The sequence below is a fragment of the Paracoccus versutus genome, assembly GCF_000763885.1.
Taxonomy (GTDB): Bacteria; Pseudomonadota; Alphaproteobacteria; order Rhodobacterales; family Rhodobacteraceae; genus Paracoccus; species Paracoccus versutus.
The window spans coordinates 1-45,428 of record NZ_JRKO01000046.1 but is presented as its reverse complement, the minus strand read 5'-3'; the positions used below and the strand labels follow the sequence as shown (position 1 = coordinate 45,428).

General features: G+C 67.6%; 49 protein-coding genes and 1 riboswitch. Of the genes, 18 read left to right on the top strand and 31 right to left on the bottom strand.

Annotation, left to right across the window (positions count from 1 at the left end; genetic code table 11):
- The 8 genes from IT40_RS19255 to IT40_RS19220 all read right to left on the bottom strand — a co-directional run.
- A partial coding sequence (locus tag IT40_RS19255) for a Mu transposase C-terminal domain-containing protein (protein WP_036758531.1) occupies positions 1–1,998 on the bottom strand: 1,998 nt, incomplete at its 3' end.
- Positions 1,998–2,708 carry a hypothetical protein gene (locus IT40_RS19250; RefSeq protein ID WP_052096150.1) on the bottom strand — a complete coding sequence of 237 codons (711 nt, stop codon included), beginning with the start codon at positions 2,706–2,708 and terminating at the stop codon, positions 1,998–2,000. The genes IT40_RS19250 and IT40_RS19255, both read right to left, overlap by 1 nt.
- A gap of 1,428 nt (positions 2,709–4,136) precedes the next feature.
- The gene (locus IT40_RS19245; RefSeq protein WP_036758529.1) at positions 4,137–4,919 is read right to left on the bottom strand and encodes a DeoR/GlpR family DNA-binding transcription regulator; all 783 of its coding nucleotides are present in this window, start codon (positions 4,917–4,919) and stop codon (positions 4,137–4,139) included.
- 118 nt (positions 4,920–5,037) lie between these two features.
- Positions 5,038–5,832, bottom strand: a complete 795-nt coding sequence (locus tag IT40_RS19240; RefSeq protein ID WP_036758527.1) for an ABC transporter permease — start codon at positions 5,830–5,832, stop codon at positions 5,038–5,040.
- A gap of 9 nt (positions 5,833–5,841) precedes the next feature.
- Positions 5,842–6,702, bottom strand: a complete 861-nt coding sequence (locus IT40_RS19235) for an ABC transporter permease (RefSeq protein WP_036758524.1) — start codon at positions 6,700–6,702, stop codon at positions 5,842–5,844.
- Positions 6,702–7,796, bottom strand: a complete 1,095-nt coding sequence (locus IT40_RS19230) for an ABC transporter ATP-binding protein (RefSeq protein WP_036758522.1) — start codon at positions 7,794–7,796, stop codon at positions 6,702–6,704. Before IT40_RS19230 ends, IT40_RS19235 begins: the two co-directional genes overlap by 1 nt.
- A 294-nt stretch (positions 7,797–8,090) precedes the next feature.
- A complete protein-coding gene (locus tag IT40_RS28810) occupies positions 8,091–8,279 on the bottom strand; it encodes a hypothetical protein (protein WP_036758520.1) in 189 nt (62 codons plus the stop codon).
- Between the two features lie 958 nt (positions 8,280–9,237).
- Complete coding sequence (locus IT40_RS19220) at positions 9,238–9,480, bottom strand: DUF2312 domain-containing protein (protein WP_083539266.1); 243 nt, start codon at positions 9,478–9,480, stop codon at positions 9,238–9,240.
- A gap of 144 nt (positions 9,481–9,624) precedes the next feature.
- Here IT40_RS19220 and IT40_RS19215 point away from each other — a divergent pair, with 144 nt between their 5' ends.
- The 5 genes from IT40_RS19215 (at position 9,625) to IT40_RS19195 (ending at position 13,813) form a co-directional block, all read left to right on the top strand.
- Entirely contained in the window at positions 9,625–9,852 is a 228-nt protein-coding gene (locus IT40_RS19215) for a hypothetical protein (protein WP_052096149.1), read from the top strand.
- 1 nt (position 9,853) lies between these two features.
- A complete protein-coding gene (gene dtd, locus IT40_RS19210; protein ID WP_036758516.1) occupies positions 9,854–10,303 on the top strand; it encodes a D-aminoacyl-tRNA deacylase in 450 nt (149 codons plus the stop codon).
- Positions 10,304–10,524: 221 nt separating this feature from the next.
- On the top strand, positions 10,525–11,928 hold the full coding sequence (locus IT40_RS19205; protein ID WP_243700257.1) for a DEAD/DEAH box helicase: 1,404 nt from the start codon (positions 10,525–10,527) through the stop codon (positions 11,926–11,928).
- Positions 11,929–12,011: 83 nt separating this feature from the next.
- Positions 12,012–12,590 (top strand): thymidine kinase, encoded by a 579-nt coding sequence (locus IT40_RS19200; RefSeq protein ID WP_036758515.1) that lies wholly within the window; start codon positions 12,012–12,014, stop codon positions 12,588–12,590.
- A complete protein-coding gene (locus IT40_RS19195; RefSeq protein WP_036758513.1) occupies positions 12,587–13,813 on the top strand; it encodes a cytochrome b/b6 domain-containing protein in 1,227 nt (408 codons plus the stop codon). Before IT40_RS19200 ends, IT40_RS19195 begins: the two co-directional genes overlap by 4 nt.
- A gap of 127 nt (positions 13,814–13,940) precedes the next feature.
- Here the strand turns inward: IT40_RS19195 and ndk are convergent, their stop codons facing one another.
- Complete coding sequence (gene ndk, locus IT40_RS19190) at positions 13,941–14,363, bottom strand: nucleoside-diphosphate kinase (RefSeq protein ID WP_011748041.1); 423 nt, start codon at positions 14,361–14,363, stop codon at positions 13,941–13,943.
- 165 nt (positions 14,364–14,528) lie between these two features.
- Here ndk and IT40_RS19185 point away from each other — a divergent pair, with 165 nt between their 5' ends.
- The 4 genes from IT40_RS19185 to IT40_RS19170 all read left to right on the top strand — a co-directional run bounded on the left by IT40_RS19185 (position 14,529) and on the right by IT40_RS19170 (position 18,180).
- Entirely contained in the window at positions 14,529–16,376 is a 1,848-nt protein-coding gene (locus tag IT40_RS19185) for an ABC-F family ATP-binding cassette domain-containing protein (RefSeq protein WP_036758546.1), read from the top strand.
- 100 nt (positions 16,377–16,476) lie between these two features.
- A complete protein-coding gene (locus IT40_RS19180) occupies positions 16,477–17,211 on the top strand; it encodes a MipA/OmpV family protein (RefSeq protein ID WP_036758511.1) in 735 nt (244 codons plus the stop codon).
- Between the two features lie 64 nt (positions 17,212–17,275).
- Positions 17,276–17,635, top strand: coding sequence for a DUF59 domain-containing protein (locus IT40_RS19175; protein ID WP_036758506.1), 360 nt, complete (start codon positions 17,276–17,278; stop codon positions 17,633–17,635).
- Entirely contained in the window at positions 17,632–18,180 is a 549-nt protein-coding gene (locus tag IT40_RS19170; protein WP_208021383.1) for a sugar O-acetyltransferase, read from the top strand. The genes IT40_RS19175 and IT40_RS19170 overlap by 4 nt, the downstream gene beginning before the upstream one ends.
- 3 nt (positions 18,181–18,183) lie before the next feature.
- Here the strand turns inward: IT40_RS19170 and IT40_RS19165 are convergent, their stop codons facing one another.
- On the bottom strand, positions 18,184–18,744 hold the full coding sequence (locus IT40_RS19165; RefSeq protein WP_243700258.1) for a histidine phosphatase family protein: 561 nt from the start codon (positions 18,742–18,744) through the stop codon (positions 18,184–18,186).
- A complete protein-coding gene (gene hemF, locus IT40_RS19160; RefSeq protein WP_036758501.1) occupies positions 18,744–19,604 on the bottom strand; it encodes an oxygen-dependent coproporphyrinogen oxidase in 861 nt (286 codons plus the stop codon). The genes IT40_RS19165 and hemF overlap by 1 nt, the downstream gene beginning before the upstream one ends.
- Positions 19,605–19,684: 80 nt before the next feature.
- On the opposite strand from hemF, the gene IT40_RS19155 reads away from it, so the two are divergent.
- On the top strand, positions 19,685–20,098 hold the full coding sequence (locus IT40_RS19155; protein WP_036758498.1) for a hypothetical protein: 414 nt from the start codon (positions 19,685–19,687) through the stop codon (positions 20,096–20,098).
- Between the two features lie 3 nt (positions 20,099–20,101).
- Here IT40_RS19155 and IT40_RS19150 read toward each other — a convergent pair whose 3' ends face one another.
- Genes IT40_RS19150 through clpS form a run of 3 tightly spaced genes read right to left on the bottom strand, consistent with a single transcriptional unit; the run spans position 20,102 to position 22,278 of the window.
- Positions 20,102–20,911, bottom strand: a complete 810-nt coding sequence (locus IT40_RS19150; protein WP_036758495.1) for an SDR family NAD(P)-dependent oxidoreductase — start codon at positions 20,909–20,911, stop codon at positions 20,102–20,104.
- Positions 20,908–21,957 (bottom strand): class I SAM-dependent methyltransferase, encoded by a 1,050-nt coding sequence (locus tag IT40_RS19145; RefSeq protein WP_052096146.1) that lies wholly within the window; start codon positions 21,955–21,957, stop codon positions 20,908–20,910. The genes IT40_RS19150 and IT40_RS19145 overlap by 4 nt, the downstream gene beginning before the upstream one ends.
- A 3-nt stretch (positions 21,958–21,960) precedes the next feature.
- Entirely contained in the window at positions 21,961–22,278 is a 318-nt protein-coding gene (gene clpS / locus IT40_RS19140; RefSeq protein ID WP_024845416.1) for an ATP-dependent Clp protease adapter ClpS, read from the bottom strand.
- 310 nt (positions 22,279–22,588) lie between these two features.
- Here clpS and IT40_RS19135 point away from each other — a divergent pair, with 310 nt between their 5' ends.
- Positions 22,589–24,193, top strand: coding sequence for a D-alanyl-D-alanine carboxypeptidase family protein (locus IT40_RS19135; RefSeq protein ID WP_036758492.1), 1,605 nt, complete (start codon positions 22,589–22,591; stop codon positions 24,191–24,193).
- Positions 24,194–24,661: 468 nt separating this feature from the next.
- Here IT40_RS19135 and IT40_RS19130 read toward each other — a convergent pair whose 3' ends face one another.
- Complete coding sequence (locus IT40_RS19130; RefSeq protein WP_036758489.1) at positions 24,662–25,120, bottom strand: Lrp/AsnC family transcriptional regulator; 459 nt, start codon at positions 25,118–25,120, stop codon at positions 24,662–24,664.
- Complete coding sequence (locus IT40_RS19125) at positions 25,117–25,572, bottom strand: Lrp/AsnC family transcriptional regulator (RefSeq protein ID WP_036758485.1); 456 nt, start codon at positions 25,570–25,572, stop codon at positions 25,117–25,119. Before IT40_RS19125 ends, IT40_RS19130 begins: the two co-directional genes overlap by 4 nt.
- A 126-nt stretch (positions 25,573–25,698) precedes the next feature.
- Between IT40_RS19125 and ilvC the strand changes: the two genes are divergently transcribed.
- Both ilvC and IT40_RS19115 read left to right on the top strand, forming a co-directional pair.
- Positions 25,699–26,721, top strand: a complete 1,023-nt coding sequence (ilvC, locus tag IT40_RS19120) for a ketol-acid reductoisomerase (protein ID WP_036758482.1) — start codon at positions 25,699–25,701, stop codon at positions 26,719–26,721.
- Positions 26,722–26,903: 182 nt separating this feature from the next.
- On the top strand, positions 26,904–27,377 hold the full coding sequence (locus tag IT40_RS19115) for an NUDIX hydrolase (RefSeq protein ID WP_036758480.1): 474 nt from the start codon (positions 26,904–26,906) through the stop codon (positions 27,375–27,377).
- A gap of 3 nt (positions 27,378–27,380) precedes the next feature.
- Here IT40_RS19115 and IT40_RS19110 read toward each other — a convergent pair whose 3' ends face one another.
- Positions 27,381–28,022 (bottom strand): TenA family protein, encoded by a 642-nt coding sequence (locus IT40_RS19110; protein ID WP_036758539.1) that lies wholly within the window; start codon positions 28,020–28,022, stop codon positions 27,381–27,383.
- A 65-nt stretch (positions 28,023–28,087) separates the two neighbouring features.
- Positions 28,088–28,218: riboswitch (TPP riboswitch) on the bottom strand.
- A 171-nt stretch (positions 28,219–28,389) separates the two neighbouring features.
- On the opposite strand from IT40_RS19110, the gene IT40_RS19105 reads away from it, so the two are divergent.
- Positions 28,390–29,580 carry an AI-2E family transporter gene (locus tag IT40_RS19105; RefSeq protein ID WP_036758477.1) on the top strand — a complete coding sequence of 397 codons (1,191 nt, stop codon included), beginning with the start codon at positions 28,390–28,392 and terminating at the stop codon, positions 29,578–29,580.
- A gap of 76 nt (positions 29,581–29,656) precedes the next feature.
- Here the strand turns inward: IT40_RS19105 and hflC are convergent, their stop codons facing one another.
- Genes hflC through rpiA form a run of 4 tightly spaced genes read right to left on the bottom strand, consistent with a single transcriptional unit; the run spans position 29,657 to position 34,173 of the window.
- Positions 29,657–30,778, bottom strand: a complete 1,122-nt coding sequence (gene hflC / locus IT40_RS19100; protein WP_036758474.1) for a protease modulator HflC — start codon at positions 30,776–30,778, stop codon at positions 29,657–29,659.
- Entirely contained in the window at positions 30,778–31,983 is a 1,206-nt protein-coding gene (gene hflK / locus IT40_RS19095; protein ID WP_036758471.1) for an FtsH protease activity modulator HflK, read from the bottom strand. The genes hflC and hflK overlap by 1 nt, the downstream gene beginning before the upstream one ends.
- Before the next feature lie 58 nt (positions 31,984–32,041).
- Positions 32,042–33,442, bottom strand: a complete 1,401-nt coding sequence (gene gorA / locus IT40_RS19090; RefSeq protein WP_036758469.1) for a glutathione-disulfide reductase — start codon at positions 33,440–33,442, stop codon at positions 32,042–32,044.
- Positions 33,439–34,173, bottom strand: coding sequence for a ribose-5-phosphate isomerase RpiA (gene rpiA, locus IT40_RS19085; RefSeq protein ID WP_370362688.1), 735 nt, complete (start codon positions 34,171–34,173; stop codon positions 33,439–33,441). The genes gorA and rpiA overlap by 4 nt, the downstream gene beginning before the upstream one ends.
- Before the next feature lie 147 nt (positions 34,174–34,320).
- Between rpiA and IT40_RS19080 the strand changes: the two genes are divergently transcribed.
- From IT40_RS19080 to IT40_RS19070, 3 genes are read left to right on the top strand one after another with little or no spacing between them, the layout of a single operon-like run.
- Positions 34,321–35,463 (top strand): bifunctional 2-C-methyl-D-erythritol 4-phosphate cytidylyltransferase/2-C-methyl-D-erythritol 2,4-cyclodiphosphate synthase, encoded by a 1,143-nt coding sequence (locus tag IT40_RS19080; protein ID WP_036758536.1) that lies wholly within the window; start codon positions 34,321–34,323, stop codon positions 35,461–35,463.
- Positions 35,464–35,465: 2 nt separating this feature from the next.
- A complete protein-coding gene (locus IT40_RS19075; protein WP_036758463.1) occupies positions 35,466–35,963 on the top strand; it encodes a phosphatidylglycerophosphatase A family protein in 498 nt (165 codons plus the stop codon).
- A complete protein-coding gene (locus tag IT40_RS19070; RefSeq protein WP_036758460.1) occupies positions 35,960–36,427 on the top strand; it encodes a CinA family protein in 468 nt (155 codons plus the stop codon). The genes IT40_RS19075 and IT40_RS19070 overlap by 4 nt, the downstream gene beginning before the upstream one ends.
- A gap of 112 nt (positions 36,428–36,539) precedes the next feature.
- On the opposite strand, the gene IT40_RS19065 is transcribed toward IT40_RS19070, so the two are convergent.
- The 10 genes from IT40_RS19065 to IT40_RS19020 form a co-directional block, all read right to left on the bottom strand.
- On the bottom strand, positions 36,540–37,583 hold the full coding sequence (locus tag IT40_RS19065) for a threonine aldolase family protein (RefSeq protein ID WP_036758457.1): 1,044 nt from the start codon (positions 37,581–37,583) through the stop codon (positions 36,540–36,542).
- Positions 37,580–38,020 carry a YcgN family cysteine cluster protein gene (locus tag IT40_RS19060; RefSeq protein WP_036758454.1) on the bottom strand — a complete coding sequence of 147 codons (441 nt, stop codon included), beginning with the start codon at positions 38,018–38,020 and terminating at the stop codon, positions 37,580–37,582. Before IT40_RS19060 ends, IT40_RS19065 begins: the two co-directional genes overlap by 4 nt.
- Entirely contained in the window at positions 38,020–38,949 is a 930-nt protein-coding gene (locus IT40_RS19055; protein ID WP_036758451.1) for a bifunctional riboflavin kinase/FAD synthetase, read from the bottom strand. The genes IT40_RS19060 and IT40_RS19055 overlap by 1 nt, the downstream gene beginning before the upstream one ends.
- Before the next feature lie 32 nt (positions 38,950–38,981).
- Positions 38,982–39,425, bottom strand: a complete 444-nt coding sequence (locus tag IT40_RS19050) for a MaoC family dehydratase (protein ID WP_036758533.1) — start codon at positions 39,423–39,425, stop codon at positions 38,982–38,984.
- Between the two features lie 108 nt (positions 39,426–39,533).
- Complete coding sequence (locus tag IT40_RS19045) at positions 39,534–40,403, bottom strand: TIGR01459 family HAD-type hydrolase (RefSeq protein ID WP_036758447.1); 870 nt, start codon at positions 40,401–40,403, stop codon at positions 39,534–39,536.
- Between the two features lie 15 nt (positions 40,404–40,418).
- Positions 40,419–41,339 carry a manganese-dependent inorganic pyrophosphatase gene (locus tag IT40_RS19040; protein WP_036758444.1) on the bottom strand — a complete coding sequence of 307 codons (921 nt, stop codon included), beginning with the start codon at positions 41,337–41,339 and terminating at the stop codon, positions 40,419–40,421.
- Between the two features lie 66 nt (positions 41,340–41,405).
- Positions 41,406–42,047: a DUF1345 domain-containing protein gene (locus tag IT40_RS19035; protein ID WP_036758441.1), complete on the bottom strand. Its 642-nt coding sequence runs from the start codon at positions 42,045–42,047 to the stop codon at positions 41,406–41,408.
- Positions 42,047–42,382, bottom strand: coding sequence for a DUF4440 domain-containing protein (locus IT40_RS19030; protein WP_036758438.1), 336 nt, complete (start codon positions 42,380–42,382; stop codon positions 42,047–42,049). Before IT40_RS19030 ends, IT40_RS19035 begins: the two co-directional genes overlap by 1 nt.
- Positions 42,372–43,418 carry a TraB/GumN family protein gene (locus tag IT40_RS19025; RefSeq protein ID WP_036758436.1) on the bottom strand — a complete coding sequence of 349 codons (1,047 nt, stop codon included), beginning with the start codon at positions 43,416–43,418 and terminating at the stop codon, positions 42,372–42,374. Before IT40_RS19025 ends, IT40_RS19030 begins: the two co-directional genes overlap by 11 nt.
- 61 nt (positions 43,419–43,479) lie before the next feature.
- Positions 43,480–44,781 carry a glycosyltransferase family 4 protein gene (locus tag IT40_RS19020; protein WP_036758433.1) on the bottom strand — a complete coding sequence of 434 codons (1,302 nt, stop codon included), beginning with the start codon at positions 44,779–44,781 and terminating at the stop codon, positions 43,480–43,482.
- Between the two features lie 197 nt (positions 44,782–44,978).
- Between IT40_RS19020 and groES the strand changes: the two genes are divergently transcribed.
- Positions 44,979–45,266 carry a co-chaperone GroES gene (groES, locus tag IT40_RS19015; protein ID WP_036758429.1) on the top strand — a complete coding sequence of 96 codons (288 nt, stop codon included), beginning with the start codon at positions 44,979–44,981 and terminating at the stop codon, positions 45,264–45,266.
- Positions 45,267–45,428 lie beyond the last annotated feature (162 nt).

Here is a 45,428-nt window from a genome sequence, read left to right as displayed (position 1 = left end):
ATTGAAGCCGATATAGAGGCTGGCCTCCAAATCCCGGATCCGCTCGGGCGTCCATTCGTCAACGAGCAGCCCGGCCATCCGGGTCGCCGCGGTGCTGCGCCCTTCGATCGCCGTGATCGCGGCATGGTTCATCTGGTGGTCATAGGATTTGCGGCCCGCATTCGCGGCTTTCAGTTCCCGGGTTGCAGCGACCCATTGGCGGGCAGACACACCGTCGAAACCGGGCAGGACCGTGCCGATCTCGAATTTCTGATCCCCGGCATAGACGGTCACCGTGCCGATATCGTCGGGATGCCAGCGCACCTCGACATTGCGCTCTTTCCGGTTGGTCATCAGCCGTGCCAGCGCCTCGGAGTGATACCGCAGGCCCAGGACGGTCACGCCCTCCCGGGACAGCTTGCGCGGCAGGCGCTCCCCAAAGATGGCGCGATGGGTGTCCATATCCGGCGGGGGCTGCACACCCCATTCGGCGGTCAGGCGACGCCAGCAATGAAGCGGGGTTTCCCCACCCAGACCGGCATGCGGGGTATTGTGATAGATGTCGACGATCCAGCGCACCAGGCAGAAAGCCAAATCATCGAAGGTCAGCGCGGCGCGCGCCTCCGGATCTGCATCCCCCTTCTCGCGAATGCTGCCGAAGGTGCGGCCCGGTAGGCGGGGCAGCAGGCCGGTGTTGAGGCTATGGAAGAAGCGCTCGTTGCGGGCGCGCATCTGGGCCAGCCCCGCCGGCGCCCGAAGCGTGGTAATGCCCAGATCCGCGCAGGCCACCCGGAAGCGCTCCGACTTGAAGGCCGCGCCATTGTCGGTGACGATCAAGGCAGGCGTGCCATGCATGTCCCAGGAGCCGAGGGAACCGGCCGCATCGGCCCATTTGCCCTTGTCGCGCAGGATCATCTGCAGCACCTGCAGAGAGGCCTTGTCCTTGGCCGAACGCGAAAAGGCCATGCCAAGGATACAGCGCGTCGTGGCACAGATGGCGACGGTCACGAACCAGCGCGCCTTGCTGCGATCCAGGCCGAGGATTTTCTGCTCCTCCTTGGTCAGCAGTTCACGCAGCCCCCAGGATTCCGTCAGCGAGATGATGTCGATGGTGTTTTCATCGATTTCCACCCGCTCGAGCGGACGGGTCAGGCGCAAGCCTTCACCCACCGGCATGAATTTCTTGCGCGCCTCCTCGATTCCGTCACGGGCAACCGCAACCTCGAACGGATCGAGCATGTGGATCGCCCGGCGCACGGTTTCATAACTAGGAATGGGAAAGGGGTGCAGCCCCTCCGCCACCCGGGCCTCGTTGCGAGCGTCGAAGGCGACGCTGACGTTTTCGTGGATCGTCTTCATGCTCGGCCGGTCTTCGCTGGCATAGCGCCGGACCTCGCGCATCATCAGGGCAAGCTGTTCGGGACCCATCAGGCGGTTGCGGTTCCCGCGCCGATTCATGGCATCGACGAGGCCGCCAATCCCCGATGCCCGATGATCCGCGTGCCACCGGCGCAGTGTTCTGGGCGACGGATCCTTGTTGAAGTCCTGCGACTGCTGGACGTTTTCGCCGCCCCGGAACTGCGCCGCGTAATCCATGGCGCGGCCACGCAACTCGAACCGGTTGGCCAGAATGGCTGCGTCGGTGCGGTTGATGCGCTTCTCGCGCTCCATCTCCAGGAATGCTTCGATATAGGCGTTCTTCTTCGTCAGCCGAGCGGCCGATTTCGCCTCCAGTTCCGAGATCAGCACATCTCCGGTGAGGAGACGGCGCTTTGCGATCTCGGGGGCATGGAAATTATGCTCGACCCGGATACGCTTCATCGACCCCAGGCGGCTCAGCTCCTGATGCGTGAAGCTGCCGCAGCGGCCGGAACCGTCATCCAGTTCCAGCAGCCAGCCTTCTTCGTTCCGGCTATGGGGCAGGGTCCTGTAGGTATGACCTTCGATGGTGATGCGATCATATTTGCCGAAGGCATAATGGTGGCGGTCGGCATCAAAGCTGAGATTGTGCATATGCATCAGAGGTCGCTCCTCTTGTAGGCCAACGTGGCCGGAGTAATGCGTTCATTCTGAACGGGGCGAAGCTGACCGCTGCGGACAAGCCGCAGCAGGGCCCGGAAGCCCGCGGCACCGCAGTCGGTCCTGGCGGAGAGATCCGCAAGAGAGGCGGTGCCGGTCATCTCGGACAGAACCTGGGCAGCGGCGGCATCGGCCGGCGGATCACCAGCGCGAACGCCGTGAAGGAGCCAGGCGTTGTGCAGCTCCACCGGGTCGAGATCCGCGTCGGTCAGCAGGCGGACGTCATCGGCGAAGCGGCTGCTGCGCGCCTGGTCCGCGATCCGCGCCATCTGCCGGCCGAAGCGGCCGCCTGTCCGTGCGACGGGACGGATGGCGCAGGCGATCCGGGTTCCGTCCGTTCTGGTGATGAACAGGTCGAAGTAATGGGTGCGATATTCGCCATGCTCGTCGAACCAGTCGAAACCCACCTGTTCGCGCAGGTCGGCGATGTCGGGGCGGAGCGACAGACAAAGGCACCAGCAGAGTTCGAGATGGCTCTCGACCTGCACGACCCGGGCCGGCGCGCCGCTGGCGGCGCCACGGCCGGAACCGTCGCCGATGACGACGTGCCCACAGAAATGGGCCTTGGAACTGAGCGCCACGGAACGCTGCGCGGAGCTGGGCAGAGGCGTAGTGAAGCCGCCAGGGCTTTCTTCGATGGGATAGTGCATTGGGGTTTCCTCACGGGATATCGGTTCCCGCCCGGTCTGGGCAGGAGCGGTCGCGCGTCGGAACGGCCAAGGCCGAGTCCGGGAGCCGCTTTCCGGGGCGCGGGCATGAGGGGACCGTTCCCAACCGGTCCCGTTCAGGGATCAGGCCGGGCCAGGCGCTCTGCCGAGCCGGAAGGCGCATATGGGGGAGGAGGACCGCCGTCCATGCAGATTCCTTGCGGCGGACCGCGGAATCTGCTAGAGAATCTAGTATCAGCTGGTGGACTACGGTCTGCCTCGAACGATTGCACCGGGATGTTCGCGCATTCCGGTGTTCGTTTTTCCAGGATTAGTTCTTCATGGTTTTGTCCCTTCGTTTGCAGTCCGAAAGCGGCGGCACTCTATCGCATTTCGCATTCATGTAAAATAATATAAATCATTACAACGCGTTATTGGAAATCTGGGAACTCCCCCGATTTTCGCACAACCCTTCCGACCAAGAAGGGAAGGTCTTGTAGACAGGCACTTCCAACCCACGACAGCCGGTTCCTCCACGCCGTTCGGGAGCGGACGCAGAGCTTTGCGAAACGGCGGGGCCGGTTCACAAAGTTTCAAGCACAGTCAGCGAGGGTGGCGTCTCGGAGCCATCGGAATGTCCCGGCACGGCCCGTCCAAAGACGAGCGATTCGGTGACTGTTGCGAGGGTCCGGGAACGTCCAGCTGAACGAGCCCTACGTCCGATCGGAGAGGGATCAGCGTATGAGCCGCAGGGCGGCAGGGGCGATATGAGGGAGCGTGTTCAGCATCATGGGCACAGCTGATCGGCGGGCGAGGGAGCTCCGCAACTGTGAAAATTTGGACGTAGAACGGTCGAATAGGAGATTTTTTGCAAAAATATCACAGAATGAATTTATTTATTTTCTTTGCCTGGCAGTGGGTTGCGGATTTCCCTTCCTAACGGTCTAAAAGGAATAAGTAAGGAAGGGACCAGCCAGCAGCGGCGGTGGAAACCATCCGCTCAGCATCTTCCAGCCCCCAAAAAAACCAAAGATCGCGCTTCTTTGGAAATATTCCGGTTGACAGCGGCAGGCGCTCGCTCTTGCGAGCGTTCAAGGCGTCCAGGCAGTGGAGCATGAAGGCCGCTCTGCAAGCAGCGTCACTAGCTACACCACCGATCTATTCAGGATTCCTGGGTTGATTACCGCAGCTTATCGAGGTGATGGAGAGGATCACTTTGCAGGGGGCAGACCAGAGTGGCCATGCACATCCATCGGCACCCTTCGCCATTAAAGAGGTGATGTAGACTCCACCTGCTCGTGGAGGATCGGGAGATGTCCTGTGTCGCTGGTGAGCGACGGCACCGCGTCACGCTCACGCGAGGACCGATGCCCGCGCGATCTTTACGATGGAGAGCTGGTCAAGGCGATCAGGACTTCGGCGGGGTGATAATCACTCTGTTGCGACCAGAAGCTCGACCCGAGCATGCCGAAGCGCGTCTACGATATCGTTGGGCGGTGGAGCATCCGTCACCAGGCGATCAATTCGGGAGAGGGGAACTACCGGGAATACGGCAGGCTGTCCCATCTTGCTGCTGTCTGCGAGAACCGTAATTTTTTGGGCATGTTCGATCATGGCCTGAGCCACTTCTGCTTCCCGTTCATCGAAATCGAGAATGCCGCCGACCTGGAGACTGCCAACCGTAAGCACCACATGCTCAGCCCTGAAATCAGCAATCTGCCGGAGGGTGGTTCTTCCCAGCATTTCCTGTGCATCAGGCACAAATTCGCCACCAAGCACGTGAATCTTATGGCGGAAATCGCGCACGGCCCCGAAGATGGAGGCAATCCCCAGCGAATTGGTGATCACGGTGCATTGGCGAAGAGGGGCCAATTCTTGTGCGAAGGCGAGAGTGGTCGTGCCGGTGTCGACGAAGAGGGAGGAGCCCGGCTCGAACAGGGTCGCGGCCAGGCGAGCCAGTTTCTTCTTCGCCTCGCCATGTCGGGTCAGGCGGACGCTGAAGCTTTCTTCTGCTACCTGGAAGTTGGCTGCGTCCGTCAGGGATCTGGCGCCGCCGTGGTAGCCCCGAAGCAGTCCGTCGCGATCCAGGGCAACCAGATCCCGCCGGATCGTCTCTCGTGAGCTGTCCAACGCCTCCGCGAGCTCATCCACGCTATGGCTGTGATTGCGCTGAACCAACTCGACAATTCGCGCACGCCTTTCAGTAGGATGCATTGTTATTCAGCTCCAGGTCTGCTCGAAGATCAGGGTCTCTCTCCATCAAACGCAGAAGTCTTCCCGAGACAAGCCTGAACCAAGCCGGGACCGGTCAACCAGTCCCGGCGGGCGTTGTTCACTTGACGAAGGTTTTGTTCAGACCAAGGGACCGATCCACGATCAGAACCACTGCCAAGGTTAGGCCGATGATCAGTGCCGAGACACTGGCCACAAGCGGATCAGGTTGCATTTCGACCCGATGATAAAGTTCGACGGGCAGGGTCGTCATGCGAGGGCCCGCGAGAAACAGGGTGATCACCACCTCGTCGAAGGATACCAGGAAGCAAAGTGCCGTCGCCGCGATAAGGCCGGGTGTCATTGCCGGCAGGGTTATGCGGCGGAATACCACCATCGGCCGCGCACCCAGGGTCGCTGCCGCTTCCTCAACAGTCAGGTTCAACCCAGTGAGAAAGGTGGTCAGAACACGCAACGCGTAAGGCAGGGTCACCGTCATATGCGCCATCACCAGACCACTGAAGCTGCCCATCACCCCCAGAGACGCGAAGACGATGAGGATACCCAGGCCGAGCACGATCGTGGGCAGCAGCAACGGCGCGGTCAACAGGTTGAACAGCGCGTTGGTTACCTTGGACGGAAACCGGACGATCGCATAAGAGGCAGGCAGGGCGACGACGATGGAAAGCAATGTCACCACCGTTGCGAGGCCGAGGCTTGTGATGAACGCATCCATCATCCGGCCATCCCCGAAGATGGCGCGATACCAACGCAGGCTCCAGCTGGAGGGCGGAAAGGCCAGGGTCTGGTCATCGCTGAAGGAAAGCGGGAAGACCAGGATTACCGGCGTCAGCAGGTAAAGGAATAGGATGCTGACGAGCAATTTCATCGGCAATCCCATGCGGTTGTTGTCCATGATATGTCCTCAGGCCGTTACCAGGCGCAAAGCGCGCGCATAGAGAGCAAGCGCCAACCCGAAGACGATAAGCACCAGCATGGAAAGCGTTGCGGCAAGCGGCCAGTTTAACGTGACGATAGCCTGGTCATAGATCTCGGTCGCCAGCAGGAAGACCCTTCCGCCACCAAGGAGCTTCGGGGTGATGAAGGACGACACCGCCAGAACGAAGACGAGAAGGCAGCCAAGGACAACGCCGGGCAGAGTCAGTGGAAAAACGACGCGTGTGAAGACCCGCAGTTCATTGGCCCCCAGTGCTCGGGCCGCGTCCTCGACATTCTGATCAAGCCGTCCGAATCCTGCGAAAAGCGCCAGGATCATGTAGGGCATCAGAATCTCGGTCATACCGATGATCACGCCGGTGGTGTTGAACATCAACGGCGGCACGTTCAGGCCCATCGAGGTCAGCAGCGATGTGATCACCCCATTGTCCGACAGCAAGGCCACCCAGCCATAGGTCCGGATCACCGCGGAGGTGAGCAGGGGAGAAATGACCAATACAATCAGAACGGTGCGGATCGGGTCGCTGGTCCGGTGCAGGTAAAGCGCAATCGGATAGCTGCAGGCCAGCGTAATCAGGGTGATCGCCGCGCTGACCCAGACCGACTGCCATAGCACCTCCAGATAGAAGGTGTCCTCGATCAGAATGGCCCAATTCGACAGGGTGAAGGCCTCGCCGATTCCGCCACCGACCAGAGCCTCCTTGAAGGAAAGCTGCGCCAGATTCAGGATAGGCAGGATGAAGCCGATCGAGTTGACGACGATGATGGGAACCAGCAGCATCGCCACCAACGACGCGCTTCCTTTTTCTTTTTGGACAGCGGCAGGCATCAGGGCGCATCCTCGGAAAAGACCATGGTATCCGCGGCCGACCAGTTGAGCGACACCGACTCGCCGATGGTCGGGAGCGCCTCTTGCGAACGGGTCGACCGCTCCACCATTATGGTCTGGTCGCCGGAAGCGACTTCCAGTTGGACCAGGTCGCCGACATAGGTCACCTCGGTGAGCCGACCGCTCAGGCCGTTTTCGCCGGCGGCGGCCGGATCGTTGATGGTGATGCGGTGAGGGCGGATCATCATTGTCACGTTCCCCGAAATGCCTGCGGACCCACGGATCTCGACGCCGGATAGCCCATAACGGCCGCTGCCATCGCCGCGCGCGGTCAGGCGGTTCGCACGACCGACGAAGGAAGCGACAAAGGGATTGGCCGGGGCTTCATAAATCTCGCGTGGGGTGCCGGCCTGCATCAGCTTGCCAGCCTGCATGACCACGATCTTGTCGCACATCGCGAGCGCTTCGACCTGGTCATGGGTCACAAACAGCGCCGTAATACCGGTCTTCTGCTGGATCTCGCGGATCTCCCGGCGCATTTCATCCCGCAGTTTCGCATCAAGATTGCTGAGAGGTTCATCCAGGAGCAGGATCGAGGGCCGCACCACCAGCGCACGTGCCAGGGCAACACGCTGTTGCTGGCCGCCAGAAAGCTGCGTGGGCTTGCGGTCTTCCTTGCCTTCCAGATGGACCATCCGAAGCGCGTCCCGCACCCGTGCCTTGATTTCATCCTTGCCGATCCCGCGCATCTCAAGACCGAAGGCGACGTTTTGGGCGATCGTCATGTGCGGGAAGAGGGCATAGGACTGAAAGACGAGTCCCATGTCGCGCTGATAGGTGGGGGTAGAGGTCACGTCCCTTCCGCCCACGAGAATCTCGCCGGAGGTCACTGGGATCAAGCCAGCCACCATTCGCAGTGTGGTGGTTTTCCCGCAGCCGGACGGGCCGAGGAGTGCGACCAGTTCGCCTCCCTGGATGTCGAGGTTCAGGTTATCGACCCCAACGAAATCCTGATATTTCTTCGTGAGCCCGCGAAGGTGAAGCGGAACACCCGTTCCCGCGGTCCGCGAGGGGCTCGGTTGGTCTGAAGGCATGGGTCATTCCCCTGTCTGGATCGTGCTTGCGCCACGCTTGGGATGGGTTGAAGCGGCCGGCTGTCCGGCCAGATAGCTGGCCGGGCCCCTCAGGGGCCCGGAGGCTTCATTCAGCGCGCAATCACCTTGCGGCGCCATTCCTGCATGATCCGCTCGCGGGCTGGCTGCCAGCCGCAGGCACTCCCAGCACCATCCAGAGGCTGGATGGGTGGAGCACGATCCGGATGAGTTGTTGAAGAACATCCGGGCGGTCCTTGCTGCCGCAGGACAGGTTGATGCCATTGCGCTCGCCAATCAGGGCGAGAGTTGCCTTGCCTGGGATGCGCAATCCGGCGAGGCGCTCTCGGTGCGCTCCCAGCCCTCATCGGCGAAAGGGTCCACGCCGCGCAGTTTACCTAGATGCCGGAGGAACCGATCCTCGAGCGAGGCGAGCGTTTCTCCGGGATCGAAGGTTCGGACGAGAAGGAACGGGATGCGGGGCATGCGGGATTCCTTTCGGCAAAGCCGGGTCGTTGACCGGGGTCAGCCGGCCGTGCGGTGAGGCAGGATAGGGGCGGGTTCAGGGCAAGGGGCGCACGACCGAACGCTGGCGGGTTTTCACTCAGCGCATGTGAGCGGAAACATGATCGGGGCAGGGCGGTGATTGCGCCAGGACCGTGAGCGGGCCGTGTCGGCCCTGAAGCCTGCAGCAAAGCCTTGATGAAACGCGTGTTGCTGCGGCATCGTGATCGCTTTCGAGACACGGCTCCGCCGTTCGGAAAAGCGGCGCTTTCCGGCGGGATCGTGAGGGTTTGGAAACTCCGGAGATCCGGCAGCCGTCAGGCCGCGCCATCGCTCCGGAACGGATTGAAACGACCTTGCCGGGCAGCGACTCGACCGTCAACGGGTCGGATCCCGGCCTGTGCAGCAGATCACGATCACGGGCGGCGATTGAGCGCTTCCAGGTAATGCATTGAAATTGCCGAATTTATTGCAGAGCCAGTCGAAGCGATGGACAGTAATTGGTTGTAGAAAGGACAAAAAAAAGGGGCCCGAATGGTCATTATTTCGGTTGTTCGACATCCTAGATCCCCCTATGGTTGAATTTCCCCGATAACCGGAGTTATGTAATCAAATATACCCCAACTCCCGCCATCACCATCCGGCCTCAGCCGCACAAATCCGCCGTTCCCCGGCTGATCCACCTTCATGATGGCGTGATCGTCGGTTGCGCCGTATTCTCACCCGGCAAGCAACCGCTCGAGCTGTCAAGGAATGCCCGTGCGCGGGCGGCCCTGTCGAAGCCGCTACAACCAGACGGCTCCTAAAAGCACCATCTCGCAGCGGTCCGATCATCATGCGCCCGAGGGCCAGGACAGGCCGCATCGACGCGCAGGCGCGGCATGACGCAAAAGCGCATGCGAACGGATCGGGCCAAGGGAAGCCGGCCCGATCAAGGGCTTCAGGCCATGTTCAGGGCCTGCTTGTAGATTTCCAGCACCGCCTCTTCTTCGGCGACCTGGTCCTTGTCCTTCTTTCTCAGCGAAATGATGGACCTCAGCGCCTTGGTGTCGTAGCCGCGCCCCTTGCTCTCGGCGTAGACCTCCTTGATCTGCTCGGCGATGTCCTTCTTTTCCTGCTCCAGATGCTCGATCCGCTCCACGAACTGACGCAGTTCGTCCGCAGTCACCTGATACGAATCCATTTGCTGCTCCATTTGCTGTTGCGGATCGCGATGCGCGGCGCGCAAGGCCGCGACACCATCTCCATGCTTTCCGCCGCGGGTCTAGGCGGTCTTGCGGCCGGGCGCAATCGCCGCTAGGCCGTCGCTGGCAGACGGAGGCGGAAGATGACGATCTGGGACGGGCTGATCTGGGGCGGAACCGGGCTGACGGTGATCGGGCTCGTTGCGCTGGCATGGTGCATCGTCACCGCCGCGCGGGCCAAGGCGCGGATCTCGGACGACGACCAGATGCGCGCCGCCATGCGCAAGGTGGTCGCCGTGAACATGGCCGCGCTGGCCGCGTCGGTCCTGGGGCTGATGCTGGTCGTGCTGGGCATCATGCTGGGCGGCTGAGATGCGGGCCCTGGTCCAGCGCGTCGCCGAGGCCCAGGTCACGGTCGCGGGCCGCAGCATCGGCCGCATCGGGCCGGGCCTTCTGGTGCTGGTCTGCGCCATGCGCGGCGATCCCGAGGACGCGGCGGCGAAACTGGCCGCGCGCGTGGCCAAGCTGCGCATCTTCCGCGACGAGGCCGGCAAGATGAACCGATCGGTCCAGGACATCGGCGGCGCGGTTCTGGTGGTCAGCCAGTTCACGCTCGCCGCCGACACCAGCACCGGCAACCGCCCCGGATTTTCCACCGCCGAGACGCCCGAGCGCGGCGAGGCGCTGTATCTGCGCTTTGCCGAGGCGCTGCGCGCACTCGGCCTGCCGGTCGAGACCGGCTCCTTCGGCGCCGACATGCAGGTGTCGCTGGTCAATGACGGTCCGGTGACGATCTGGATGGATTCCGCAGACCGCGCTTGACTTTCGTGGCAGGAACCCTCATTTGCGACGGGTTGCCGCCCGCTGCCGCGTGAGCAGCCGGCGCCCTTGCGCCAAGGTCGGCACCGATTTTCCAGTTTCCCATTCACGCGGGGAGGCTGCGGGCATCACCGTATCCACGCCCGCCCCTCGCAACCAGCCGTGCGATCCGCGCGGCCCCAGCCATGCGCGCCGATACGCGGGCGACCTGGCCGAAAGACGACATGACGAACGAAACCACCCGCCCGAACCGTTCGGGCAACCCCCGCGCCCAGCAAGGCGGCAAGCCGCGCTTCCGCAGCGACAAGCCCAACACCAACCACCGCCGTCACCGCGCCGAGCCGGAAGAGAAGTTCATCCGCCGCGCCATCCCCGAGATGGACACCGCCTTCACCCGCATGGGGATCGACCCGCGCGTGGCGATCAACCTGCCGGGCCTGGGGATCGAGACCCCCTCGCCCATCCAGGAGAAATCCATCCCCGGCATCGTCGCCGGCCGCGACCTTCTGGGCCTGGCGCAGACCGGCACCGGCAAGACGGCGGCCTTCGGCCTGCCGATGCTGACCCGGCTGCTGAACATCGGCCGCAAGCCCGAGCCCCGGACCTGCCGCGCGCTGATCCTGGCGCCGACCCGCGAGCTGGCGACCCAGATCGCCGAGAATATCGACAACTATGCCATCGGCACGCCGATCCGGCAGTTCCGCGTCGTCGGCGGCGCCTCGATCAACGTGCAGACCCAGCGGCTGGAACGCGGTGTCGACGTGCTGATCGCGACGCCGGGCCGGCTGATCGACCTGATCGAGCGCGGCGCCGTGGACCTGTCGCAGACCAAGTATCTGGTGCTGGACGAGGCCGACCAGATGCTGGACATCGGCTTCATCCACGCGCTGCGCCGCATCGCCAAGATGCTGCCGCGCGAACGCCAGACGCTGCTGTTCTCGGCCACCATGCCGAAGCTGATGGAGGAGCTGGCCGACAGCTACCTGAACGATCCCCTGCGCGTGGCGGTGAACCCGCCCGGACAGGCGGCGGAAAAGATCGACCAGGGCGTGCATTTCGTCAACCAGGGCGACAAGGCGACCCTGCTGGCGGAATACCTGTCGAAACATGTGGACGAGCTGGCCATCGTCTTCGGCCGCACCAAGCACGGTTCGGAAAAGCTGTCGAAGCTTCTGGAGAAATGGGGCTTCAAGGTTGCCGCGATCCACGGCAACAAGAGCCAGGGCCAGCGCGAGCGGGCATTGGCGAGCTTCCGCGCCGGCGAGACCAAGGTGCTGGTCGCGACCGACGTGGCGGCGCGCGGGCTCGACATTCCGCAGGTGGCGCATGTCTATAACTACGACCTGCCGAACGTGCCGGAAAACTATGTCCACCGCATCGGCCGCACCGCCCGCGCCGGGCGCGACGGCCGCGCCATCGCCTTCTGCTCGCCCACCGAGATCGGCGAGCTGCGCGCCATCGAAAAGGCGATGAAGGCCAAGATCGCCGTGGTCGGCGGCGAGGAACCCTTCGAGGCGGCCAAGATCCGCGAGCGCGGCGGCCCGGCCGCCCGCCCGGCCCAAGGCGCGGCGCGCAAGCGCCCTGCCCGGCGCCCCTCGCGCGCGCCGAAATCGACGCAGCGCAGCTGATCCCGCCGATATACGCGCAAACGTGAGCCGCCGCCCCGTCGCGGCGGCTTGCGACCATCGGGCCGTCGCGGCTATCTGCCGGCATGGCCAAGCTTTACTTTCATTATTCCACGATGAACGCCGGCAAGAGCACGCTCTTGCTGCAAGCGTCCTACAACTATCGCGAGCGCGGCATGGCGACGCTGCTGCTGACCGCGGCGCTGGACGACCGCGCCGGCAGCGGCCGCATCGCCAGCCGCATCGGCATCGCCGAGCCCGCGCTGGGTTTCACCCCCGAGGCCGATCTTTTCGCCCTGATCGAGGCCGAGGGCCGCGATGCCGCCTGCATCTTCGTCGACGAGGCGCAGTTCCTGACCGAGGACCAGGTCTGGCAACTGGCCCGCGTCGCCGACGATCTTGGCCAGCCGGTGATGTGCTATGGGCTGCGGGTCGATTTCCGCGGCCGGCTGTTTCCCGGCTCGGCGGCGCTGCTGGCCTTGGCCGACGACCTGCGCGAGGTGCGCACCATCTGCCATTGCGGGCGCAAGGCCACCATGGTCGTGCGCCAGGACGAAGGGGGCCGGGTGCTGCACCAGGGCGCCCAGGTCCAGATCGGCGGCAATGAAACCTATGTCTCGCTCTGCCGGCGCCATTGGCGCGAAGCGATGGGAGAAATCCGATGAAGGCCAGCAATACCGACCGTGCCTATGGCTGGGTCGCCCGCTTCTTCCACTGGACGGTCGCCGTCCTGATCCTGGCCGCGATCGCCGTCGGGCTTTACGCGGACAACCTGCCCGAGGGCGGCGACGCGCAGATGCAGGCGATCTTCGCCGCCTATTCCCTGCACAAGACCCTGGGCATGGCGGCGCTGGTCCTGGTGGCGGCGCGGTTGCTCTGGACGCTGGGGCAGCCGAAGCCCGGCCCCCTGCACCCCGAGCGGTGGCTGGAGACCCTTGGCGCCGAGGCGGTGCATTGGGCGCTGTGGATCGGTATGGTGGTCATGCCGCTGTCGGGTTGGCTCCTGCATTCGGCGGCGCCGGGCGGCTTTGCCCGCATCCTCTGGCCCTTCGGGCAGCGCCTGCCCTTCGTGCCCGAGGACGTGGCCCTGTCCGAGCGTTTCGGGGTCTTTCACGAATTGGGCTGGTGGCTGCTGGCCGGGCTGATCCTGCTGCATGTCCTGGGCGCGCTGAAACATGCGGTCATCGACCGCGACGGCACCATGCATCGCATGGCCAGCGATCCCGCGCTCGCGCCCGAACCGACCGCCCCGGCCTCGGGCATCCTGCCGCATCTGCTGGCGGCCGTGGCGGGGCTGGGGCTTTGGGTCGGCATCGCCCTGGTGCCGGCCTTGGTGTCGACCTCGATTCCGGCCGACGCGCCCGCGGTGCAGCAGCCGGCGGCATCCGTGCCTGCGACCGCCTCGGGTGCGGGCTGGGCGGTGGACCAGGGCAAGCTGGAGATCGAGGCCGTCCAGGCCGGCAATCCCGTCGCGGGCCAGTTCGGCCAATGGCAGGCCGATATTTCCTATGACCCGGACAGCCGGACCGGGCAGGTGCGGGTCGAGGTCGACATCGCCTCGCTGACGCTGGGCGCGGTCAGCGACGCCGCCAAGGGACCGGATTTCCTGGATGCCGCCGCCCATCCGACCGCCGTCTTCGAGGCCGAGATCCTGCCGCCCGCGGCCGAGGGGCAGCCGCATGTCGCGCAGGGCCGGCTGACCGTCGCCGGCCAGGCGGTCGAGGCCGCCCTGCCCTTTGAGCTGGTCATCGAGGGCGACGTGGCGCAGGCGCAGGGCCGGATGCAGCTCGACCGCCGCGATTTCGGCATCGGTGCGAGCTATGCCGACGAAGGCACCGTGGGCTTTGCCGTGGCCGTGGGGTTCGAGCTGAGCGCCAGGCGGCAATAGGGCAAGGGCCGCCTCGACGGGCGGCCCTGCCTTGGGTATTCGGGAAACGGTGACGGCGCGGCAGGAAAAAGGCCGCCTCGGTGGGCGGCCTTTTCCGATGGGTATTTGGGGAACGAAGAAGCCGGGCTCAGCCGACCAGTTCGAGGCCCGAGAAGAAGAAGGCGATCTCGCGCGCCGCGGCTTCGGGGCTGTCCGAGCCGTGGACCGAGTTTTCGCCGACCGAGAGGGCGAATTCCTTGCGGATGGTGCCCTCGTCGGCATTGGCCGGGTTGGTCGCGCCCATGACTTCGCGGTTCTTCAGGATGGCGCCCTCGCCTTCCAGCACCTGCACCACCACCGGCTCGGAGGTCATGAATTCGGTCAGCTCGCCGTAGAACGGGCGCTCCTTGTGTTCGGCATAGAACTGGCCGGCTTGCGCCAGCGTCAGCTGGATGCGCTTTTGCGCGACGATGCGCAGGCCGGCTTCCTCGAACTTGGCGTTGATCTTGCCGGTCAGGTTGCGCTTGGTGGCGTCGGGTTTGATGATCGAAAGCGTGCGTTCGATGGCCATGGGATCGTCCTTTTCCTTGTTCCGGCCGCAGGTGGCGCGGAAATCCGCGCCCCGTTAGCATGGGCGGCGGCGCTTGAAAAGCCGGCGCGGCCCCGGCCCGCGCCTTGGCACGGGGCTTTGATGACGGCATTGACGGCGCGCGCGGCTTGCGCCATGCGGGGGCGCATGCTGCGCATCGACGACATATCCTATTCCATCGCCGGACGGCCACTGTTCGAGCACGCCTCGGCCACCATCCCGGACGGCCACAAGGTCGGCCTGGTCGGTCCGAACGGCGCCGGCAAGACCACGCTGTTCCGGCTGATCCGGGGCGAGCTGGGCCTGGACGGCGGCGCCATCACCCTGCCGCCCCGCGCCCGCATCGGCGGCGTCGCGCAGGAAGCGCCCGGCACCGCGACGAGCGTGCTGGAGACGGTGCTGGAGGCGGACGCCGAGCGCGCCGCCCTGATCGCCGAATCCGCAAGCGCCGCCGATCCCGCCCGCATCGCCGAGATCCAGACCCGGCTGGCCGACATCGATGCCTGGTCCGCCGAGGCGCGGGCCGCGACCATCCTGCGCGGCCTGGGCTTTTCGACCGAGGACCAGGCGCGGCCGACCAGCGACTATTCCGGCGGCTGGCGCATGCGCGTGGCGCTGGCCGGCGTGCTGTTTTCCCAGCCCGACCTGCTGCTGCTGGACGAGCCGACCAACTACCTGGACCTGGAAGGCGCGCTGTGGCTGGAAAGCTACCTGGCGAAATATCCCCATACCGTCATCGTCATCAGCCATGACCGCGACCTGCTGAACCGCGCCGTCGGCCATATCCTGCACCTCGAGGATCGCAAGCTGCTGCTTTACTCCGGCGGCTACGACACCTTCGCGCGGACCCGGGCCGAGAAGCGCGCCCTGCAGGCCGCCGAGGCCAGGAAGCAGGACGCCCGCCGCGCCCATCTGCAAAGCTTCGTCGACCGTTTCCGCGCCAAGGCCACCAAGGCGCGCCAGGCCCAGGCCCGCATCAAGATGCTGGAAAGGATGGAGCCGATCACCGCCCCGGAAGAGGCGAAGTTCCACCGCTTCGGCTTTCCGCAGCCCGACCAGCTGTCGCCGCCCATCGTCTCGCTGGACGGGGTTTCGGTCGGCTATGACGGGCGCGCGGTGCTGCGGCGGTTGAACCTGCGCATAGACCAGGACGACCGCATCGCGCTTTTGGGTCGCAACGGCCAGGGCAAGTCCACGCTGTCCAAGCTTCTGGCCGGGCGGCTGGAGGCGATGGAGGGGCGGATCGCGCGTTCGGGCAAGCTGCGCATCGGCTATTTCGCCCAGCACCAGGTCGACGAGCTGGAACTGATGGACACGCCGCTGGACCATGTCCGCCGGCTGCGCCCGGACGAGCCGCCGGCCCGGCTGCGCGCCCGGCTGGCCGGCTTCGGGCTGATGGAGGCCCAGGCCGAGACCCGCGTCGGCCAGCTGTCCGGCGGGCAGAAGGCGCGGCTGTCGCTGCTGCTCGCGACCATCGACGCGCCGCATCTGCTGATCCTGGACGAGCCGACCAACCACCTGGACATCGAATCGCGCGAGGCGCTGACCGAGGCGCTGAACGACTATACCGGCGCCGTGGTGCTGGTCAGCCACGACATGCACCTGCTGAACCTGGTGGCCGACCGGCTGTGGCTGGTGGACCAGGGCGGGGTCAGCCCCTGGCAGGGCGACCTGGACGACTATCGCCGCATGCTGCTGGCCGGCGAGGAGAAGTCCGAGCCGAAGCCCGAGGCGAAACCGGCGCCCAAACGCCCCGCGCGCGAGAAGGTCCTGGAGCTGCGCGCCGAGGCCCGCCGGGCCGAGGAGCGGGTCGAAAAGCTGACCGCCATGCTGGAAAAGCTGGATGCGATCATGGCCGATCCCGCGACCTATGACGACGCGCAAAAGGCCGAGGCCTGGGGCCGCAAGCATGCCGAGGCCAGCGAGGCGATGCAGCGCGCCGAGGGGTTGTGGATGGAGGCGCTGGAGCGGCTGGAGGAAGCTCAGCGGGCCTGAGCGCAACACCCGCGAATTATTGTCTAAAATTCGCTAGACTCCGCTTGCCCTGATGCCGGGTTTCGACGCAGGGTGCCGACCGATTTGATAAGGATTCGCCATGACCCGGATTGCCGCGCTTGCGCTTCTTGCCGCCACCGCCCTGACCTCGCCCGCCGCGGCGCAGTCGCTGGGGCTTGGGCGCGGGCTTTCGGTCGATGCCGGGCTGGGGGTGAAATACAGCCCCGAGTTCATGGGGTCGGACAACCTGGACGCCTCGCCCTGGATCATCCTGCGCAACGGCGATGCCGACCGCGGCAAGAAGGACGGGATCTCGATCCTGCCCTCGCTGAACTATGTGGGCAAGCGCGATGCCGACGATCACGAGGATCTGCGCGGCATGCGCGACATCGGCCGCGCCGGCGAATTCGGGGTGAAGCTGTCCTGGCGCATGGGCGAGATGACCAGCTATGGCGCCATCCGCAAGGGCTTCGGCGGCCATCACGGCGTGACGGGCGAACTGGGCGCGAAATACCGCTATGAGGTCAACGACAGGCTGACGCTTTGGACCGGGGCCGAGCTGGGCCTGGGCGACCAGGATTTCGTCGGCACCTATTTCGGCGTCGACGGGAACGAATCGCGGCCGGGCCGCGCCGCCCACAGCCCCGACGGCGGCGCCTATATCGCCCGCGTCAGCGTCGAGGCGCGTTACGAATTCATGCCCGACACGGCGCTGATGGGGCGGCTGACCTATGGCCGGCTGCTGGGCGATGCCGGCGATTCGCCCCTGGTGCAGACCCGCAGCCAGCCCTCGATCAGCATCGGCGTGGCGCGGCGGCTGAACTTCCGCTTCTAAGCGGCTCTGGACCCCGGAAGGCACAAGTCCTATATCATTGCCAAGATTTTACAGGACACGCCGCATGAGCACCGAGAATCTCAAGGAAGGCGACCCGCTGATCGCGCCTTCGACGACCGACCATCCCCTTTACGAAAGCGTGGTCGAGGCCTGCAAGACGGTCTACGACCCGGAAATCCCGGTCAATATCTTCGACCTGGGGCTGATCTATACCATCGCCATCGACAACGAGAATGCGGTGCGCATCGTCATGACCCTGACCGCGCCCGGCTGCCCCGTCGCGGGCGAGATGCCCGGCTGGGTCGCCGATGCGGTCGAGCCGCTGCCCGGCGTCAAGCAGGTCGATGTCGAGATGACCTTCCTGCCGCAATGGGGCATGGACATGATGTCCGAAGAGGCCCGCCTGGAGCTTGGCTTCATTTGACGGCGCGCGAGGACATGCTGGCCGGCCGGCCCTACAATCCCGGCGATGGCGAGTTGGTGGCGATGCGCAAGGCCGCGCAGGGATTGATGCGCGACTACAACGCCACCATCATCGGCGACAAGACCCGCGCCCGCACCCTGACGCAATTGCTGGGCACCTGGAACGGCGCGGTGATCCGCACGCCCTTTCATGTCGATTACGGCAAGCACATCCATTTCGGGCCGGATTGCTTCGTGAATTACGGCTGCTTCTTCATGGACATCTGCGAAATCCGCATCGGCGCGCGCTGCCAGTTCGGCACCGCCGTGCAATTGCTGACCGAGGACCGCCCGCGTGAGCGCGACAGCCGTGCCAAGGGCGTCGAATGGGGCAAGCCCATCACCATCGGCGATGACGTCTGGGTCGGCGGCGGCGCGGTCGTGCTGCCGGGCGTCAGCATCGGCGACGGCGCCATCGTCGGCGCCGGCGCGGTCGTGACCCGCGACGTGGCAGCCGGCGCGACCGTGGTCGGCAACCCTGCCCGTCCCTTGCCGGCGAAATCCTGAGCGTCAGAGAAACATCCGGTGCCGGCCGCGGCTGACCAGGTGCAGCCCGCCCTGGCTGACCGGCATTTCGGCCAGCCGCTCCAGCGGCAGGTCCATGGCCACCAGCCGCAGCATGCGCAGGGTGATGCCATGCGTCACGATCAGCGCCGGGCCGTCCAGGTCGTCCAGGAATGCGCGCACCCGCGCCTCGAGCCCGGCGAAATGCTCGCCCCCCGGCACCATGTCATACCAATCCAGCGGCCCTCGGGCGAAGGCTTCCGGGTGCGCCGCGTGCAGTTCCGACGAAAGCCGGCCGCTGAAATCGCCGATGTCGATTTCATGCAGGCGCTCGTCCAGGGCAAAGCCCTGCCCGCCAAAGGCAATGCGCGCGGTCTGCTGCGCCCGCCCCGCGGTGCTGGCAAGCCGCGCCATGCCGCGCAGATCGCGCACCAGCCAGGCCAGCCGCCGCGCCTGCGCCTCGCCCAGCGGGGTAAGCGGGGAATCCAGCCGGCCCTGCATCCGCCCCTCGGCGTTCCAGACCGTCTGGCCGTGCCGCATCAGGTAAAGGTCCGGCCAGTCCGGCATCAGGCCCATTTCGCCATGGGCGGCAGGCTCATCAGCACCGCCTCGGGGTCGTGGCCGGTGGCGAGGCCGAACTTGGTGCCGCGGTCATAGACCAGGTTGTATTCCGCATAAAGGCCGCGATGGATCAGTTGCGCGTCCTTGTCCGCCTCGTCCCAGGGCCGGGCCATGCGCTTTTCGGCCAGGGGCAGGAAGGCGGGCAGGAAAGCCTCGCCCACCGCCCTGGTAAAGGCGAAATCGGCGTGCCAGTCGCCGCTGTTCAGGTCGTCATAGAAGATGCCGCCGACGCCCCGCGCCCTTCCGCGATGCGGGACAAAGAAATACTCGTCCGCCCAGGCCTTGAAGCGGTCGTAGTAATCGGCGCCATGCGGGGCGCAGGCAGCGCGCAGGGTGGCGTGGAAATGCGCGGTATCCTCGGCATATTCCAGGCAGGGGTTCAGGTCGGCGCCGCCGCCGAACCACCAGGCGCCCGGCGTCCAGAACATGCGCGTGTTCATGTGCACCGCCGGCGCATGCGGGTTCTGCATATGCGCGACCAGGCTGATCCCCGAGGCCCAGAAGCGCGGGTCCGCCTCGATCCCCGGCACGCCGCGGGCCGCCATGGCCTGGCGGGCGGCAGAAGACAGTTCGCCATGCACCGCCGACCAGTTCACGCCGACCTTTTCGAAGACCCGGCCGCCGCGCATGACCGACATCAGCCCGCCGCCGCCATCCGCGCCGCGCCGGGTCTCGCGGAGCTCGAAACGGCCGGGCGCGGCGCTGCCGGGGCCGCGATCCTCCAGCGCCTCGAAGGCGGCCACGATGCGGTCGCGCAGCTCGCGGAACCAAGCCGCGGCCTTCTGTCGCTCATCGTGCATTTCCATGGGCTTGCCTCCGCATTCGTGAATTGCCCCACCTGGGGGACGGGCTTATGCTTCGGACGAAACAACTAGAGATCCCGGCCATGACCCGCAACATCCTGCTTGCCCTGATGCCTGTTCTGGTTGTCGCATCCTGCGGAACCCCGCAAGAGCAATGCATCAGCCGCAACACCCGTGAATATCGCACCGTCTCGAACCTGCTGGCCGAAGTCGAGGCCAACTTGGCGCGCGGCTATGCCTGGGAAGAGCGCACGGTGATGCGCACCCAATGGGAAGATTGCCGCTATGTCTGGGTGGACAAGGACGGCAACCGCCGGCTGGGTTATCGCCCCTGCCTGCGCGACGTCGCCGATACCGAACGCTACCGGGTGCCGATCGACCCGGCGGCCGAGACGCGCAAGCGCGACAACCTGCTGGCGCGCAAGCAGGCGCTGATGCCCGCCGCCCGCGCCGCAGTCGACGCCTGCAAGGCCGCCTATCCCGAAAAGGACGGATAACGCTCAGTAGACGCCGGGCGCCAGCGGGTCGCCCAGGCTGCGGCCGCCATCGACGCGCAGGATCTGCCCGGTGACAAAGCTCGACGCCTCGCTGGCCAGGAACTGCACCGTCGCCGCCAGTTCGTCCGCCCCGGCGATCCGGCCCAGGGGCGTCGCCGCGATCATGCGGTCGCGCAGGCCCGGATCCTCGCGCAGCTTCAGCTGCAGGTTGTTCGACATGATGCTGGCGAAGGCCACGCCGTTCACCCTGATCCGCTTGGGCGCCAGGGCCGAGGCGAGCGAGCGCGTCGCCTGCGCCTGCGCCGCGCTGGCGATGGAATAGGCCAGCATCTGCGGCTGCGGCCAATCGGCGGCCAGCGACGTGACGTTGACGATGGCGCCGTGCTGGATCGCCTCCTCGCCCGCCTCCTCGGCCTGGGCCATCATCCGCTTGGCGACCATCTGCGACAGGCGCAGGCCGGAACTCATGTTCTGGCGCAGCATGTCGCCCAGCAGGTCGTCGTTTACCGTCAGCGGGTCGCAGCCCTGCACCATGCGATGCGCATTGACCAGGATGTCCACCCGGTCGAAGGCGTCGATGGTGGCCGAGACCAGGTTCGCCAGCGTCAGCTTCTGCCCCAGGTCGCCGGCAAAGGCGCGCACCGGCCCCTCGGCCGCGGCCTGGTCGCCCAGTTCGGTCATCAGCGCCGCCTCGTCGCTGTCGGCGAACATGACATTGGCGCCCGCCTCTTCGAAATGGCGGGCGATGGCCAGGCCGATGCCGCGGGCGGCGCCGGTCACGATGGCGGTCTTGCCCTGGATGGACAGGCTCATCTTTTCCTCGCTCTCGACAGGGGGGCTTTCGACTGCGGGCCTTTCGACTGGGGCCGCCCGGCTCCGCCGCGCCGTGCGCCCGAGGCGGTCAGGATCTTGAACCGCGCGTCTCCGCCCAGCTCGGTGACTTCGGCAAAGCATTCGCGCAGCGCCTGCTCATAGGGAAGGTGGCGGTTGGCCACCATCCACAGCCGCCCCGCCCCGGTCAGCAGCCCCGCCGCCGCGCGGATGAAGCCGGCGCCGAGCCTCGGGTCGGCCGCCCGCCCCTCGTGGAAGGGCGGGTTCATGATCACGCCGTTCACCGGCTCGGGCAGGCGGAAATCCAGCGCATCCGCCCAGTGAAAGCGCGCGCGCGGATCGGCAATGTTGCGCCGCGCGCAATCCAGCGCCGCGGCATCGGCCTCGACCAGGTGCAGCAGCTCGACGCCGGGATGGGTCAGGATCTGCGCCGAAAGCCAGCCCCAGCCCGCGCCCAGGTCGACGATGCGGGTCGGTAGTTTCTCGGGCAGTGCCGCCGCCAGCGCCTGCGAGGCGGGGTCCGGCCCATCGGCCGAGAACACGCCCGGCCGCGTCACCATGCCGGGCGCGGCCGGGTGATCCTGCGCCGCCCAGCCCTCGGGCAGCCAGCCCGGCTGGGGCAGCGTCACCCGGAAGATCTTGCCATGGGCGCGCGACTGGACCTCGTCCACCGGGGCCAGGGCGCGCATCTCCTTCATCATCGCATCGACGCCGTCGGTCTTTTGCCCGTCGATCCACAGCGGGGCGCCCGGCGCCAGCCGCGCCGCGGCCTCGGCGATGCGCGCCCGCGCCTCGGCCCGCGCCCGCGGCAAAAAGACCACGGCACCGTCGAAATCGCCCGAGGCCGCCGTCTCGACGTCGTAGCCACGCGATTTCAGCGCCCGGTGGTCGGGATAAAAGCCCTGCACGATCTGCACGCGGGCGGGATCGAAGGACGAAAGATCGGTCGCGGCGCCCGCGCCGATCAGCAGCATGCGCCCTTCGGGCGGCGTGCCGCCAAAGACAAGTTCCAGCCGTGATCCAGCCAATTTCTACTCTTTTTCCATGGTGCATTGCAGCGGATGCTGCTGGCGGCGGGCCAGTTCCATGACCTGCGCCACCTTGGTTTCGGCGATCTCGTGCGAGAAGACGCCGACGACGGCCACCCCCTTGCGATGAACCGTCAGCATGATCTCGATCGCCTGGGCGTGGTTCATGTTGAACAGCCGCTCAAGCACATGCACGACGAATTCCATCGGCGTGAAATCGTCGTTCAGCAGCAATACCTTGTACATCGGAGGCCGCTGCGTGCGGGGTCTGGTCTTGACCCCCAGTTCGACCTCTTCGCGGTCCCCAGGTCGGTTGGTCATCTGCGGTTTGGTCACGACGCTCGTATCAGGATATGGACGGTTCTGGGACCGAATATAGAGCCTTTCCCCGCGCTTGATAAGCCCCGCCCCCGCCGCCGGGACGCGAAAGCCCCGGCAACCTGCGGCAGATTGCGCGGCATGGGCGCAAACTTGCGGTTTCCGAACACGGGAATGCGTGTTATTGTCATTTCATTAATGAAGGGCCCGCATAATGAACGGACCCTCAGAGGCAGAAGAGACCGGGACAGTGAGCAGAATCACCAGAAAAGTCCGCTTGGGACTGATGATCCTATTCGCCTGGGCATTGCCCATGGCGGTGGCCGCCGCCCCCTTCGCGGCCTTCGTCATGGATGCGCGCACCGGGCAGGAAATCTATGCGCAGAACGCGGATACGCGGCTTCATCCGGCCTCGCTGACCAAGATGATGACGCTCTACATGGCCTTCAGCGCCGTCGAGCGCGGGCAGGTGCGGCTGGACAGCAAGTTCCTGGTGTCCAGCCATGCGGCCGCGCAGCCGCCCTCGCGGCTGGGGCTGAAGCCGGGCCAGCGGATCGAGCTGCGCTACCTGATCCGCGCGGCGGCGGTGAAATCCGCCAATGACGCGGCCACGGTGATCGGCGAGGGGCTGGCGGGGTCCGAGGCGAAATTCGCCGCGCAGATGACCCAGATGGCCCGTGCCCTGGGCATGCGCAACACGCATTTCCGCAACGCCAACGGCCTGACAGCCGAGGGGCATTACTCCACCGCCCGCGACATGACGGTCCTCGGGCGGCGACTGTTCTACGATTTCCCGCAATATTACTCGATCTTCTCGCGCCGCTCGGCCGATGCGGGGATCGCCACCGTCGCCAGCACCAACAAGCGCTTCCTCGACAGCTACGAGGGCGCGGACGGCATCAAGACCGGCTATACGCGGGCGGCCGGCTTCAACCTGACCGCCTCGGCCAAGCGCGGCTCCAAGCGGATCATCGCCACGGTGCTGGGCGGCACCTCGACGGCGCATCGCAACCAGGTCATGGCCCAGCTGCTGGACGCCGGCTTCGGAAAGGCCCCCACCCGTGTGCGAGAGGTGAAGCCCGCGCCGCCGCAGCTGGTGGCCGAGAAGAAGGTGCGCCGCACCGTGCAGGTCGCCCGCACCGAACCGCAGCAGGCGGCGACCGTGCGGCTTGCCAGCTCGGACCGTCCGGTGGCGCGTGCCTCGACCGTGGCGGTGGTGACGCCGGCGGCGATCTCGGCTGCGGTCTCGCGCGCCCAGGCGGCCGCGGCACCGGCCCCTGCCCGCAGCGGCAGTTCCCTGGCCGCCAGCGCCCGGCCGGCGCGCAAGCCCGGCACCGGCCAGTTCGCCAATGTCGCGACCGATCCCGAACTGCTGGCCCGCGCCGCCCGGCCCGAGGCGCGGCCGGAAGAAGGCGATGCCTCGGAACCCGCGGCCGTGCCGGTGAATGCCGTCCGCCCTGCCCCGGCGCCGCGCGACGACCGTTCGGCCGGGCTTTCCGCGCCGGCGGCGGGCTCGCCCTCGCTGTTCGTGCAGGCGACCCAACCGCAGCCGGAAAGCATGGCGCTGCTGGCCTCGCCGGCCCCGGCGCAGCGGTCCGAGACGATCATCCTCGCCTCGCTCGACCCCGAAGAGGATGCCGCGCCCGCGCCGACCGAGACCGTCGCCCGCGGATCGGATTCGGGCGGCAAGGGCTGGGGCGTCTCGCTGGGCCTGTTCCGTTCGCAATACGAGGCCGAGCAGATGCTGCTGAAAACCGCGCTTCAGGAAAGCGGTGCGCTTGGCAGCGCGCTGAGCCGCGTCGCCAATACCAAGCGGGGCTTCGAGGCGAATTTCGTCGGGATGAACCGGGAAACCGCGGAACTCGCCTGCGGCCGGATCGCCGCGCGGCAGCAAAGCTGCCGGGTCCTCGGCCCCTGACCTCGCCGGCCTTCACCGGCCGAGGGGTTCGCCGCCACCAAGCAACGAGGGCGCCATGGTCCGGCAGGACCAGGCGCCCTTGGCATTCCGCCCTTGGCATTCCGCCCTTGGCATTCCGCCCTTGGCATTCCGCCCTTGGCATTCCGCCCTTGGCATTCCGCCCTTGGCATTCCGCCCTTGGCATTCCGCCCTTGGCATTCCGCCCTTGGCATTCCGCCCTTGGCATTCCGCCCTTGGCATTCCGCCCTTGGCATTCCGCCCTTGGCATTCCGCCCTTGGCATTCCGCCCTTGGCATTCCGCCCTTGGCATTCCGCCCTTGGCATTCCGCCCTTGGCATTCCGCCTTCCCTGCAAGCCGGACCGCTTGGGTAACCTGTACCGCTGCATAGCGGGCGCGCGGCCGCGCGCCTGGTTGCATCCCCGCGGCAGGCCTGCGTTTCCAGATGCGCGGGCCCGACAGCCGCCGGGCTAAAGCGGCCCCAGCCGGCGTTCTTCTGAAAGCATGACATTGGCCTCGACCTGGCCCACGCCGGGCAGGGTCATGATGCGGCGGCGCAGGATGCGCTCGAAATCGGCGATGTCGCGGGCATGGATGCGCAGGCGATAGTCGAACTGCCCCAGCACATGCTGCACCACCTGCACCTCGGGGATCGCCGTCACTGCGCGCTCGAAATCCTCCAGGCTGACGCGGCCCTTGGCGGCCAGCCGGATGCCCAGGAACACGGTGACGCCGAAGCCCAGGGCGGGCTTGTCCACCACCACCCGGCGCCCGGCGACCACCCCCGCCTCGGTCAGCCGGCGGATGCGCCGCCAGGCCGCGGGCTGGGTCAGGCCCAGGGCCCGGCCGATCTCGGCCGCGCCGCGCGTCGCATCCTCGGCCAGAAGCCGCAGGATCGCCAGATCCGTTGCATCGGGGTGAAAACTCACAGCGGCAGCTCCTGCACGTCCTTGATGGTCGAGACCAGCATCAGCGCATCGCTGTCGGCCACATGCGGCAGGGTCAGGATGCTTTCGCGATAGAGCTGCTGCCAATGCGCCATGTCGCGGGCGATCACCGACAGCCGCAGATCGACCGAGCCCAGGAAGGTCTGGATCTCGGTCACTTCGGGCACGCGCCGCGCGGCGGCAATGAATTCGTCGAAGGCGCGGGGGTGGGTCTTGTCCAGGGTAAAGCGCAGGCTGACCTGCACCTCGTAGCCGAGCCTGCGCCAGTCGATGCGGGCTTCGGTGGCGCGGATCACCCCCGCCTGGCGCAGCCGTTCCAGCCGGCGCCACAGGCTGGCCGGCGTAACCCCTGCCCGCTCGGCCAGCTCGGCGTTCGCGATGTCGGGATCGGCCAGAAGCTGGCGCAGGATGCGGCGGTCGGTCGCGTCGGGCATGAATTTTTCACCTCTATGGCATTCTTGGCATGATTATCGCCAAACTTCCAGCACATCCGCGAAGATTGCACAGAACTGCCGTCGGAACGCTGCTAGAACCCTCGCATCGAAACGAGGGAGATCCCGATGCGTGTCTATTACGATCGCGACTGCGATGTGAACCTGATCAAGGACAAGAAGATCGCCATGCTGGGCTATGGCAGCCAAGGCCATGCCCATGCGCTGAACCTGCGCGATTCCGGCGCCAAGAACCTGGTCGTCGCCCTGCGCGAGGGTTCCGCCTCGGCCAAGAAGGCCGAAGCCGAAGGGCTGAAGGTCATGGGCATCGCCGAGGCCGCCGCCTGGGCCGACCTGATCATGTTCACCATGCCCGACGAGCTGCAGGCCGAGACCTATCGCAAATACGTGCATGACAACCTGCGCGAAGGCGCGGCCATCGCCTTTGCCCACGGGCTGAACGTGCATTTCGGCCTGATCGAGCCCAAGCCCGGCGTGGACGTGATCATGATGGCGCCCAAGGGCCCCGGCCACACCGTGCGCGGCGAATATGTCAAGGGCGGCGGCGTGCCCTGCCTGGTCGCGGTGCATCAGGACGCCACCGGCAAGGCCATGGACATCGGCCTGAGCTATTGCTCGGCCATCGGCGGCGGCCGCTCGGGCATCATCGAGACGAACTTCCGCCAGGAATGCGAAACCGACCTGTTCGGCGAGCAGGCGGTGCTGTGCGGCGGCCTGGTCGAGCTGATCCGCATGGGCTTCGAAACCCTGGTCGAGGCCGGCTACGAGCCGGAAATGGCCTATTTCGAATGCCTGCACGAAGTGAAGCTGATCGTGGACCTGATCTACGAGGGCGGCATCGCCAACATGAACTATTCGATCTCGAACACTGCGGAATATGGCGAATACGTCTCGGGCCCGCGCGTGCTGCCCTATGAAGAGACCAAGGCGCGGATGAAGGCGGTGCTGACCGACATCCAGACCGGCAAGTTCGTGCGCGACTTCATGCAGGAGAACGCCGTGGGCCAGCCCTTCTTCAAGGCGACCCGCCGCATCAACGACGAACACCAGATCGAGAAGGTCGGCGAGAAGCTGCGCGGCATGATGCCCTGGATCTCCAAGGGCAAGATGGTGGACAAGGAGCGCAACTGAGCGCGATGCCATGGAAAGCCCCGCCCCGGCGGGGCTTTTCCCTTTCGCGGGCGCAGAGGCGCGCGGCGGGAGCCGGCATATCGCGTCGGGCGAGCTTTCCCGATCGCGGAGGCCGCAGGCCACGCCGCCCTTGGCCGGGCATGCGCTAGCCCGGCAGGCCGGGCGTTTTCAGGGCAAGGAACATGCGGATCATCGACAGGCAGGCCGTGCGAGCCATTCTGCTGACGCCCGAGGACCGGGTGCTGCTGATGCGGGTCGATTACGGCGGCGGCGACTGGTGGATCACCCCCGGCGGCGGCACCGAGCCGGGCGAGACGCCGGAACAGACCCTGCGCCGCGAATTGGCCGAGGAGCTGGGCTTCGCCCTGCCCGCCCTGGGCCCGCTGGTCTGGCGGCGCCGCGTGACCATGACGCTGCACCGGCAGCGCTGGCGGCAGTCCGAGGACTATTTCCTGGTCGAGACCCCCGGCTTCACCCCGGCGATCCAGGACGCGCCCGAAGCCGCCACCATCCGCGAATTCCGCTGGTGGAGCCTCGCTGAGATGCGCCACACATCCCAGCGCCTGGCCCCGGCCGGGCTGGCGCGCATCGTGCTGGACTATCGCGAAAGCGGGCCGCCCGGCAGCCCGCCCGAGATAGAAATCATCGAGGATTGATCGCTAAGCATCGAAAACATAGTCGAAAAACGCCAGTTCCAGCGTGACGGCGCGGCGGAAGAAGTCCCGCGCCTGCTCTGCGGCCTCGGGGCCCGCCCGGTCGAATTCGTCGCGCAGGAAGCCGACGAAATCGCGGAAGAAGGGATTGTCGTGCAGCGTGATCCATTCGGCATGGACGAAATTCGCCGGCAGCGGCTGGGTCGCGCGCATGGCCCAGTCGAGATAGAGCCCCTCGGCCACGTTCAGCACCGCCAGAACGGCGGGATAGGCGCGCGTCTCGGCCGCCTCGCGCATCAGTGCCTGGAAACCCGTGGTAGGGGCGCTGTCGGGAATGGCGGCGCGGTCCGCCTCGCCTACGCCGAGCGCGGCGAAGGCGCGCAGGAAATAGTCGTTCTCCTCGCCCGAGACCATGCCGGCGAAGCGGCCGAAGCGCAGCCGCGATTCGAAACGGTCGGCCGAGGCGATGGCGGCGCCCAGAAGCGTCAGGAAGGCGTCGAGGAAACGGTGGTCCTGCACCAGGTAGCGCGCCATCGCCGCATCCGCGATGCTGCCGTCGCAAACTTCGCGCACGAAGCGGTGGCCGACGGCGGCGGACCATTCCGTCGCGCATTCCCGGCGCAGGGTCTCAAAGAAACTTTCGGTCATCATGCCCTCATGGCTTGGGGGCGAGACCGTCGGTGCGGCGGCCTCGCGGTGAGGCCGGCAAAAGGCAGGTGCGTCATTCCCATTCCTCCGCCGGCATGATCCGGGTCAGGTTCAAAGGGTCACCGCGCCACCCGTTGCAGGTCGCACCGGGCCAGCGGTTTCTCAGCCCCTTGCCGGGGCTCCCCTTGGTGGCGCCAAGGTTAGCGCGGATGGCCGCGGCTGTCACGCGCCGCCCACAGGATCGTGAGCCGGGAAATCCGGGAGCGGCCGGGCCCAAGGCGGCATTCCGTCTTGCAGCCGGGGGCCAGATGTTATCTCGTTGCGACAGGGCGGGCGCGCGAGCCGCCCGCAGTCAGGACCGGGAACCATGACGACAGGCGAAATGCCGAAACCCACGACCACGACCGAGCCGAACCCCGCCGCTGCCCTGCAGCAAAGCCCGAAACAGGTCGGTCTGCGCCTGCACCGGCCGCCCCTGCTGACCAATATCTCGGCCGCGCGCTGGCTGCTGCTGGCCATCGTGGCGGCCTCGATCTACTTCTTCCACGGCTTCCTGGTGCCGGTGCTGGCGGCCATGGTGATCGCGCTGGCCAGCTGGCCCCTGCGCGAGCGCGCGGCCCACCAGCTGAACCTGGGCCGCACCGGCGCGGCCACGCTGCTGGTGCTGGTGCTGGTCTGCTTCCTGCTGATCCCCATCGCCATGGCGCTGATCTATGCCTTCCGCGAGCTGCGCGACTGGATCAACTGGGCGATCGTGGTCAACAGCTCGGGCGCGCCGACGCCGGGCTGGATGGTCGAGCTGCCGCAGGTCGGCGACTGGCTGGACGAGAACTGGCAGACCTATGTCGGCCGCCCCGGCGGCATCAGCGAGATCGTGCAGCTGGTCAGCGGCTCGAACATCGGCGCGATCTACCGCGGCGCGGTGACGGCGGGCACGCTGGCCTTCCACCTGGCCCTGACGCTGCTGTTCATGCTGATCACGCTGTTCGTGCTTTACCGCGACGGCGACAGGATCGTGGCGCAGATCGACCAGGTCGGCCGCCGCATCCTGCCCGACCGCTGGAGCCGGCTGTCGCGCGTGGTGCCCGCCACCATCAGCTCGACCGTGACCGGCATGACGCTGATCGCCATCGGCGAGGGGGTGATCCTGGGCATCGCCTATTGGCTGGCCGGCGTGCCCTCGCCGGTGACATTCGGCGTCATCACCGGCTTCATGGCGCTGATCCCCGGCGGCGCGCCGCTGTCCTTCACCCTGGTCTCGGCCTATCTGGTGGCCAGCGGCACGCCCTTTGCCGGAGCGGCGCTGTTCATCTGGGGCACCTGCGAGCTGTTCGTGGTGGACAAGACCATCCGCCCGGTCCTGGTCGGCGGTCCGGTCAAGCTGCCCTTCCTGCCGACCTTTTTCGGGTTGATCGGCGGGGTCAAGACCATGGGCATCGTCGGGCTGTTCGTCGGCCCGGTGCTGATGGCGCTGCTGGTCTCGATCTGGCGGGAATGGCAGCGCGAACTGTCGGAAGAGGAACAGCGGCAGGACAGCAAGCTCATCGGCCTGGAGTGACCGCCGGCCCCCGGCATGAAAAAGGCGGGACGCAAGCCGCGTCCCGCCTTTCCTTTTGCGCTGTTCGTCCCGCGGATCAGTCGGCCGGGGCCGGCGTCGGGGCGGGCGGCACCACCGGCTCTTCCTGCGGCGGGCTGGCCAGCGATTCCGGCAGCGGCGTCAGCGTCACCCCGGCGCTGGAGCCCAGGGGCTGGCCGGTGCGGTCGGTTTCGGCCGGCGCCGGGGTCTCGCCCGGTTGCAGCGCGCCTTCGGTCTGCGGCTCCTCCTCCGACTCGGACTCCGACTCGGTGGCGGCGGGCGGCGGCACCGGCACCGGATTGGCCCGGTCCGCACCGTCATTGCGCAGGTAGTCGAAGAACTCGCCCTGGGGCTGGATCACCAGCGAGCTGTTCTCGCCCTTCAGCGCCCGCTCATAGGAGGTCATCGAGCGGGTGAAGGCAAAGAACTCGGGATCGCGGCCGAAAGCGTCAGCATAGATGGCGTTGCGGCGGGCATCCGCCTCGCCGCGCACCACCTCGGCCCGCTTGCGCGCTTCCGAGGTCAGCTCGACCACGGTGCGGTCGGCGGCGGCGCGGACGCGCTGCGCGGCCTCGCCACCGCGGGCGATCTCGTCGGCGGCCTCGCGCTCGCGTTCGGCGCGCATCCGGGCATAGGTCGCGGTCAGGTTCTGCTCGGGCAGGTCGGTGCGGGTCAGGCGCACGTCGATGACGCGGATGCCCAGGTCGCGGGCGTCGTCGCGGGCCAGGTCGCGGATGCGGTTCATCAGCGGCGTGCGGTCGTCCGACAGCACCGTGGTCGAGGGCACCGAGCCCAGCACCTGCCGGATCGCATTGGTCACGATCGGCTCAAGCCGGCGCTGCGCGAATTCGATACCGCCCGAGCCCACCGCGCGGCGGAACTGCACCACGTCGGTGATCTGCCAGCGCGCGAAGGCATCGACCACCAGGCGGCGGTCGTCCAGCGGCGTGACCTCCATCGGCGGGGTCGGCAGGCCCAGGATGCGGGCATCGTATTTCACCACGTTGTCGAGGAAGGGCACCTTGATGCCCAGGCCCGGCTCCTCGCGCACCTCGACCACCTCGCCGAAGCGCAGGACGAGCGCCTTTTCGCGCACGTCGACGATATAGAGCGCGGCGATGACCAGGACCGCCACCACGACCAGGAAGGGCAGCGCCAGAAGCGAGATTGCACGGTTCATCACTGGTTCCCCCCGCCGGTATTGGTGTTGCCGGAGCCCGAGGCCCCGCTGCGCAGCTGATCCAGCGGCAGATAGGGCACCACGCCCTGCCCGGCCTCGCCATCGAGGATGACCTTGTTCACCCCGCCCAGAACCTTCTCCATGGTTTCCAGATACATCCGGCGGCGCGTGACCTCCGGCGCCTTGACATATTCGTCATAGACCGAGTTGAAGCGCGCGGCCTCGCCCTCGGCGTTGTTCACCGCCTCGGCGCGATAGGCCTCGGCGCGTTCGATCACGGCGGCGGCCTCGCCTCGGGCGCTGGCCAGCACGCGGTTGGCATAGGCGTCGGCCTCTTTCTCCAGCCGGTCGCGTTCCTGCTGGGCGGCCTGCACCTCGCGGAAGCTGTCGATCACCTCTCGCGGCGGGTCGGCGCGGTCCAGGTTGACGCGCAGCACGTTGATCCCGGCCTCGTAGTCGTTCAGCGTGTTCTGCACCGCCAGCTTCAGGTCGTCGGCGATGGCGCCGCGGTCGCGGTTCAGGATCGGCGCCAGTTCCGAACGCGCCACGATGTCGCGCATGGCGGATTCCGAGACGGCGCGGATGGTGTCGTCGGGATCGGCCAGGTTGAACAGGAATTTCTCGGGGTCCGAGATGTTCCAGACCACCTGATAGGCCATGTCCACGATGTTCTGGTCGCGGGTCAGCATCAGCCCCGAATCCATCGGCCCGGCGCGGCCGGTGCCGATTTCCGTGGTCCGCTCGCCCGAGACCTGCACCACCTCGGCGGTGACGACGGGCCAGGGCGCGAAGTTCAGGCCCGGCTCGCCGGTGCCCACGGGCTTGCCGAACAGCAGCTCGACCGCGCGTTCCTCGGGCTTGACGGTGTAGAAGCTGGAAAAGGCCCAGACCGCCAGCACGGCCAGCGCCGCGATGCCCCAGGTGCCGCGGCTCATCTGGAATTGCGGGCCCTGCGGCCGGCGCGGGCCGCCGCCGCGGTTGCCACCGCCGCCGCCCTTGCCGCCCATCAGCACCCGCAGCCGGTCCTGGCCCTTGCGCACCAGTTCCTCGATCTCGGGGATCTGGTCGCCGCGGCGCGGACCCTGCGGCCGGTCGTCCCTGCCGCCGCCCGGACTGCCCCAGGGGGGCTGGCCGCCCCCTTGCGGCGGCTGCTTGCCGCCCTTGCCGTCATCTCCGCCGCCGCCCCAGGGGCCTTGTCCTGCCATACCTCTCGTGCCTCGCTTGATGTCTGTCTGGTTGAAACTGGTGCCTTCGGCCGGAAAATCAAGCCGATGCGGCGGGTTTGTCCATTTTTGCCGCCCCCACGCGGCGCGAAGGCTTGCGCATGGTCACAAGCTCTTCCGCCAGCGTCGGATGCACGGCGATGGCGGCGTCGAAATCGGCCTTGGTCGCGCCCATGCCCAGCGGGATCGCGATCATCTGGATCATCTCGCCCGCCTCGGGGCCGAAGATGTGGCAGCCCAGCACCTTGTCGGTCTCGCCGTCCACCACCAGCTTCATCACCGCCCGCGCATCCGAGCCGGCGAAAAGCGAGCGCATGGGCCGGAAACTGGCGACATAGATGTCGGCGGGACCGCAGGCCTCGGCCTCTTCCTCGGTCAGGCCGATGGTCGCCACCTCATGCGGGCGGGTATAGACGGCGCTGGCCACCAGCCGGTGGTCGACCTTGCGCGGCCGGGCGCCGAAGATCGTGTCGGCAAAGCTGTGCCCTTCGCGGATCGCGACCGGGGTCAGGTTCACCCGGTCGGTCACGTCGCCCACGGCATAGATCGACGGCACCGAGCTTTGCGACCATTCGTCCACCGCGATCTCGCCCCTGCGGCCCAGCCGGACGCCGGCCTCCTCGAGCCCCAGCCCCTTGGTATAGGGCGCGCGGCCGGTGGCGAACATCACCGCGTCGAAGATCTCGCTGCCGCCGTCCTCGAAGGTGACGCGGACGCCCGCCCCCTCGCGGTCCAGCCGCGCCGGGTTGGTGCCCAGCCGCACGTCGACGCCGATGGCGCGCAGCTGCTCGGTGGCATGGCGGCGCATCTCGGCGTCGAAGCCGCGCAGCACCGCATCGCCGCGATAGGCCAGCACGGTGGCGCTGCCCAGCCCCTGCAGGATGGTGGCGAATTCGCAGGCGATGAAGCCGCCGCCCACCACCAGCACCCGGCCCGGCAGCCTGTCGAGCGTGAACAGGTCGTCCGAGATCAGCCCCAGTTCCTTGCCCGGAATGTCGGGGCGCTGCGGCCGGCCGCCGACCGCGATCAGGATATGCTTGGCGCTCAGGCGCTGGCCGTCGGCCAGCTCGACCGTATGCGCGTCGTGCAGCCGGGCGCGCTGCATGTGGACCTCGACCCCGGCATTCACCAGCCCCGAGGTATAGGCGCCCTCGAGCCGGTCGAGTTCGCGCAGGAGCTTCCCGTGGAACTCGGCCCAGTCGAAGCGGCCCTCGCCCGCGCCCTGCCAGCCATAGCCGCGCGATTCGGCCGCCGCGGCCCCGGCCTGCGAGGCGAAGATCATCAGCTTCTTGGGGACGCAGCCCCGGATGACGCAGGTGCCGCCCATGCGGCTTTCCTCGGCCAGGCCGACGCGGGCGCCGTATTCGCTGGCCGCGATCCGCGCCGCGCGCACCCCGCCCGAGCCGCCGCCGATGACGAAAAGGTCGTAGTCGAATTTCATGCCATGTCCTCGCGCCGCAACTCCACCACCGAGCCGTCCGGGCAGCCGATGATCGCCAGCTCGCAGATATTCAGGAACAGCCCGTGTTCAACCACCCCGGCGATCGCGGACAGCTCGGCCGCCAGCGCCTCGGCATCGGGGATCGATTCCAGCGCCAGGTCCAGCACCAGGTTGCCCTCGTCGGTGCGCAGGGGCGCATCGGCGCGCTTGCGCAGCAGGATCGGGCGCTGGGTCAGCTCCAGCCGGTCCAGCGCGCGCTGGATCAGCGTCCTTGTCGCCTGCCAGCCAAAGGGAATCACCTCGACCGGCAGGTGAAAGGCGCCCAGCCGGTCCACCACCTTGCCCTGGTCGGCGATGACCACCATGCGGTCCGAGGCGGTGGCGACGATCTTTTCGCGCAGATGCGCCGCGCCGCCGCCCTTGATCAGGTTCAGGTCCGGGTCCACCTCGTCGGCGCCGTCGATGGTCAGGTCCAGCCAGCCGATGGCGTCCAGGTCCTCGACCGTCAGCCCCAGCGCGGTCGCCAGCTCCGCCGTCGCCTTCGAGGTCGCGGCGCAGCGCAGCGCAAAGCCTTCCTCCTGCACCCGCTGCGCCAGGCGGCGCACGAAGATCGCCGCGGTCGAGCCGGTCCCCAGCCCCAGCCGCATCCCCGGCTCGACCAGCGCCACCGCGGCGCGGGCGGCGGCGTCCTTGGAAAGATCGGTGACGGCGGGATCGGTCATGACGGGAATCCTTGGCTGAATGGCAGGCGGCACATGGCCGTCCTTATAAGCACAAGCCGCGCCATGGGCCACTACCGGCTGCGTCTTTTGGCCGCGACGAAACGCCTGACCGGCGGCGATTGCCTCGGGGCGGCGGCTGACCTACATCTGGCGGCCATGACGATACCCGCCACATATGCCGCCATCATCACCGCCGCGGGCCGCGGCACCCGCGCAGGCGAGGGCCTGCCCAAGCAATGGCGCGGCCTGGCCGGGCAAAGCGTGCTCGCGCGCAGCATCGCCGCCTTTTCCGGCTTCCCGCGCATCGTGGTGACGCTCGCGCCCGAGGACATGGCGCGCGGCCTGGCCGAGCTTGCCGGCCCGGTGGTGCTGGTCGCCGGCGGCGCGACGCGCAGCGACAGCGAGCGCGCGGCGCTGGAAAGCCTGGAAGGCAGCGGCGTGACCCATGTGCTGATCCATGACGGCGCCCGGCCGCTGGTTTCGCCCCGCGTGATCGACGGCGTGGTCGCGGCGCTTGCCGCCGGCGCGCCCGCCGCCGCCCCCGCCCTGCCCGTCACCGATGCGCTGTGGCGGGCCGCGGACGGCCGCGTCACCGGCACCGCCAGCCGCGAGGGGCTGTTTCGCGCCCAGACCCCGCAGGGCTTTGCGCTGGACGCCATCCTGGCCGCGCATCGCGCCCATCCCGAGGGCGCGGCGGACGACGTGGAACTGGCGATCCGCGCCGGCCTGCCCGTCACCGTGACGGCGGGGGACGAGGACAACCTGAAACTGACCTGGCCCGAGGATTTCGCGCGGGCCGAGCGTATCCTGGGGGACGCGATGGACATCCGGCTTGGCAATGGTTTCGACGTGCATGCCTTCACCACCGGCGACCATGTCTGGCTGTGCGGGGTAAAGATCCCGCATGACAAGGCGCTGCTGGGCCATTCCGACGCCGACGTGGGGATGCACGCGCTGACCGACGCGATCTATGGCGCCTTGGCGCAGGGCGACATCGGCCGGCATTTCCCGCCCTCGGACCCGCAATGGAAGGGCGCGGAAAGCCATATCTTCCTGCGCCATGCCGCGATGCTGGCGCGGCAGATGGGCTATGAGATCTCGAACGCCGACGTGACGCTGATCTGCGAGCGGCCCAAGGTCGGGCCCCATGCCGGCGCCATGGCGCTGCGGCTGTCCGAGATCGTCGGGGTCGAGCCCGACCGGGTCAGCGTCAAGGCCACCACCTCGGAACGGCTGGGCTTCACCGGGCGCGAGGAAGGCATCGCCGCCATTGCCACCGTCACTTTGGTCAAGGGGTAATCATGGACAAGTTGATCGCGACATTCTTCGGCATCGGCCACCTGCGGCCGGCGCCCGGCACCTGGGGCTCGGCCGCCGCGGTGGTGCTGGGGGTCGCGGCCTATGAATGGCTGCATCCGATGCTGGTGCCGGCGGGTTTCGTGCTGGCGACGGTGCTGGGCTTCTGGGCGGTGCCGCGCGTGCTGGCGCAAAGCGCCGACGGCGACCCGTCCTGGGTCGTCATCGACGAGGTGGCGGGGCAATGGCTGGCCATGAGCTTCACCGTGATCCCGCTGGCGCAGAAGGGCGTCTCGATCCTGGCGGCCTGGCCGGGCTTCGTCGCGCCCTTCCTGCTGTTTCGGCTGTTCGACATCTGGAAGCCCTGGCTGGTCGGGCGCGCGGACCGGCGCGGCGGCACGCTGGGCGTGATGGCGGACGACCTGTGGGCGGGGCTGTTCGCCGGCGTGGTCTCGGTCATCCTGGCCGGGCTTTACCATGCCGTGCTGGAGCCGATGCTGTGACCGACCCGGCCGAAGTCCTGGACCTGGCGCGCAGGCGCGGGGTGATGATCGCCACCGCCGAAAGCTGCACCGGCGGGCTGATCGCCGGGCGGCTGACCGACGTGCCGGGCTCGTCGGACGCGGTGGACCGGGGCTTTGTCACCTATTCCAACGCCGCCAAGGTCGAGATGCTGGGCATCCGCCCCGAGACACTGGAGGCCCACGGCGCGGTCAGCGAGGAAATCGCGGCCGAGATGGCCTCCGGCGCGCTGGCCCGTTCGCAGGCCGGCGTCGCTGTCGCCGTCACCGGCATCGCCGGCCCCGGCGGGTCCGAGCACAAGCCCGAGGGCCGGGTCTGCTTCGGCATCGCCGATGCCAGCGGCGTCAGCACCGAGACGGTGGATTTCGGCCCCCGCGGCCGCGCCGCGGTGCGCGCCGCCACCGTGGAACACGCGCTGGGGTTGCTGAAGGCCGCGCTGACCTAGGGGCGCGGCAATTCGGGGGCGAATGCCGGACGGTATACCCACACAGCAAGATCAGGTCGCGCCCGCCGGGCTGCCCAAGGCCAAGGCGACGCCACCCCCCCGCCGGGCGGCGTCAGGCCAGGGCCTGCAAGGCGCCGGTCACGTCCTCGAGCCGCGTGTCCCAGCCGCAGACCAGCCGGACGCCGACCGGCTCGTCATCCTCGGCCTTCTGGCTGTGCGGCCACAGATGATAGCAAAGGCCGCCGGCGCAGGCGCGGCGATGCAGATCGGCCGGGATGGTGGCAAAGACCGCATTCGATTCGACGCGCTGGTCGATGCGCACGCCCGGCAGCCGCGCCAGACCCAGCGCCAGCTCATGCGCCATGGCATTGGCGTGGCGCGCCAGTTGCAGCCACAGGTCGCCCTCGAGCCAGGCCAGCACCTGCGCCGCCAGATAGCGATGCTTCGAGACCAGCGCCCCGGCCCTCTTGCGGCGGAACTCGAACTCCTCGGATTTCGCGGGGTCGAAGATCAGCACCGCCTCGACCCCCATGCAGCCGTCCTTGGTGCCGCCCAGCGACAGGATGTCCACGCCCGCCCGCCAGGTCAGGTCGGCCGGCGCCACGTCCAGCCCGGCCAGCGCATTGGCAAAGCGCGCCCCGTCCATATGCAGCCCCAGCCCGGCATCGCGGGCGACGGCGGCAAGGGCATCGACCTCGTCCGGGGTGTAGACCGTGCCCCATTCGGTCGCGTTGGTCAGGGTCAGCGCAGCGTTCCGCCCGGCATGGACCGAATCGCGGCCATGGACCACCAGCGCCTCGGCCAGCGCCTCGGGGGTGATCTTGCCGCCGGCGCCGGGCACCGGGACAAGCTTGGCGCCGCCGGTCATGAACTCGGGCGCGCCGGCCTCGCTGGTCTGCACATGGGCGTCGGCATGGCAGAAGACCTTGCCCCAACCCGGCGCCAGCAGCGACAGGGACAGCGCATTGGCCGCGGTGCCCGAGGCCACGAAATGCACCGCCGCCTCGGGCGCGTCGAACAGTTCGCGCAGGCGGTCCTGGGCGGCGCGGGTGATGCTGTCCTGGCCGTAGGAGGGCACATGGCCCTCGTTCGCGGCGGCAAGCGCGGCCATGATGCGGGGATGCACGCCGCCCGCATTGTCCGAGGCGAAATTCATGAAAGATCCTCGATGATATGCTCGTCCCAGTCGTCCTCGGTCACGGAAAGCTCGCTGACGGTCCAGCCGCGCACCGAGGCGCCGGCGCGATGCACCGATTCGCGATCGCCCGAGATCAGATAGTGCCAGTCGTAAAGCGGCTTGCCCTCGGCGCGCAACCTGTAGGCGCAGGTCGACGGCAGCCACCAGGCGATCTCCTTGAGCTTTTTGGGCGTCAGGACGACGCAATCGGGAACGAAATCATGGCGGTTGGCATAGCTGGAACATTGGCAGGTCTCGCCGTCCAGCAGCCGGCAGGCGACGCGGGTAAAGGCCAGCTCGCCCGTATCCTCATATTCGATCTTGTTGAGGCAGCACTTGCCGCAGCCGTCGCAAAGCGCCTCCCATTCCTCCTTGTCGAGGCGCGCCAGCGGCAGTTCCCAGAACCGTTCGCGCATCAGCGGGTCGCCAGGATCTCGCGGGCCTGGGCACTGTCGCGGTCCATCTGCGCGACCAGCGCGTCGAGCGTGTCGAACTTGGCCTCGGGGCGCAGGTATTCGACCAGGGCGACCGACAGGTGCTGGCCATAGAGGTCGGCGGCGAAATCGAAGACATGCACTTCCAGGTTGGGCCGGTTCTCGCCGAACATCGGCCGCACGCCAAGGCTGGCCACGCCCTTGTAGCTGCCGCGGTCCGGCCCGGTCAGCACGTCGACCAGCACGGCATAGATGCCGAGCGCCGGCAGGTGCAGCCCCTCGACCGCCATGTTCGCGGTCGGATAGCCCAGGTCGCGGCCGCGCTTGTCGCCATGCAGCACCTCGCCGTCGATGCGGTGCCAATGGCCCAGCATGCGCTCGGCGTCGCGGGTGCGGCCCTCGGTCAGCGCCTGGCGGATCGCGGTCGAGCTGTATTGCACCGCACCGTCGCCGATCAGCGGCGCCACGGTGACGCCGAAGCCCATCTCGCGGCCCAGCCGGGCCAGGGTCTGCGCATCGCCCGACCGCTTGCGGCCGAAGCAGAAGTCGGAGCCGACGGTGACATGGCGCACGCCCAGCCCCTCGACCAGCACCTCGCGCGCGAAGGCCTCGGGCGCAAGCCCGGCCAGCACGGCGTCGAAGGGCAGTTGGTAAAGATGGTCCACCCCCAGCCGCGCCAGCCGGTTCGCCCGCGATTCCACGTTCATCAGCCGGAAAGGCGGCGCGTCGGGGGCGAAGAACTCGCGCGGATGCGGCTCGAAGGTGATGACGCCGAGCGCCGCGTCGCAGGCGGCGCGCGCCGCGTCGATCACCGAGCGGTGGCCCAGGTGGACGCCGTCGAAATTGCCCATGGCGACGGTGGCCCCGCGGGCATCGAGCGGCAGAGCTTTCCAGTCGTGATGGATGCGCAATCGGGCCCCCGGTGGGCCGGCGGCCGGCCCTGTCAGTCGAATTTGCGGCTTGGCGCCAGAACGACCGCCTCGCCTTTCAGGACGACCGTATCGCCGACGAGGCAGCGGGTTGCAAGGGTCACGCGGCGCTTTGCGTGGTCGATCGCCTCGACCGTGACCTCGGCGCGCACCATGTCGCCGGGCCGGACGGGGGCCATGAATTTCAGCGTCTGGCCCAGGTAGACCGTGCCGTGGCCGGGCAGCTGCTCGCCGATCACGGCCGAGATCAGCCCGGCGGTCAGCATGCCATGGGCGATGCGCCCCTCGAAGATGGTGTCCTGCGCATAGGCCTCGTCCAGATGCACCGGATTGCGGTCGGTCGAGACCTGGGCGAACATCTCGATATCCTCGTCGGTCACTACCTTCTGCAGGTAGCGCATCATCCCGACCTCGAGATCCTCGATGACGATCGTGCCGCGCGGAAGGTTGTCCAGCATCATTCAATGCTCCCGATGAGTGGCTTCATGCTGCATAGCAGCAAAAGCATGGGCGCGCAACAAAATAACACGGGCACCATCCGAAAGGACGGATTGTTACCGAACCGTTCAGCGCAGCCGGCCGATGGCATAGGCCGGGTTCTGCGACCGCAGCGCCAGCCATTCCCCAAGCCGGGCCGGGTCGGGGTTTTCCACATCCGCGCCGAACTGGTCGAAGGCAAGGCCGCCGGTGATGAACAGCGCGTCCAGCCCCTCGCCCGTCGCGCCGGCGATGTCGGTGGCGATGCCGTCGCCGATGGCCAGGATGCGGGCATCCTCGCCCAGCCCCAGCCGGCGGCGGGCAAGGTCATAGATCGGCGGATGCGGCTTGCCGAAATACAGCGAGGTGCCGCCCAGATCCTCGTAAAGCTCGGCCAGGGCGCCGGCGCAGTAAAGCCGCTTCTCGCCCAGGTCCACCACCACGTCCGGGTTGGCGCAAAGCAGCTTGAGCCCGCGTTCGCGCGCCAGCATCAGCCGGGCGCGGTAATCCTCGGGCACCTCGACCAGGTCGTCGAAAAGCCCGCAGCAGACGATGCCCTCGGCCTCGTCCAGCGCGACGCGGGAAATGGCCGGGGCATCGCGCCATTCCTCGGGGATGTCGGTGAAGAAGCCCTCGTCCTTGGGCTGGGCGATGGCCCAGACCCGGCGGCCGACGGCGCCGGCGAACATCGCGTCCTGCGCCGCATCGCCCGAGCTGACGATGGCGTCCCAGGCGTCGCGCGGCACGCCCATGGCGTCCAGCTGCGCCGCCACATAGCGGCGCGGGCGCGGCGCATTGGTCAGCAGCACCACCCGCCCGCCGCCGGCGCGAAAGCCCTGCAAGGCGGCGACCGCGGCCGGGAAGGCCGCGACGCCATTGTGCAGGCAGCCCCAGAGATCGCAGAACAGGACGTCGTAATTCGGTGCGATCTCGTCAAGCGAGCGGATGATCTGCGTCATGGAACTGCCCTTCGGTCAGACGGCCAGGGCCGGGATGATCTGCTTCTTGCGCGACATGACGCCGGGCAGCACCACGCTGTCGCCCGAAACCGTGGCGTTGAAGCTTTTCTCGGCGACCTGACGGACGAAATCGTTCGGCACCAGCAAGGTCGCTTCCTCGTTCAGGATGTCGACGATGAACAGCAGCACCTCGTCGGCGCCATCGGCGGCCGCAACGGCGGGCATGGCGGCCATCAGCGCCGCCTTGCGGTCCAGCAGCACCTGCGGCGCGGTCGTCTCCAGCACCGAGACGCGCAGCTGCTTGCCGCCCAGCTCGTATTCCTTGCTGTCCATACGCAGCAGGGCTTCCTCGGTAAAGGCCGACACGTCCGACTTGGCCGCGAACATCTCGGCCGCGTATTCGGGGATCGAGACGCCCAGATCCTTTGCCAGCTTCTCGGCCACGAAACGGTCGTGGGGCGTGGTGGTCGGGCTGCGGAACTCCAGCGTGTCCGACAGGATGCAGGTCAGCATCGCGCCCTTGATGGCGCGGGGCGCGCGGGCCAGATCCTCGTCGCCGATCAGGTCGTGCATGATCGTCGCGGTGCAGGCCAGCGGGCGGATGGTGATGTTGATCGGCAGGCGCGTGCGGATGCCGCCGGCCAGCAGGTGGTGGTCGATGATCTCGATCACATCGGCCTCGGCCAGCGAATCGGGCAGCTCGGCGGGGTTGTTGGTGTCCACCACCACGCATTGCTCGCCCGGCGCCACGTCGGCGATGATCTGGGGCTGGTCGAGGCCCCATTTCGCCAGCATCCAGGCGGCCTCGGTGTTCGGCTCGCCCTGAAGCACGGCCTGCGCGGGGGTCTTGCGCACCTCGGACAGATACCAGGCCCAGATGATGGGCGAGCCGGTCGAATCGGTGTCGGGGGCCTTGTGGCCGAAAACCTTGATCATGGGGATCCCCTGAAGCTTGGGCGGAAAATTCGCCGGGGTTATAGGGGCGCGGCCCGGCAATGTCTATCAACCCGGCGAGACGGCCGCATTCACCGCCAGCGCCAGCAGCACGGTGTTGTAGAAGAACGAGAAGGCCGAATGGAACAGCGTCACCCGCCGCATCCGCGTGCTCAGCGCCGTCACGTCCGCGGTCTGCGCCGCCATGCCCAGCGTGAAGCTGTAATAGAGGAAATCCCAGATCCCCGCATCCGCGTCCGGGGCCAGGCCCGGAAAGCCCAGGCCTCGCGCCTCGGTCCCGTCCGGGCCGGGCGCATACCACAGGCTGGCATAGTGAAAGGCCATGACGGTATGGATCATCGCCCAGCCCAGCGGCACCGAGGCCAGCGCCAGCACCGGGCGCAGCGCGATCCCGGCATGGGGGTCGCGGATCGTCAGCAGGATGGCGGCCAGGCTGATCGCCACCGCGCCGACGGCCAGCGGCACGATCAGGATCATCCCCTCGTCGTCGCGGTCGGCCTGGCCGCGCAGATCCTGCGCGCTGATGCCCCGCATCAGAAGCCCGGTCAGCAGCAGGTAGCCGGTGCAGAACAGCACGGAAAAGACCAGCAGCCGGTCCACCAGCTGCATGCGGTAAAGCGCCAGCCCCGCGGCAAGGCCAAGCGCAAAGCTCAGCAGGAAGCGCAGGTGCCTGCGCAGGTCTTGCAGCATCAGACCGGGGTCTGCTGGTGCTGCAGGATGCGCCAGTCGCCGGCGCGGCGGATCCAGGTCGTGGTGCAGAGCGCGCGATAGGTCTCGGCCCCGGCGCGGCGCGCGGTGGCGCGATAGGCCAGCACGCAAACCTCGTCGGTCTCGATGCTGGCGCGGTCGGCCATGGTCACTTCCTGCCAGCGCGGGGCGGATTGCAGCGCGGCGATCACCGCGGCGCGGTTCATGATGCCCCTGGGCTGAAAGGCCATCAGGCAGGAGCCGTCAAGCTTGCGCGCCGCCTCGGCCACCCCGGCCAGCCAGAATTCGCGTTCCTCGCGCCAAAGCTCATCCGCCATCGCCCGTCCCCTCCTCCAGCATGATCGGGCTGATGCTCCAGCCCCTTTCCTCCAGCAGCCGCAGCACGCCATGCTCTCCCGGAAGGTGCAGCGCGCCAAAGCCGATCACCACGCCCTTGCCCTGCCCGGCCGCCTCGGCCGCCGCCTGCTCAATCGGTTCGATCCAGCTTTCGTTCCGCCGGTCCATCAGCTTTTCCTGCGCCAGCCGCATCTGCTCGTCGACCGCGGCCCGGCTCAGGCCGGAATGGTCATAGGCGTCGAAACGGCCGAACTCCCAGATCAGCCAGCTGTCGCCGGCGAAATAGGTATCGGCCAGCGTCACCGCGTAATCGTCGGCATATTCGGCGGCGGGCATGGCGGCGCGGATCATGTCCTCTTCTTCCCTGGGGGTCATGTCCGCGAACAGGGTCAGGACGGTGTCCCAGGGCTCCAGCGCGCGAACCGGCACCCCGGCGGCCTGGGCGCGTTCCACCAGCAGGTGATCGAGCCCGCCGGGATCGCCCCTTTCCTCGATCAGCCGCATCATGCAGGGCGAGACCCCCAGTATGACCGCCACATACCAGGGCCGCAGCCGGCTGGCGATCACCGCCGGCAGGCCCCGCGCCTCCAGCGCGGCCGCCAGCGATTTCCACTCGGCATCGGTGAAGCGCTCGGGCAGGGTCGGCCCCTCGGGATCGACCAGCAGGGACGGGTCCGCGGCCATGGCCTGGGTCAGCCGCGCCTCTTCCTCGGGGCCGGCCTCGACCATCAGCAGGGCGGCTTCGTCGAGCTCGGGGCCGAAGCGGTCCATGGCGAGGCCGTGGCGCGGATCGGCGAAGTGATAGGTGCCCAGCAGCGTCACCCGCCGCTCGCCCTTTTCGGCCCGCCAGAACAGGCCCTGGCGATAGGGCACGCCCTCGGCGGCCGCGTGCAGTTCGGCCAGCCGCGCGGGCGGCATGCGCTCGAACAGGTTCTGCCCCACGCAATCCTGCGCCGCCGCCGGCAAGGCCAGGGTCGCGGCGGCGAAAAGGGCGGTAAGCATCGGCTTGAGGCGCATGGGATCGGTTCCGGCATCGAGGATGGCGGCAGCATGGCACGGGCGGGCGCAGGGCGCCAGCCTAGCGCGGCAGCGGCAGCTCCTGCGGCGGGGGCGCCCCGGCCGCGACCGCGCGCCAGATGCGCTCGACCTGCGCGGCCTTGGCGGCCCAGGTGAAATCGCGCATGACGCGGGCCTGCCCCGCCGCCGCCATCGCGGGCAGCACCGCCGGATCGGCGGCGATGGCCTCCAGCCGGGCGCGCAGCCCCGCCACCAGATCGGCGCGGCGGCCCATCGGAATGCGGAAACCCGTCGCGTCGTCGACCAGCTCGCCCGGTCCCGCGTAATCGGCAATCACCGGCACCACGCCAAGCGCCATCGCCTCCAGCACCACGCCGCCGCCGAACTCGCGCACCGAGGGGAACACCAGAAGCTGCGCCTGCGCCGCGACGCCCTGCACCTCGGCATGCGGCAGCCAGCCGTGGAAACGCACCGCCTGCCCCACCGCTTCGCGGGCGACCAGGTCGCGCAGCGCCTCGGCCTGCGGGCCGTCGCCGACGATGTCCAGCACCATCCGGCCGTCGCGCAGCAAGGGCAGCGCCGCCTCGATCGCCATGTCGGCGCCCTTGTAGGGCACCAGCCGGCCGATGAAGCAGCCGCGCAGCGGCAATGTGCCGGGCTGCGGCGCGGTCAGGCTGAAGCGCGAGGGCTCGATGGCGTTTTCCGGCAGCCAGACGGTCTTGGCCCGGTAGCGCGCCGGGATCTCGCCCAGCGTGTGCAGCGAGCCGCAGAGGATGGCCGAGGCATGGCGCAGCATCGCGCCGCGGCCCGGCAGCGCCTTGTAGGCGCCGCGGACATAGGACAGCCATTCCCTTTCCCGCCGCCGCTCGCTGTCGAACCCCCTGGGCCAGGGCACGCCGCCGTTCAGCGGCCCCAGGACGAAGGGCACGCCCGCGCGGGCGCAAAGCGGCGCGATGCGGCTGTTCGCCGTCGGCGTCAGCGGCGTCACCCGATGCACGACATCGTAGTGCCCTGCGCGGATCGCCGGGCCGAAGGCGCGCCAGACCAGCCGCTCGAAATAGCCGTAGCCCAGGGTCGAGACCGCGGTCTTCATCGTCCAGCCCACGCCCTTGCCCATGCTCAGCCGCTCGGCCAGCCGCCACATCGGCGCGGCCAGCTTTTCGCTGTCGATGGCGGTGAAATCGCGCCCCTCGACCAGGCCGGCGCGCAGGATCGCCTCGCGGTTGCGGACCTGGGTGACGATATGCACATCGGCCACCCCGCGCAGCGCATGGGCCAGCGACCAGCCGACCAGCGGCACCGAGACCCATTCCGGGTTCGCCGCCTCGGCGATGACAAGGGCCTTCAGACGCCGTTCCACCATAAGCTCCGCCCCCGCTGCTTTCCCTTCGGCCTAGCCGCGCCGCGGAAAGCCCGTCAAGCGGATTTCATGGCCGATTTCGCGATTGCAGACCGTTGACAGGCCGCGGGCAGGCGCCTAGATGGTTCGCCATTGGCACTCACCCGATCCGAGTGCCAACAGCTGCAACACTGCAACCTGAAACACCGGAGTGTTCTACAATGGCTTTCAAACCGCTGCACGACCGCGTTCTGGTCCGTCGCGTCCAGTCGGACGAGAAAACCAAGGGCGGGCTGATCATCCCCGACAGCGCCAAGGAAAAGCCCGCCGAGGGCGAGATCATCGCCGTGGGCGAAGGCGCGCGCAAGGATTCGGGCGAGCTGATCGCGCCCGCGGTCAAGGCCGGCGACCGGGTGCTGTTCGGCAAATGGTCGGGCACCGAGGTCTCGGTCGATGGCGAAGAACTGCTGATCATGAAGGAAAGCGACATCCTGGGCATCATCGCCTGATCGTCCCCTTCCGATAACCCATTCAAGGAGCAGAACAGATGGCTGCGAAAGAAGTTAAGTTCAACAGCGACGCGCGTGACCGGATGCTGAAGGGCGTGAACATCCTTGCGGATGCGGTCAAGGTGACGCTGGGCCCGAAGGGGCGCAACGTGGTGATCGACA

Excerpts from the sequence above, each read along its gene's own strand:
- IT40_RS19250 (WP_052096150.1), bottom strand. The coding sequence starts at position 2,708 with ATGCACTATCCCATCGAAGAAAGCCCTGGCGGCTTCACTACGCCTCTG.
- IT40_RS19245 (WP_036758529.1), bottom strand. The coding sequence starts at position 4,919 with ATGCATCCTACTGAAAGGCGTGCGCGAATTGTCGAGTTGGTTCAGCGC.
- IT40_RS19240 (WP_036758527.1), bottom strand. The coding sequence starts at position 5,832 with ATGGACAACAACCGCATGGGATTGCCGATGAAATTGCTCGTCAGCATC.
- IT40_RS19235 (WP_036758524.1), bottom strand. The coding sequence starts at position 6,702 with ATGCCTGCCGCTGTCCAAAAAGAAAAAGGAAGCGCGTCGTTGGTGGCG.
- IT40_RS19230 (WP_036758522.1), bottom strand. The coding sequence starts at position 7,796 with ATGCCTTCAGACCAACCGAGCCCCTCGCGGACCGCGGGAACGGGTGTT.
- IT40_RS28810 (WP_036758520.1), bottom strand. The coding sequence starts at position 8,279 with ATGCCCCGCATCCCGTTCCTTCTCGTCCGAACCTTCGATCCCGGAGAA.
- IT40_RS19220 (WP_083539266.1), bottom strand. The coding sequence starts at position 9,480 with ATGGATTCGTATCAGGTGACTGCGGACGAACTGCGTCAGTTCGTGGAG.
- IT40_RS19215 (WP_052096149.1), top strand. The coding sequence starts at position 9,625 with ATGACGATCTGGGACGGGCTGATCTGGGGCGGAACCGGGCTGACGGTG.
- dtd (WP_036758516.1), top strand. The coding sequence starts at position 9,854 with ATGCGGGCCCTGGTCCAGCGCGTCGCCGAGGCCCAGGTCACGGTCGCG.
- IT40_RS19205 (WP_243700257.1), top strand. The coding sequence starts at position 10,525 with ATGACGAACGAAACCACCCGCCCGAACCGTTCGGGCAACCCCCGCGCC.
- IT40_RS19200 (WP_036758515.1), top strand. The coding sequence starts at position 12,012 with ATGGCCAAGCTTTACTTTCATTATTCCACGATGAACGCCGGCAAGAGC.
- IT40_RS19195 (WP_036758513.1), top strand. The coding sequence starts at position 12,587 with ATGAAGGCCAGCAATACCGACCGTGCCTATGGCTGGGTCGCCCGCTTC.
- ndk (WP_011748041.1), bottom strand. The coding sequence starts at position 14,363 with ATGGCCATCGAACGCACGCTTTCGATCATCAAACCCGACGCCACCAAG.
- IT40_RS19185 (WP_036758546.1), top strand. The coding sequence starts at position 14,529 with ATGCTGCGCATCGACGACATATCCTATTCCATCGCCGGACGGCCACTG.
- IT40_RS19180 (WP_036758511.1), top strand. The coding sequence starts at position 16,477 with ATGACCCGGATTGCCGCGCTTGCGCTTCTTGCCGCCACCGCCCTGACC.
- IT40_RS19175 (WP_036758506.1), top strand. The coding sequence starts at position 17,276 with ATGAGCACCGAGAATCTCAAGGAAGGCGACCCGCTGATCGCGCCTTCG.
- IT40_RS19165 (WP_243700258.1), bottom strand. The coding sequence starts at position 18,744 with ATGCCGGACTGGCCGGACCTTTACCTGATGCGGCACGGCCAGACGGTC.
- hemF (WP_036758501.1), bottom strand. The coding sequence starts at position 19,604 with ATGGAAATGCACGATGAGCGACAGAAGGCCGCGGCTTGGTTCCGCGAG.
- IT40_RS19155 (WP_036758498.1), top strand. The coding sequence starts at position 19,685 with ATGACCCGCAACATCCTGCTTGCCCTGATGCCTGTTCTGGTTGTCGCA.
- IT40_RS19150 (WP_036758495.1), bottom strand. The coding sequence starts at position 20,911 with ATGAGCCTGTCCATCCAGGGCAAGACCGCCATCGTGACCGGCGCCGCC.
- clpS (WP_024845416.1), bottom strand. The coding sequence starts at position 22,278 with ATGACCAACCGACCTGGGGACCGCGAAGAGGTCGAACTGGGGGTCAAG.
- IT40_RS19135 (WP_036758492.1), top strand. The coding sequence starts at position 22,589 with ATGGCGGTGGCCGCCGCCCCCTTCGCGGCCTTCGTCATGGATGCGCGC.
- IT40_RS19125 (WP_036758485.1), bottom strand. The coding sequence starts at position 25,572 with ATGCCCGACGCGACCGACCGCCGCATCCTGCGCCAGCTTCTGGCCGAT.
- ilvC (WP_036758482.1), top strand. The coding sequence starts at position 25,699 with ATGCGTGTCTATTACGATCGCGACTGCGATGTGAACCTGATCAAGGAC.
- IT40_RS19115 (WP_036758480.1), top strand. The coding sequence starts at position 26,904 with ATGCGGATCATCGACAGGCAGGCCGTGCGAGCCATTCTGCTGACGCCC.
- IT40_RS19110 (WP_036758539.1), bottom strand. The coding sequence starts at position 28,022 with ATGACCGAAAGTTTCTTTGAGACCCTGCGCCGGGAATGCGCGACGGAA.
- IT40_RS19105 (WP_036758477.1), top strand. The coding sequence starts at position 28,390 with ATGACGACAGGCGAAATGCCGAAACCCACGACCACGACCGAGCCGAAC.
- hflC (WP_036758474.1), bottom strand. The coding sequence starts at position 30,778 with ATGAACCGTGCAATCTCGCTTCTGGCGCTGCCCTTCCTGGTCGTGGTG.
- hflK (WP_036758471.1), bottom strand. The coding sequence starts at position 31,983 with ATGGCAGGACAAGGCCCCTGGGGCGGCGGCGGAGATGACGGCAAGGGC.
- gorA (WP_036758469.1), bottom strand. The coding sequence starts at position 33,442 with ATGAAATTCGACTACGACCTTTTCGTCATCGGCGGCGGCTCGGGCGGG.
- IT40_RS19080 (WP_036758536.1), top strand. The coding sequence starts at position 34,321 with ATGACGATACCCGCCACATATGCCGCCATCATCACCGCCGCGGGCCGC.
- IT40_RS19075 (WP_036758463.1), top strand. The coding sequence starts at position 35,466 with ATGGACAAGTTGATCGCGACATTCTTCGGCATCGGCCACCTGCGGCCG.
- IT40_RS19065 (WP_036758457.1), bottom strand. The coding sequence starts at position 37,583 with ATGAATTTCGCCTCGGACAATGCGGGCGGCGTGCATCCCCGCATCATG.
- IT40_RS19060 (WP_036758454.1), bottom strand. The coding sequence starts at position 38,020 with ATGCGCGAACGGTTCTGGGAACTGCCGCTGGCGCGCCTCGACAAGGAG.
- IT40_RS19050 (WP_036758533.1), bottom strand. The coding sequence starts at position 39,425 with ATGCTGGACAACCTTCCGCGCGGCACGATCGTCATCGAGGATCTCGAG.
- IT40_RS19045 (WP_036758447.1), bottom strand. The coding sequence starts at position 40,403 with ATGACGCAGATCATCCGCTCGCTTGACGAGATCGCACCGAATTACGAC.
- IT40_RS19040 (WP_036758444.1), bottom strand. The coding sequence starts at position 41,339 with ATGATCAAGGTTTTCGGCCACAAGGCCCCCGACACCGATTCGACCGGC.
- IT40_RS19035 (WP_036758441.1), bottom strand. The coding sequence starts at position 42,047 with ATGCTGCAAGACCTGCGCAGGCACCTGCGCTTCCTGCTGAGCTTTGCG.
- IT40_RS19030 (WP_036758438.1), bottom strand. The coding sequence starts at position 42,382 with ATGGCGGATGAGCTTTGGCGCGAGGAACGCGAATTCTGGCTGGCCGGG.
- IT40_RS19025 (WP_036758436.1), bottom strand. The coding sequence starts at position 43,418 with ATGCGCCTCAAGCCGATGCTTACCGCCCTTTTCGCCGCCGCGACCCTG.
- IT40_RS19020 (WP_036758433.1), bottom strand. The coding sequence starts at position 44,781 with ATGGTGGAACGGCGTCTGAAGGCCCTTGTCATCGCCGAGGCGGCGAAC.
- groES (WP_036758429.1), top strand. The coding sequence starts at position 44,979 with ATGGCTTTCAAACCGCTGCACGACCGCGTTCTGGTCCGTCGCGTCCAG.